We start from the raw sequence: 57671 nt of genomic DNA on the forward strand, positions 1-57671 counted from the left end.
GACTTTCCCGCGCTTGTCCGGGGTGGCAAGCGTTGCCGCCAGTGGAACCAGGATCTGCGCCACTACCGAGAACAACCCGGTCAGGGCGGTGCCGAGGATCAGCATGCCCAGCGACTGGCTGCTGGCGGTAATCAGCATGCCGCCTGCCGCTAACAGTGTCATGGAAACAATCAACATCCGACGCTCAAACATATCGCCAAGCGGTACCAGGAATAGCAAACCTGCGGCATAGCCGAGCTGGGCCGCGGTGACGATGAATCCCGCTGTACTGGCAGACAGTGAGAAGTTGCGGGCGATGGTGTCGAGCAGCGGTTGCGCGTAATAGTTACTGGCGACGGCAAGGCCGGTGGCGATAGACATTAACAGGATCAGCGAAGGGCTAAGTCCCTGAGTGGTTTTCGTCATGGTTTTCAACTGAATAATGGGTTGCAGGAAACAATCATAACGGAAGTGATTAACTGTTGCTGATTTGTTGGGTGATGGATTGTGCGGTTTAGGGGGGATAGAGGGAAACAGGCCGGATAAGCGTTAGCGTATCCGGCATTCAGTCGATGTTATTTCTGCGCAGCCAGCGCTTCGTTTACCCAGCCGTCGAACTGCTGCTGGTGGGCTTTGATCCAGCCGTCTACGTGACCCTGAACATCGGCTTCAGACGCTTTACCGTCATGCATCATCGCGTTCTGTGCGTTGATATCCGCCAACGGTAATTTCATGATAGCGAACAGTTTCGCTGCCGCTGGGTTTTTCTCCGCCCAGGCTTTGTTGGCGACGATGTGCATGGTGTTCACCGGGAAACCGTAGTTTGCACCGTTTGGCAGTTTGGTATCGATATCTTTCTGCTCACCCGGCAGGGAAGAGAATGGTACCTGCAACCAGACCACATCTTTGCCCGGCTTCATCACGTCGCTGACCCAGTACGGAGTCCAGGTGTAGTAGAGGATCGGTTTGCCTTCTTTAAAGCGGGTGATGGTGTCTGCCATCATCGCCGCATAGTTACCGTGGCTGACCTCGACCGTTTTTTCCAGATCGAAGGCTTTGTTCTGGTGGTTGATCACCGCTTCACAACCCCAGCCAGGAGAACAGCCCATCATATCGGCTTTTCCGTCACCGTTGGTGTCAAAAATTTTGGCAATCTTGGGATCTTTTAACTGGGCGATGTTGGTGATTTTGTACTGCTCAGCAGTTTTTTTGTCGATCAGATAACCCTGTGCAGCACCCGTAACGAATACCCCCTCGCGATAAAACTTTTTGTCTCCGCCCGCCGCGGCGTACATATCATCATGCAGCGGCTGCCAGTTCACGGCGGTAAAAGTTGCATCGCCAGAGGCAATGGAGGTATAGCCGACGTTGTAGTCAACTTCGCTGGTTTTGTTAACGGTGTAACCCAGTTTCTCCAGCGCGCGGGCGACCAGTTGCGTCTGGAAGGATTCTTCAGAGATAGTGCTCTGGATTGGCTGTACGGTAATGCCTTTGCCTGGCAGGTCGGCAGCGAAAGCGCTGGTGGAGACAAGGGTGGCAAACGCTGTGGCAATAATTACTTTCTGTCGCATCGTTGTTCCTTATTGCACTTCATCCTTCAAGCTGCCTCTTTGTTGGCTGCACTCATGCACCCCAGTCACGTACTACTTGTACGCTCCTGGGGATACATTCGTTTGCCGCCGCGATGCAACTTGAATGATTTTGTGCAAGCTAATGAATTGTAGGCCCGGTAAGCACAGCGCTACCGGGCAACGGGTGTATTACTTCGTGAAAGGGCGAGTGATAAGCCCAACGGGACCGGTGGTGTACCAGCGACGGTTACCCCGGCTACGCGAATCGCGACCAACGGCCTGCGTCAGGCGGTCCAGGATGATGGCGAGGATCACAATCCCAACGCCACCAACCGTGGCTAATCCCATATCCAGACGACCAATTCCTCGCAGAACCATCTGACCCAATCCGCCAACGGCAATCATCGAGGCGATGACCACCATCGAGAGCGCCAGCATCAGCGTTTGGTTAACCCCGGCCATAATGGTGGGCATCGCCAGCGGGAGCTGCACTTTAAACAGCATTTGACGTGGGCTGGCGCCAAACGAGCGCGAGGCTTCAATCAGGTCGGCCGGCACCTGGTTAATCCCCAGAATGGTCAGACGGACGATTGGCGGCAGGGCGAAGATAATCGTCACCACTACGCCAGGGACGTTACCAATACCGAACAGCATGACAATCGGCACCAAATACACGAAGGCGGGGGTGGTTTGCATCGCATCCAGCAGCGGACGAACAATCTTTGCCGCCCGAGGGCTGCGCGCCAACCAGATGCCCATCGGCAGACCGATTACCACACAGAACAGTAATGCGGTCAGCACCAGCGCCAGCGTGATCATCGCTTGCGACCACGCGCCAATGGCGCCGATAGCAATCAACGAAATCAGCGTCGCGACCCCCATTCCTACGCCGGAAATCTGCCAGGCAATCAGGGCGAACAGGATAATCGCCACGGGCGCTGGCATACCTAACAGAAGCTGCTGGAAGCCGTTGAGAATGTAATCCACCGGTACACGGATGCCCTGGAAGACCGGACGAAAATGGGTAACCACCCAGTCGATCCCTTCGGTGACCCAACTGTCCAATGGGATCAGCGTCTTATGGAACGGATCCATAATGTTGAAATGCTCTGGTGCCGGCGCGGGCGCGCTGGTCAGCCAGTCTGCGCTACCGCCGTCAGTAGGTGCGCCAGACGGCGTGCTCCAGGCATCGGCGGTTTGTGCGGCGCTATCGGCCGCTGGTGTGGTGTCCCACGGATTAGTTTGATCAGCCATTGTTTACCCCCTCACGATCTAAAGCCTGTAACAGCATGCGTTTTGAAATGACGCCCACATACTGCTGTTCCTCATCTACAACCGGCACCGCGCACGGGGCCTGACCGACATGAGAAAGCAACTCGCTGAGAGGGGTTTGTGCATCTACGGCTAACGGCTCATCGATCAATGCCGCTTCAATACCTTGCGCCTGACTTAACGCTGTTTTTAATGAGTCGATAGAGACAACGCCAACGAATTTATTGCCGCGTTCGATCACGTAACCATATTCGCGATCTTTGTCCTGCAATAATTGCAGCGCAGAACGTGGACCCACCCCGGGGTTTTTACGAATCAAACCTTCGGGACTACGGCGTGAAATATCTTTCGCGCTAAAGACCTGGCTAATATCGACGCCACGGAAGAAGGTGCGTACATAATCATTGGCCGGATTATTCAGGATTTCATCTGGCGTGCCGACCTGGACCACTTCACCGTTTTGCATAATGGCAATTCTGTCGCCAATGCGCATGGCTTCGTCGAGGTCATGCGATATAAAGACCACGGTACGTTGATGCTTCGCCTGTAGTTTTACCAGTTCATCCTGCATCTCAGTACGAATTAATGGATCGAGGGCTGAGAAGGCCTCATCCATTAATAAGATGTCAGGGTTAATGGCTAATGCGCGGGCGAGACCTACACGCTGACGCATCCCCCCGGAAAGTTCATCCGGGTAAGCGTGAGCGTAATTCTCCAGACCAACCTGACGTAGAGCATCCAGCGCCTTTTCGCGACGTTCATCCGCGGCGACGCCGGCTAATTCCATGCCGAATGCCGTATTGTCCAGCACCGTCATATGCGGCATCAGGGCAAAGGACTGAAAGACCATCGCAATCTTTTTTCTGCGCACCTCGCGGAGTTCGGCATCGGAGATCCGGGCGATATCTACGCCGTCGATCAGTACCTGTCCGCGGGTGGGTTCAATCAGGCGATTGAGAAGGCGTACCATTGTGGATTTACCCGAGCCGGATAATCCCATGATGACAAATATCTCGCCTTCTTCAATGGCCAGACTGGCGTCTTTAACGCCAAGCGATAGCCCTGTTTTATCCAGAATTTGCTCTTTGGTAAGTCCTTTTTCAATATATTTGAACGCTCTCTGAGGATGCTCGCCAAATATCTTATAGAGGTTCTTCACTTCTAATTTAATTGCCATGCAATAGAATGATTCCTGTTATTTGTTTATATCGATATATTACCTGATGGAAATAGTGACCTTTTTCTACCCTAACATACTGAGAATCTGAGACAACCCTGAATTTAGTTGTGGCATGAATATTGCCGAAGCTGAGATGGCGGGACTTCCCGTGATATAAGGGCTGAGCGCGAATATGAGTAGACTGATATTTTTTGTAAATGCCAATGAAAAGGCGCCTGAATTGATGGAATGCAGGCGAATAATGCGGCTGATATTGAGTGTAGATCACACAATTATATTTGCACGATAAAAGTGTGATCCTGTTAAAATATTTCCGCGAAAAATGTACGGTATTTCCCGTGAAAATGAGAGTTAAAAATTCCAGTCGTCGTCTTCAGTTTCGACCGCTTTGCCCATTACATAAGATGAGCCAGAACCTGAGAAGAAATCGTGGTTTTCGTCTGCATTGGGCGACAGCGCGGCAAGGATTGCCGGGTTAACCTCCGCCATCTCTGGCGGGAATAACGCCTCATAACCCAAATTCATTAATGCCTTATTGGCGTTGTAACAGAGGAAGGCTTTGACGTCATCCACCCAACCGGTTTCTGCATACAATTCTTCCGTATAACGCGCTTCGTTATCATACAGTTCCATGAGCAGGTCGAGGGCAAAATTCTTTAACTCCTCGCGTGCGGATTCAGAAATATACTCCAGGCCTTTTTGAAATTTATAACCAATGTAATACCCGTGGACCGCTTCATCACGAATGATCAGACGAATGAGATCGGCGGTATTCGTCAGTTTGCCGCGGCTGGAGAAATACATCGGCAACCAGAAGCCGGAATAGAACAGGAAGGATTCCAGAAACACGCTGGCAATTTTCTTCCGCAACGGATTATCGCTGGCGTAATGGGCCAGAATAATCTGCGCCTTACGTTGGAGCGGATTATTTTCCTCACTCCAGGCGTAAGCTGCATCCACATCTTTGGTCTGGCAAAGCGTGGAGAAAATAGAGCTGTATGAGCGGGCGTGAACGGCTTCCATAAAGCTGATATTCGACAGCACCGCTTCTTCGTGTGGTGTTAATGAATCCGCCATTAGCGCTGGCGCACCGGCAACATTCTGAATGGTGTCGAGTAGCGTTAGCCCGGTAAAAACGCGGATAGTTAACTGCTGCTCGGCAGCGTTCAACGTTTGCCAGGACGGGACGTCGTTAGAGAGCGGGACTTTTTCCGGTAGCCAGAAGTTACTGGTCAGGCGATTCCATACTTCAAGGTCTTTATCATCTTCAATCTTGTTCCAGTTGATGGCGCTCACGCGGGATAATGTCATGATCTCCTCCTTACAGCGCGCATGACACGCAACCTTCGATTTCGGTCCCTTCCAGCGCCAACTGACGCAGTCGGATGTAGTACAGCGATTTGATGCCCTTACGCCAGGCGTAGATCTGCGCTTTGTTGATATCGCGGGTAGTGGCGGTATCGGGGAAAAAGAGCGTCAGCGACAGTCCCTGATCGACATGGCGCGTCGCTTCTGCATAGGTATCAATGATCTTTTGTGGGCCAATCTCGTAGGCATCCTGATACAAGGCCAGATTGTCATTGGTCATAAAAGGAGCAGGGTAGTAAACGCGCCCGGTTTTGCCCTCTTTGCGAATTTCCACTTTTGACACGATTGGGTGAATACTGGATGTCGCATGGTTGATGTAGGAAATAGAGCCGGTTGGTGGGACAGCCTGTAAATTCTGGTTATAAATGCCGTAGCGCAACACATCTTCACGCAACTGCGACCACATCTCACGCGTCGGCAGCGTAATGCCGCTGGCGGCAAACAGCGCGCGAACTTTGTCGGTTTTTGGCTGCCAGTCACCCTGCAGATACTGGCTAAAATACTCGCCGCTGGCGTAGCGAGACTGCCTGAATCCGGCAAAGGCTTTACCACGCTCGCGGGCGAGCTTCATTGACGTATTCAGCGCATGCCAGGTGATGGTGTAAAAGTAGATATTGGTGAAATCCAGCCCTTCCGGCGAACCGTATGCGATGCCTTCCCGCGCCAGATATCCGTGCAGGTTCATCTGACCCAGACCAATCGCGTGCGATGCGCTGTTTCCGGCTGCAATCGAGGGCACGCTGCGAATATGACTCATGTCCGAAACTGCGGTTAAGCCGCGAACCGCCGTTTCCACGGTACGACCAAAATCCGGGGAATCCATGGTATGGGCGATATTCAGCGAGCCGAGGTTGCAGGAGATATCGTGTCCGGTCTGCGCGTAGTTGAGATTTTCATCGTAGGTAGAGGCGCTGTTAACCTGCAAAATTTCGGAGCACAGGTTGCTCATGTTAATACGACCGGCAATCGGATTGGCGCGATTCACCGTATCTTCAAACATGATGTAAGGGTAGCCGGACTCAAACTGGATCTCAGCCAGCCGCTGGAAGAAATCGCGGGCGTTAATGTATTTTTTGCGCACGCGCTTATCGGCAAGCAGTTCGTCATAGCGTTCACTGACGGCGATATCGCCGAACGCTTTGCCGTAAATGCGTTCCACGTCATAGGGTGAGAACAGCGCCATGTCGGCATTCTCTTTGGCCAGTTTAAAGGTGATATCCGGGATCACCACGCCAAGCGACAGGGTTTTGATACGGATTTTCTCGTCGGCGTTTTCACGTTTGGTATCCAGAAAACGTAAAATATCCGGATGGTGTGCGTGCAGGTACACTGCGCCCGCACCCTGACGCGCGCCGAGTTGATTGGCATAAGAAAACGCATCTTCCAGCATTTTCATTACCGGGATTACGCCGGAGGACTGATTCTCAATGCGTTTAATCGGCGCACCTGCTTCGCGCAGGTTAGAGAGCAAAAACGCCACGCCGCCACCGCGCTTGGAAAGTTGCAGCGCAGAGTTAACCGCCCGGCCAATGGACTCCATGTTGTCTTCAATGCGTAACAGGAAGCAGGAAACCAGCTCCCCGCGCTGCTGTTTGCCGCAGTTTAAGAAGGTTGGCGTGGCGGGCTGAAAGCGCCCGGAGAGCATTTCATCGGTAAGCTGCATGGCGAGCGTTTCATCTCCCTGCGCCAGCGTGAGCGCCACCATCGTTACCCGATCCTCAAAATCTTCGAGATAACGCTTACCATCAAATGTTTTCAGCGTATAGCTGGTATAGAACTTCCACGCACCGAGGAACGTCTGGAACCGGAATCCGCTGGCGTGAGCGTGGGCAAAGAGCTTTATCACAAACGCGCGATCGTAACGAGCTAACACGCTGGCATCGTAATAGCCTTCATCTATCAATGTTTCCAGGCGCTTCTGCGGGCTGGCAAACGCTACCGAGTTGGGGCGGACATGCGTGGCCAAAAAAACCTCTACCGCCTGGTGGTCTTTGTCGAACTGAATACGCCCGGCCTGATCGTACAGATTCAGCATGGCGTTCAGGGCGTGATAATCCAGCGTGGGCTGGGTTATGCGTTCTGCGGTTGTCGTTGCCAAAATTCACTCACTCCTTGTCGAACGTTGTCGATATCGCTTTGGGTGCCCATCAGCTCGAAGCGGTAGAGCCACGGCACGCCGCATTTTTGTGAGATGACCTCACCCGCGCGACCATAGGCGTCACCGAAATTGCGATTGCCGGAGGCAATCACCCCACGGATTAACGCGCGGTTGTGCGGATCGTTTAAAAAGCGGATCACCTGTCTCGGAACCGCACCCGCCGTTCCGCCGCCACCGTAGGACGGCACGATTAAAATGTAAGGTTCGTCTACCCGCATCCGCTCGCGTTCGTTAAGCGGAATGCGGATGGCAGGCAGCCCCAGACGCTGGATAAAGCGGTGTGTATTTTCGGAGCTGCTGGAGAAGTAGACGAGCTGGCTCATGCGCTGACCATATGGGGTTGTGGACGCAGACGGTTGATCATGTCCGGGCGAAACCCGGACCAACTGGTTTCCCCGGCGACGACGACCGGTAACTGACGAAAGCCTTGATCGCGCAGGCTGTCAGCCATATCGGGCTGCAAATCAATATTTACCATCTCAAAGTCAAACCCACGGCTTTCCATTGCCCGCTTAGTGGCGTGGCACTGAACACAGTTATTACGAGTGTAAATAACAATACGCATGATTCGTATTTCCATTTATGGGTGAAGGATCGACGCGATTGATAGCGTCGGATTGTAGGTGTCTTGATAGAAATGATACTAGATGTAGTTTTAAAAAGATTCAACCATACAAGATATGGGAATTTTAGATTGATGAAGGGGAAAGTGATGAGCGTGACGGGGGAAGGGATATGTAGCATGACGGGGTGTCGGAGGACGACGCGTCGCGTCTTATCCGGCCTACAGGGGAACACATCGTAGGTCGGATAAGGCATTTATACTGCCATCCGGCAGGGCAGAATTACATGCGCATCCCAACCGCCAGGCGGTTGAAGCAATTCATTAGGCTGATGGCAAACGTCAGATCGCTGATTTCTTTGGCACTAAAATGGTCAAGCAACGGCAGATAAACATCATCTTCCGCGTGGGTGCTGGCGATATGAGTGACTGATTCGGCCCACGCCAGCGCCGCACGTTCCTGCTCACTGAAATGGTGGCTCACTCGCCAACCTGCCAGCGCGTCAAGTTTGGCCTGCGCAACGCCTGCTTTGCGCAGCGCCTTACTGTGCATTTCCAGGCAAAATGCGCAGCCGTTGATTTGCGAGACCCGCAGGTACACCAGTTCCGTCAGCGTAGGTTCCAGCGCGCAATTTTCCAGCGCTTTGCTGGCCTGAACCAGAGCGTTATAAATTTCAGGACTGAGTTCATAATAGGGCTGGCGTAACATTGTCATGGTATCTCTCCTCGTTTGGATAACCCGCAATGTAGCACTATAATGGACTGCTACAGAGAGCCATATTGTTGCAAAAAAAGCAGACCATAAATGCCGCGCTATCAACAAATCGCCCGCCAGTTAAAAAATGCCATTGAGACCGGTGAACTCAAACCAGGCACAAGATTGCCCTCCAGCCGGACGTGGTCCCAGGAACTGGGGGTTTCGCGTTCGACGGTGGAACATGCCTATTCCGAGCTGGTGGCGCAGGGCTGGCTGGCTCGACGTGGGCAGGCGGGAACTTTTGTCAGCGAGCAATTGCGACCAGAGACCGCGCCTACGGCTCCCACTATCTTCGCAGGAGAAAATCCCAGACCACAACCTTTTCAGATGGGGTTACCCGCACTCGATCTCTTCCCGCGTGAAGTCTGGGCGCGGGTGATGGGCCGACGTTTGCGCACCCAAACGCGTTTTGATCTGGCTGTGGGGGATGTTTGCGGCGAAAGGGGGCTGCGTCAGGCGATTGTTGATTACCTGCGCGTTTCGCGCAGCATTGAGTGCCAGCCGGAGCAGGTTTTTATCACTTCTGGCTATGCGGCATCGATGACGCTAATCCTGCGCGCGCTGTCTCAACCCGGTGAAGGGATGTGGGTCGAAGATCCCGGCTTTCCGTTGATCAGACCGGTGGTGGCTCAGGAGCGAATTGCGCTGATGCCGGTTCCTGTTGATGCCAATGGTCTGGATGTCTGCGCTGGGATCCGCGATTACCCGCAGGCGCGCTTTGTTTTGCTTACACCCGCGCATCAAAGCCCGCTGGGTGTGGCCCTTTCATTGGAGCGTCGCCATCAGTTGCTGGAGTGGGCGGCCCGCACCCAGGCATGGATTATTGAAGATGACTATGACAGTGAATTTCGCTACCACGGTAAACCGTTGCCGCCGTTGAAAAGCCTGGATGCGCCGCAGCGGGTGATTTATGCCGGAACGTTCAGCAAATCAATGTTTCCTGCCCTGCGCACGGCATGGCTGGTGGTGTCTATGACTCAGGTCGAACATTTTCGCCAGCAGGTGGCGCTAGCGGCCTGTAGCGTTCCGGTTTTATGGCAACAAACGCTGGCGGACTTTATGCGCGAGGGGCACTTCTGGCGGCACTTAAAACGCATGCGTCAACATTATGCCCAGCGACGTCAGTGGATGGAAAATGCCCTGACCGAACACGGTTTTAGCGTACTCCCGCAAGAGGGTGGGATCCAACTGGTGATGAGTGTAGACGCAGACGATGTTGCGTTAGTGCGTAAAGCGAATCGGGCAGGTCTGGCCGTACAGGCCTTGAGCCAGTGGCGTATAACGCCGAACGGACAAGGGGGAATATTATTGTCATTTACCAATATTAGCTCAGCGGAAATGGCGCAGCAGGCGGCATATCAATTGCGGCAGGCGCTGACATAAATCTGCACGGTTCTTAAGATATTCGTCCCACCGTCTTCACTCGTTTATGGACTTTTCTGAAAGCGTTGCTAATGCTGAATCAGGTAAGGTAAGCCCGCAGTAAAAGATAACGAGGAAAATAATATGTATTTACGACCTGATGAGGTGGCGCGCGTACTTGAAAAAGTGGGCTTTACCGTTGATGTAGTGACGCCGAAAACGTACGGCTATCGACGTGGTGAAAATTATGTGTACGTTAACCGGGAAGCACGTATGGGACGTACCGCTTTAGTCATCCATCCCACGCTTAAAGAGCGCAGCTCTTCACTGGCGGAACCTGCGACAGACATTAAAACCTGCGATCACTACCAGCAATTCCCGTTGTATTTAGCTGGAGAGAACCATGAGCATTATGGTATTCCTCACGGCTTTAGTTCGCGTATTGCACTTGAGCGTTATCTGAGTGGGTTATTTGGCGACGTTAACGCTAACTAATAACGCGACTGGCAGGGCCAGTCGCGAGAGGCGTGTCAGGCTTTAGCCTGGTGATAGCTGCTGACCTTAAACAGGCGGCGGCAATAATCAAGGAAGTAGCCGTATACTGCGCCCATCAGCATCGATACCACGATGTTCGAACTTACCGCAGCCGTAATCTGGTGCCAGTCCGCGCCAACCGTCAACAGAATAATCACGTAAACCGGCGACTGGAAGGTGACATAAGCCAGCACGTCTGCCAGGTTTTTTGCCCATCCAGCCTGCGTGGCTTTACGTGCCGCGCGCATAAACAAATCACGGTACATGCCGTATGGCCAGGCGATCAGAATATTGACAGGGATGGCCACCAGTCTGGAGTACAGTGACTGTTCAAAGCTCATTCCAGAAAGGAATATCTCGATCAACATGTTCACGACAGAGCAATAAACAACCATCGCGAACGTGTCTGCTACAGCATGACGCAAGCGTGACTGCGGAGAGAACATGTTAATGCTCCTTGTAAAAAGGGGAAAAAAGGTTTTGAATACCTTTGATGCTAGTGATTTGTCTTGCTGCTTTCGCGTTTCAATAGGATATCTGCCTGGATAATAACTGGCAACTAGCTTAAAATTTTTATTTATTGTCTTTTTGTCGATAAAATGCTCTGTATTGGTTTGATTTTTGTTCGTTTTGGTGTTTTCGTTGTTTAGCTAATTAAAAGCATTTTATATCAATAAGTTATGGAGACTTGTTTTTCTGAATTTTTTGCGCTCCTTTTCTGAAAGTTGACTGATGTTCAGAATGTGCGCGTGCCGGCCCCGGACAATAAAGTGATGTGTTTATCAGACGATGTGCTGAGACGTTATGCGAGTATATTTACAGTGACTAGCCAGGGAATATAAAATATTTGATGTCAGGTTTCAGGATAGCCATTTAAATAACGGGAATGGCTATTTGTTTAATAATCTGTGAAAAAATTAGACTGGAAAAATAATAATCAGTTGCATACAATATTTGGCGTAATACCATTTTTACGTTAAAGAGGTTTTGTTAATATGAGTTCAATGTTAAAAAACTTAAATAATATCCGCTCGCTGCGTGTAATGGCGCGTGAATTTTCCGTTGATGTGCTCGAAGATATGCTCGAAAAATTCAGAGTAGTAACCAAAGAACGCCGCGATGAAGAAGAACAGATTCAGCGCCAACGTGCAGAACAGCAGGAAAAAATTAATAATTTGCTGGCCCTGATGCAGGCAGATGGGATCAATCCGGAAGAGTTGCTGAGTATGACGCCAGCGACGTCGCGGGCAGCCAAAAAACGTCAACCACGCCCGGCGAAATATCGTTTTATCGATTTCAACGGTGAAGCAAAAACATGGACCGGGCAAGGCCGTACACCAAAGCCAATTGCCCAGGCGCTGGCTGCCGGTAAATCTCTTGATGATTTTTTAATCTAATTATAAATGCGGTGAGGGTATCCTCACCGCCTGTTTTCAGCAGACGCCGAAATCACCGTCTTCGGTATATCGCGTCACGTCAGCTGCTTTCAGTGTGAATTTCTCACCGCTTTCATTACTGGCTTGTACCGCCACAATTTGATCTTCGTTGACTTCGACAACTTTCAGTTTAGGTCCGCCCATGCGTGGTTGAACCAGATCGCCAGGTTTAAACATATTGCGCTCCTTTATTTATCGCACAACTCACCATAGATCACGTCAATCGACGGGTACAGCGCTGATTCAGGTATTACCGCTTAATGAGTACGACGATTCCAGGGCATTTTGTCCAGCAACCGCGCCATGCCGCAAAAGCCGGTCACGCCAGCGAGTATCAGCCCGGCACCCACAAAACCGCTCAGCAGGAAGAAGGCGCTGCTGACGGCGTAACCCAGAATGACGCCGAGTAAGGCAAGACTACCTGCGGCTATCTGCACCTGACGCATCAGCGGCAACGGTTGCGAACTGTCTTTTGCCACCGGTAAACCTGCGGCTTTCCAGCCATCAATTCCACCTTCAAGCAACCAGACTTGTGCTGGCGCGGCAATCGCGCTGAGCCTGTTCGCTGCATTTTGTGTGCGTTTGCCTGACTGGCAGTGAAAAATCACCTGCTCGGCGCGTAAATTCGTAGGCAACGATCCCTGCTCAAGTGTGGGTAACGGTGCCAGATGCGCCTCAGGAATATGCTCGTGCAGGTACTCGTCGGCATCGCGGATATCAATCAGTTTCGCGCCTTGCGCGACCAGCGTCTGCGCCTCGCGCGGGGAAATCGTCCCAATGGTCATGATGGCTCCTTATGGGCAATACAGTGTTTTTAATGTGGCGATCAGCGAATTCACGGCCGCATTTTTAATGGAATAAAGGATGCGCTGGGCATCGCGCTGGCTGTCTATCAGACCTTCTTCGCGCATACGCGCCAGATGCTGTGAAGTAGCGGAAGGACTCAGGCCGGTAGCGCGTGCTAATTCGCCTGCGCTGGTACCGGGCGAACCGCAGAGCATGCACAAAATCAGCAACCGCTTCGGGTTACTCATCGCTTTGAGCAGAGCGGCCGCCTGTTCAGCGCTGGCCTGGAGTTGTTCAAGTTCTGTCATATGTATTTAAGTATATTCTAAATTAAGTAAATTCTAAAATAAAAAACCAACGTACGCCAGCGTAAAGAGCGTAAAAGAGGGTAAAACAGCAGGGGAAGGCTGGCAGATTTGAGTAGAATGACTACTCTTAGAGATAAAATCTCTTTTTAAACAATGATTAACTTTTTTGCTTGTAGGGAGTTTGTATGGGTTTCTGGAGAATCGTTTTCACTATTATTCTGCCCCCGCTTGGCGTACTGCTGGGAAAAGGATTCGGCTGGGCGTTTATCCTTAATATCGTTCTGACGCTGCTGGGCTACATTCCAGGTTTGATCCACGCCTTTTGGGTACAAACGCGTAATTAAGATTTCTTTTCATAAACGGCGCATTTGCGCCGTTTTCTTTGCCGTCCTCTCTCCTCTGCTACACTTCCTGGTGTTGCTTGTTAATAACCGAGGTGGATATGGGACTCTTCAATTTTGTGAAAGATGCAGGTGAAAAACTTTGGGATGCGGTCACCGGAAATCATGACACGGCCGATCTGGCGAAGAAGGTGCAGGAACACCTGAATAAAACCGGCATCCCCGATGCAGATAAGGTGAACGTCCAAATTAACGAAGGCAAGGCCACCGTTTCTGGTGATGGATTAAGCCAGGAAGCGAAAGAGAAAATCCTGATTGCGATTGGTAATATCTCCGGTATCGCCAGCGTAGACGATCAGGTCAAAACCTCTGCACCCGCGAGCGAAAGTCAGTTTTATACCGTGAAAGCGGGCGATACCCTGAGCGCTATTGCCAAACAGGTTTACGGTAACGCTAATCTGTACAATAAAATCTTCGAAGCGAATAAACCGATGCTGAAAAGCCCGGATAAAATTTATCCCGGGCAGGTGTTACGTATTCCGGAAGAATGATGAAGTGCAGGCTTATTCCGTCAGCAGCTTGCCGGCCATCGCCTGTTGAATAATTGGAATCGGCGTCAGCAGGTGCTGGCGCATTAATTCGCTAGCGCGCACGGCATCGCGTGCCAGAATCGCTTCGGTCAGTGTTTGATGCTGATCGTGTTTATCTTCCAGCATCTCAACTGACAACACCGTTTTACGTAGCCAGATAAACCGGTAACGTGCCGCTAAATCAAACAATCGTTCGCGCATTTGCAGCAGATATTGGGAACCGCAGCCGGCGACAATCGCCGAGTGAAACGCCTGATGGCGCTGATCCCATTCATCAAGCATCTGTTCGCTGGCGTCCACGGCTTCAAGCTTACTGAGCATATGCGCCCTGGCTAAAATCTCCGCTTCCCAGGCATCGTCGCCGCGTTCGATGGCCAGCGCGACCAGCATGGCCTCCATATTGGCGCGGGCATCGAAAATATCGAGCAATTCCTGCTCGGACATCGGGGCGACACGATACCCTTTCTGATTGACCACCGTGACCAGTCGCTCCGCCACCAGCTGTGAAAGCGCTTCGCGCAGCGGTCCCACGCCAAGCTCGTAGCGCGAGGTCAGAAGGCTCATACGCAGTTTCTCATCAGGCTGATAAATACCGCGGATGATGTCGTTCTTTAGCCAGCGGTATCCATCAATGGCCGTCGGTTGGGGAATGGCGGTCATGGTCTTACTCCTGAATAAATGTCCCGGCGTGCGCCGGGAACAGATTTAATGCGTATTTTGCAAGGGTGCTTTTTGCCACGATAGCAGTTTTTTCCAGCGTGCCATAATGGGCACCGTGCAAATAATTCCTATGGCTAATAACCCGGTAGAGATGACTTCCAGTTGTTGCGCCGGGCGAAAGAGCATGACCACCAGCACAAAGATAATAAAGGCGATGACCAGCCAGGTAAGCCACGGATAAAGCCACATTTTCAGTTTAATTTCACCACCTCGCGCCAGCAGAATTTTGCGCATCCGCAGTTGGGAAATAGCGATTACCAGATAAACCAACAGAGCGATAGCACCAGAGCTGTCGATCAGGAATTTAAACACTTTGGCCGGGGCGTAATAGTTGACTACCACGGTGAGGAACGCCGCCCCCGTAGACAGTAACACCGCCACGTAAGGCGTTTTACTGCGGTTAGTTTTCCCCATAAAGGCGGGGGCATCGCCACGACGGCTCAGGGAATAGAGCATACGGGATGAGGTATACAGCGCGGAGTTCAGACAGCTGGTCACCGACAGCAAAATGACGCAGTCCATGATCAGTTTCGCGTGCGGAATATGCAGTAACTCCAGCACCGAGCGGTAAGAACCCACTTCTTTTAGCCCCGGCATGTTCCATGGGATCAGCGCCACCACCACGAAAATGGAGCACAGATAGAAGATGGATATACGCCAGATAACCGAGTTGGTGGCGCGGACGATGTGTTTATCCGGGGTGTCGGACTCGGTGGCGGCGATGGTGACAATCTCAGCGCCCATGAAGGAGAACATGGTGATCAGCATCGCGCTGAGTACGGCGCCAAAACCGTTCGGCATAAAGCCGCCCTGATCCCACAGGCGTGAAACGCCGCTAACCTCGGCATAAGGATAGAAACCGCTAATCGCCACCGCGCCGAGGACAATAAACGCCAGAATGGCAATCACTTTGCACAGCGCCAGCCAGAATTCGAATTCACCGTAATTTTTGACGCTCAGCAAATTACTGCCAGTTAATGCCAGCGTGATAACCAGAGAAAATAACCAGACAGGTATGCCAGGGATCCAGGAATGCAGAATGATGGCGGCAATATTGGCCTCCAATGGGATAACCAACACCCAGAACCACCAGTACAACCAGCCGATGGTATAACCTGCCCATGGGCCGATGGCTTTATCGGCGTAGGTGGAAAAGGAGCCGGTATCCGGGGTGGCGACGGCCATTTCGGCCAGCATGCGCATAATCATCACCACCAAAAGTCCGGCAAACAGATAAGCTAATAATACGGCGGGACCGGCTTCTGCAATCGCCACGCTTGAACCTACGAATAAACTCGCGCCGATAACCCCGGCAATAGACAGCATGGTGACGTGGCGTGATTTCAGCCCGCCCCCTAAATCATGTGATTGTGACACTTGCCCCATCTTTTAAACCTCTCGAAAGTATTTCACTTGGGAGAGCACCCCGGCATTCCCGCGCCGGGGCACGCGTATTATTGTTATTGACCCTATGTGCCGGATGGCGGCTCCGCCTTATCCGGCCTATGGATTGCGTTTTTTATAGGGTTAGCCCTGCTTCGCCTCAGCAAAACACTGGGCGATAATGTCCAGCCCCTGGCGGATTTGCGCATCTTCAATGGTCAACGGGACAAGGATGCGCAGTACGTTGTAGTAAGATCCGCAGGAGAGCAGGATCAGACCTTTATCACGCGCGCGGGCCACCACTTCCGCGGTCAGTTTGGCGTCTGGCTTCGTATGGTCGCCGTCTTCGAACAGTTCGATGGCGATCATCGCCCCCAGCCCACGCACGTCGCCAATTTCGCGATGCGTTTCGGCGATAGCAAGCAGGCCTTCGCGCAAGGTTTGCCCCAGTTCGTTGGCCTTTTGCAGCAGATTTTCCTGTTCGAAAATGTTCAGCACCGCCAGCGCGGCGGCACAGGCAATCGGGTTACCGGCATAGGTACCGCCCAGGCCACCCGGCGGGATAGCGTCCATGACTTCGGCGCGACCGGTTACTCCTGCCAGCGGGAAGCCGCCAGCGATAGATTTGGCGAAGGTGGTAAGATCGGGTGCTACGCCCATCTGCTCCATGGCGAACAGCGTACCGGTGCGGCCTGCGCCGCTCTGCACTTCATCGGCAATCAGCATGATCCCGTGTTCGTCACAAATGGCGCGCAGACGCTGCATAAATGCCGGGGTGGCCGCGTAAAAACCGCCTTCGCCCTGGACGGGTTCAATTACGATGGCGGCAACGTCTTCCGGCGCGGCATCATTTTTGAAAATACGGTGAATGCTGGCGATAGCATCGTCTTCGCTGATGCCATGCAGCGGGCAAGGATACAGCGCGCGATAGACGTGACCCGGCATCAGTCCCATTCCGGCAGAGTACGGATTTACTTTTCCGGTCAGAGACAGGGTGTAGTGGGTACGACCATGATAAGCGCCGCTGAAGGCGATCGTACCTGTACGTTTGGTGGCGGCGCGGGCAATTTTCACCGCGTTTTCCACGGCTTCAGAACCGGTGGTCACCAGCAGAGTTTTCTTGGCGAAATCGCCCGGCACTTTCTTGTTCATGATTTCGCACAGCTCCAGGTATGGCTCATAGGCCAGCACCTGGAAGCAGGTATGCGACAGTTTTTTCAACTGCGCTTCTACCGCAGAAACAATCTGCGGGTGCAGGTGACCGGTATTCAGCACCGCAATACCGCCAGCAAAATCGAGGAATTCGCGGCCTTCAACGTCCCAGACCCGGCAATTTTCTGCCCGCTCGGCAAAAATAGGGTGGATCTGTCCTACGCCACGGGGAACGGCGTTGCTGCGACGTTGCATAAGTTCTTTGTTGGTGCTCATCAGGTGTTCTCCAGTATTTGTTTTATTAAAGGCCGATGCACATATATTTGATTTCTAAGTAGTCTTCGATGCCGTATTTCGATCCTTCACGGCCAAGACCGGAGGCTTTTATCCCCCCAAATGGGGCGACTTCGTTGGAGATGATGCCGGTGTTAATCCCGACGATGCCGTACTCCAGCGCTTCGCCAACGCGGAAGACGCGGCTTAAATCACGGGCGTAGAAATAGGCTGCCAGGCCAAACTCGGTGTCATTGGCCTGCGCGATGACGTTAGCTTCGTCTTTAAAGCGAAACAGCGGCGCCAGCGGGCCGAATGTCTCTTCTTTGGCGACCTTCGCGTTGTCCGGCACATCGACCAGGATGGTGGGCTGGAAGAAGTTACCGCCCAGCGCGTGAGGCTTGCCGCCCGCGATAATGCGCGCGCCTTTATCCAGGGCATCGGCGATGTGCTCCTGCACTTTGGCGACCGCTTTTTCGTCGATCAGCGGCCCGGTGGTGACATCTGGTTGCAGACCATCACCGAGGCGCAGCTTGCTCACCGCCTGCTCGAGTTTTTCGGCAAACTGGTCATACACGCCGTCCTGCACGTACAGACGGTTGGCGCAGACGCAGGTTTGCCCGGCGTTACGGAACTTCGACGCCAGCGCGCCTTCCACGGCTTTGTCGAGATCGGCATCGTCAAAGACGATAAACGGCGCATTGCCACCCAGCTCCAGTGACACCTTCTTGATGTCTTTGGCACACTGTTCCATCAGCTGACGGCCAATTTCGGTGGAGCCGGTAAATGACAGTTTGCGCACCAGCGGGTTGCCGGTCAGTTCGTTACCGACCGCGCTTGCTGAACCGGTCACCACGCTGAATACGCCAGCCGGGATCCCGGCGCGATTGGCCAGCTCTGCCAGCGCCAGTGCGGAATAGGGGGTTTGGCTGGCCGGTTTAAGCACCATGGTGCAACCCGCCGCCAGTGCCGGACCGGCTTTGCGGGTGATCATCGCCGCCGGGAAGTTCCACGGCGTAATCGCGGCGGTCACGCCGATTGGTTGCTTGATGACGATCAGACGCTTATCTGCCTGATGGCCGGGGATCGTATCGCCATAAATGCGTTTGCCCTCTTCGGCAAACCACTCAATAAATGAGGCGGCATAGGTGATTTCGCCTTTGGCTTCCGCCAGCGGCTTACCCTGTTCCAGGGTCATCAGACGAGCAAGATCGTCCTGATGTTCAATCATCAGGTTGAACCAGCGACGCAGAATATTGGCCCGCTCTTTGGCGGTCAGTGCACGCCAGGCGGGTAGAGCGCGGTTCGCGGCGTTAATGGCTTCACGGGTTTCATCCGCCCCCATTTTCGGTACGCTACCCAATTGCTGACCGTTGGCGGGATTCGTTACTGCGATGGTCTCTCCGTTGTTGGCGTCACGCCAGTTGCCGTCAATCAACGCCTGTTGGCGAAATAAGGTTGGATCGTTCAGTTGCATAATTGCTTCCTGTCTTAATCATGTTAACGGGTGAATGCGGCGTGTAATGTCTCCACGCTACGTGCCGCACGCAGCATGCGTCCGGGATTACTCTGGCTCTCCAGCAGTGCATGAACTTTGCCGACAATATGCGCGCCGATAGGGATCGCTGATGTCGCCGCCGGAGAAGGGGCGTTGCAGGTATGAATGGAGCGTGGCGTAGTGACAAACAAGAAATCGTCGATCAGCTTGCCGTCCGGAGACACAGCCTGCGCCCGCACGCCTGCAGGCCACGGTTGCAGATCTTTCTGCGTCAGACTCGGACAATACTTTTGCACCAGCCGCAGGTAGCCGCTTTTGCACAGCGAATTCTTCATTTCGCCAAGCCCGGAGCGCAGGTTGTTTTGCAGTACGCGGCGGATGCCGGAAGAGCCGAAGATCTCCAGCGTATCGCTGAGTGAGAAATCGCGTTTACGGTAACCTTCGCGTTTAAATGCCAGTACCGCGTTGGGTCCCACCGTGACGCTGCCATCAATCATGCGGGTGAGATGCACACCGAGAAACGGCATCGCCGGGTCGGGGATCGGGTAGATCAGATGATTGACTATCTGATTATGTTCTGACGCCAGACGGAAGTATTCGCCACGGAACGGACAGATGATAAAGCCGGGTTCAACGCCGAGCATTTTCACCAGTCGGTCCGCCATCAGGCCACAACAGCTAATCAGCGTTGACCCTTCATACTCCTGACCCTGACGCGTATGGACGATCACGCCCGCGGCATGCTCTTTCAGCGCGCTGACCTCGGCGTTATAAACAATCTCACCGCCCTTGGCCTGGAAAATCTTTGCCATCGCGGCGGTGACTTCGCGGTAGCTGACGATCCCGCTCGACGGGACGAAAATGCCGCCCAGCCCGGTGATATTGGGTTCACGCTCGCGTAGCTCCTGCGCATTCAGCCATTCGCGTTCCAGGCCGTTAGCGGCGGTGCGATCCCATAGCGCGCGCATGCGTTCCATTTCCAGAGCGGAAGTGGCAACCAGCATTTTCCCGCAGACGTCGTAGCGGATGCCGTTTTGATCACAAAAGGCTTTGGTGGCGCGATTTCCGGCCAGGCAAAACTGCGCCTTCAGGCTGCCAGGCGTGTAATAAACCCCGGCATGAATCACGCCGCTGTTATGGCCCGTCTGGTGACAGGCCGGGCCGGACTCTTTTTCCAGCAGCGCGATTCTGGCGTCCGGATAGACATCAATCAGTTGCATGGCGGTCGACATGCCGATAATACCGCCGCCAATAATCACAAAATCATACATCCGCTTTTTTCCTTCGCGCTTACTGATGGGTCTGGTAGTGGTTGGTCGCGTAAGCGAAATAACCACGCTGGCGCATCAGTTCGCGGCGCAGGTCAGGGTGCGAGGTGAAGCGGTCGCGACCGTGCAGCCAGAACAGGTTGTTAATCAGCAGGAATTTACCCACGGGAACCGGAACGGAAATAATGTTCTTGCTGGTTTCCAGCGCATCGGACAAGTCGCTCAGCCAGACGCCTTCTTCATAGTCTTTTGGCTGGACGAACTGGTCGATGTAGCGCATTACCGGGCGGCCCAACTGGTCAACGTCAAACACCGGATGGAACACATCCTTGCTGACGTTTTTGCTTGGCGGGGCGGCAAAGCGCATCGCACGACGCGCCAACGGATGGGTAAAGTACTGATCCAGATGCTCCCAGTCGTCGAGATGCAGCAGCAGCGAGTTACCGCCGGTCATGTTCTGCTCGTCGATCTTCATCATCAGCACGTAATCGGTGATTTCTTCGAGGTAGCTTCCGTCGTTATGCAGCTCCATAACACGGTGCGGCTGGCGCAGATAGCTGTCTGAGTTATCGACGTTTTTCACCACAAAACGGGCATAGTATTGACCGCTCATCGCATCAAAATTGGAGCGTCCGATCAGATGCGCGACCGCCGTTGCCAGCTTGACCATCTCTTCAGCCTGCGCCACGTCATCCACGCCGACGGCGTTGATCAGCAGCGCCCCTTCGGCACGATCGAGCAGCGTTTTCAGCAGCAGGGGCTGTAACTGGTTGCCGCACAAATCATCGAGGATCTTGCCCACTTTGAAACGCAAGAAAGATTTGTATTCCAGGGCCTGCACCGGCCACTGCGCGACGGCCTGCAGAAATTGCTCAGTGGTTTCGGCAGAAAAAGTCAGCTCCAGCAGGCGTGGAGACTGGACTGATGGTTTCAGTGTGAAACCGCTGTAGTGCTGGGCTGGATCTTCAGCGTTCGGTTGTACGGCAGTCAGTGCGTTCATCAAATCGATCCTCTCAGTAGATTGTCAGGGAGATATGGCGCAGCTCGTTTCGTAGCCATAAATTAAAAATATCTACATTTTTGAAAAACGCGCACAGAATGAACTTGTTTGTTTCTTATTTGTGATCAAAAGCAACAATTATTTAACATTATAAAAGGTGAGGATATCTGCGAGTAGAGGGAAGGTTGGCAAGAAAATGTATTTTAAAACATAGGGTTAATTGCTCGGTCGCTGGAGATAAACCAGCGACAGCAGTAAGTCAGTAACCGACTTGATAAATGCGACCCGTTTGGATGCCTTCCACACTGCGGCGATAGGCGTTGGCAACGGTGGCGGCCGGGACGCTTTCGAAGCCAGGGAAGAAATCGTCGTAGGCTGCGGCGGATTCACTGAGTACGGTTGGGCTAATCAGGTTGATGCGCAGTCCACGACCCAATTCACAGGCTGCTGCGCGAACAAACCCTTCCAGACCGGCATTGATTGTTGCCGCATTTGTGCCTTGCGCGATGGGTTCATGAGCGATAATACCGCTAATGAGCGTAATCGAGCCGCCATCATTGAGGTAATGCTGCCCGGTTAAGGCCAGTCGTATTTGCCCTAACAGCTTATCCTGTAAACCCTGATTAAAATTCCGATCGGTCATGGTGGATAACGGCCCAAAGAACAAATTGCCGGTGGCGGAAACGATCGCGTCTACCCGACCGACTTTTTCAAACAATGCCTCGACACTCTTCTGGGAGGTGATATCGACCTGGTAATCACCCTGGCTGCGACCCACACGGATCACTTCATGTTTACGGCTTAATGTTTCTGTAACCGCACGACCCACCGTACCGCTGGCACCAACAATAACAATTTTCATAACCACCTCCGCATTAGTGTGAGCCGCTATTCTTTAATGAAAATGAAATCGGATAAACTGGCTAAAAGTTAGATGATTACTAACCAGGGGTTTGCAATATGGATAAACTGCGCGGCATGGAAACGTTTATCGCGGTGGTGGAGAGCGGGAGCTTTACCACCGCGGCAACGCGACTGGGGATGTCTGCGGTGATGGTGGGGAAATATATCACCCACCTTGAAGCGCAACTCGGTACGCGCCTGCTGGAGCGCAACACGCGTCGCCAGAGTCTGACCGATGCCGGTCGTGTCTATTTTGAAGAAGCCCGGCGTGTGCTGGAACAGGTGACGATAGCCGAACGTTCAGTGGAGCGTCTGCGGCTGGCGCCTGCGGGGACGCTGCGCATCAGCGCGCCAACCTCCTTTGGTGCCTGCGTGATCTCGCCGTTGGCCGCCTCGTTTTTACAGGCCTGGCCGGAAGTGCGAATTGAACTGGATCTGACCAATCGGATGGTCGATCTGGTGAATGAAGGGGTTGACCTGGCGATCCGCATTGGCGATATCCATCAGACTGATGTGGTGGCGAAATATCTGTGTCCGTACCGTATGGCGATTTGCGCTTCGCCGGATTATCTCGCTCGTCATGGCACCCCCTTCACGCCCGCGGATCTGGTGGATCATTTGTGCCTGTCCCACACCGTCTGGACGGCCCGCAACGAATGGATGCTACCGGGCGCAGGGGGCGAAGTCAGATGGAAACGCGATGCGATCCTGCGCTGTAACGATGGTCATGGCCTGCGTATGGCGGCAGTGGCGGGGGCGGGGCTGCTGTTACAACCGGAGGTGCTGCTGGCGGAAGAGTTAGCTACTGGCAGACTGGTGCGGGTGCTGGAGGCGTTTACGCCGCAGCCGCGACCCATTCATTTGCTGTGGCGGCAAGATTTGCGTGCGTTGCCGAAACTGACGCGGTTTGTCGAGCACGTTCTTAGTGCAGTTCAGGAATTAAGATGAAAATGCCGGATGGCGATGCCCATCCGGCATATTACTAGCCGATATCCACCTGCGGTTTGCTGTTACGCTTACGGATCAGGCGCAGCACCGGCGGGATCACGATAACCAGTACCGCCATCACCAGCAGCACTTTTGCTACGCCGCTGGCCCACAGAATATCCATGCTGCCGTTACTGATAGACAGCGCCCGACGCAGGTTTTGCTCCAGCATTTCGCCCAGCACGAAGCCTAAAATCAATGGCGACATCGGGAAGTGCATCTTACGCAGAATGTAGCCCAGTACGCCAAGGGCGACCATCAACACCAGATCAAAGGTAGTGCTGTGAACGGCGTACACGCCAACCGCGGAGACTGCTGCGATAGCGGGCACCAAAAACCACAGTGGGATGGTCAGCATACGGGTAAACAGACCGATCAGCGGGATGTTCATCACCAGCAGCATCACGTTGGCAATCAGCAGCGCCGCAATCAGTCCCCAAACGATATCCGGTTGTTCGGTGAACATCGCCGGGCCAGGGGTGATGTTGTACAGGGTCAGCGCGCCCATCATCACTGCCGTGGTGCCGGAGCCTGGAACGCCGAGCGTCAGCATCGGAATAAAAGAGCCACAGGCCGAGGCATTGTTCGCGGCCTCAGGTGCCGCCACACCGCGAATATCACCCTTGCCGAAGCTGTCGCTGTTGCCGCTGAGCTTTTTCTCGGTCATGTAAGTGATAGCGCTGGCAATGGTTGCGCCCGCGCCAGGCAAGACGCCGACGAAAAAGCCGATCACCGATGAACGCAGGGTGGCGCCCACGCACTGCGCACCTTCTTTGGCATTGAACAACATGCGGCCCGTTTTACGCACCAGCGTCTGGCCACTGCTGGTATGTTCCAGCATTAACAGTATTTCTGAGACAGAGAACAACCCAATTACTACCACGATAAACTGCACGCCGTCGGAGAGATGAACACTGTCAAAGGTAAAGCGATAAACCCCGGTGTTGGCGTCCACGCCGACGGTCGCAAGGCCGAGACCGATAAGCGCTGCCAGAAATGATTTCAGTGGATTTTGCGCCATCATGCTGCCGAGACAGGCAATGGCGAAAACCATTAAGGCAAAGTATTCCGCCGGACCGAAGGCCAGCGACCATTGGGCTAACGCAGGGGCAAACAGAATGATGCCGCCGATAGCGATAAGCGAACCAAAGAATGAGCTGACCGCCGAGATAGAGAGCGCGACGCCGCCGCGCCCTTGTTGCGCCATCGGGTAGCCATCCAGCGCGGTCATAATTGCTGCCGCATCGCCGGGCACGTTCAGCAGGATGGAGGAGATACGCCCGCCGTATTCACAGCCAATGTAGACCGTCGCCAGCAGGATCAGCGCAGATTCAGCCGGCAGGTGCAACGCGAAAGCCAGCGGCAGCAGGATCGCCACGCCGTTAATCGGCCCGAGGCCGGGCAGCAGCCCGACGATGGTGCCGACAAAGCAGCCAATCAAGGCGATAACCAGGTTTTCCGGCGTCATCGCCACCGCGAAACCCTGAGAAAGATAAATCCAGGTATCCATCGTTTCTCCGTTAACCCAGCCAGGCGCCGAGTGGTAAGGTGACGTCAAGCAGCCGGTCGAAGGCATACCACAACAGAATGCCGAGCACCGCGCCGGAAATACCCGCAGCCGGAATGGTTGCGCCGAACAGCATGCCAATCACCACGGTAAGAATGGCGGTGGCGATGGGAAAACCGAGCCATTCAAAACCCCAGGCGTACATCAACAGAACAATCACCATCGTCAGCAGCTTTTGCAGCACATGGCGGCGAGGCCAACTGATGGTGTCCGGGTGGCGCAACAGCAGCGCCACGGCGCATAACAGCATCAGGCTGATAATGCCCAGCGGAAAGGGACGCGGGCCAACCGGCTCATAGCTGTATTCGCTGCTGATTTGCCAGGCCACGAACAGCCCGGCTATACAGAGCAACAGCCAGATACCTGCAAAAATACGATCGCTCATCATCTTTGCCTCTGCGCTTATTTCGCCAGACCGAAGGCTTTCGCCTGCTCACGATAATCCGTAACCTGCTTCTTCACGTACTCGTCGAGTTGCTTACCGCTCATGTTGAACTCGAACAGGCCGCGGAGATCGCGCTGCTTTTTAAATTCCTCGGTTTGCTGGAGTTTGTTAAAGGCATCGACCCACCACTGGTATTCGGCATCACTGACTTTTGGTCCAACGTAGAAGCCACGAATGATCGGCCACACCAGGTCGTAACCCTGCTCTTTGGCGGTTGGCACATTGGCTAACTGACCCGGCAGGCGTTCTTCCGAGAACACCGCGAGCACGCGGATTTTGTCGCCGCTGAGATAAGGCACCATCTCGCTGAGATCGCCGGAAACTACCTGTACGTGATTGCCCATCAACGCGGTAACCGGTTCGCCGCCGCCCTCAAAGGCTACATAGCGCATCTTGTGCGGATCGACGTTGGCTTTTTGCGCCAGCAGCGCCGACTTCATCCAGTCCTGACTACCGATTGAGGCACCCGCGCCAATAACTACGCTGTTAGGATCTTTTTCCATTGCCGTCAGCAGATCTTTCAGCGTCTTCCATGGTGAGTCCTGGCGTACGGCGATCATGCCGTAATCCGTGCCCACGCTTGCCAACCAGCGCACGTCATCCACGCCATAGCGACCAAATTTACCTTGTGACAGGTTCAACAGGGAGCCGCCGGAGAAAGCCACCACGGTACCTGCTTCAGCCGGGCGTTGAGCGACGATTGCGTTATAGGCCACAGCGCCAACGCCGCCGGGCATGTAGGTTACGCGCATCGGTTTTTCGATAGCGCCGGTTTCCATCATGCTCACCTGAATCAGCTTGCAGGTGAGATCAAAGCCACCGCCGGGTTTCGCCGGGGCGATACATTCGGTGCGCGATGGCGCTTGTTCTGCCAGAACAGAGGTACTCATCAGTAAAATGCTTGCAGTAAGGGTACGAAGTAATTGTTTTTTCATTGTTTATCCTCACACCGGAAAACCGGATTTTCAGGTACGAAAGAAGATTTTTGTGATTATGTGAGCCGATGTGTAGCGGTTCGGTTGCGTGATTGTTAAAACATTAACCTTTCAATTCCCTTTCAATGCGGCAGAAACTTTACAGGATGTGATATGCGTCTCTTATTAGCGGAAGATAACCGTGAGTTAGCTCACTGGCTGGAGAAAGCGCTGGTGCAAAACGGTTTTGCCGTTGACTGCGTTTTTGATGGCCAGGCGGCCGACCATCTTTTACATAGCGAAACGTACGCGCTGGCGGTGCTGGACATCAATATGCCGGGGCTGGACGGTCTTGAAGTCGTCCAGCGGCTGCGCAAGCGCGGCCAGACGCTCCCCGTTCTGCTGTTGACGGCGCGCGGCGCGGTGGCCGACAGGGTGAAAGGGTTAAACGTCGGGGCCGATGATTATCTGGCAAAGCCGTTTGAAATTGAGGAACTGGATGCCCGGCTGCGGGCTTTGCTTCGTCGCAGCGCGGGGCAGGTACAAGGCATACAGCAACTGGGCGAACTGGCGTTTCATGATGAAGGCTACTTTCTGTTGCAGGGGCAACCGTTGGCGCTTACGCCGCGTGAGCAGGCCCTGCTGACGGTGCTGATGTACCGTCGGTTGCGCCCGGTTTCGCGCCAGCAGTTGTTTGAGCAGGTCTTTAGTTTGAGCGATGAGGTCAGCCCAGAAAGTATCGAACTGTACATCCATCGTCTGCGTAAAAAACTTCAGGGAAGCGATGTACGCATCGCCACGCTACGTGGTCTGGGCTATGTGCTGGAGCGTAGCGATGAGGTGGGTTAAGCCTCAGTCGTTGTATCTGCAACTGCTGATGTTTCTCGGATTACCGCTGCTGTTGCTGTGGGGGCTGTCGGCGTTTAACAGCTATGTCAGCGCGTTACAGGCGGCGACGCAGGCGTATGATCGGACGCTGCTCTCGTCCGCCAGAACCGTCTCTGAGCGGTTAGTGGTACGTAATAAACGGCTGGAAGTGAATGTGCCGTGGGTGGTGTTGGACAGCTTTGAACTGAATATGAACGACAGGCTGTATTACAAAGTGGTCGACCCGGCGGGGAAGGTGATATCAGGTTATGACGATTTACCTGCGATGCCGCCTGCCACCTCGCGCACACGACTTTATCCGGCGCTGGCGTGGTTTTATCACACTGAATATCGCGGCGAAGCAATCCGCGTGGCGCGTTTGCTACAGCCCGTCAACGAGGGCGGTATTATCGGCATGGCAGAGATTTATGTCGCTGAAACGCTGCAATCACGGCGTTATCTGGCGCGACAGTTGCTGTTCTCCTCGTGGGTTTCGCAAGGACTGCTGGTAATGCTCACGCTGGTGCTGGTTGGCTGGCTGCTGCGCCGGGTGCTACGTCCGATGCGCCAGTTGTCATCGCTGATGGTACGTCGCGAGCCTGGGCTGCTGACGCCGTTGCCGGAGCTGTTGCCGTGGTCGGAAACCCGTCTGCTGATTGTGGCGTTTAACCGCTATCTGGACCGACTGCGCGGCCTTATCTCTCGTCAGGAACGCTTCAGCGCTGACGCGTCCCATCAGCTTAAAACGCCATTAGCGGTACTGAAAACTCAGGCGGCGGTAGCCCTCGCCAGCCCGCAGCCTCAGCAGTGGTACGAGAGTTTACAGGCCATGAGCGTGACTCTGGATAACACGATTCAACTGACGGAAAGGCTGCTTCAGCTGTCGGCTGTGAAGCGCAAAGAGCAGGGAGAAAAGCACTTCTCACCGGTTAATTTGTATGAGGTGGTGCAAAGCAGCTGTTTTACCCGGCTGGCGCAGGCACGCAGTAAAGCTATCGATCTGGGTTATGAGGGGGAACAGGGCGCGGTGTGGATTGAGGGCGATGAAGTCCTGCTCGGCGAACTGTGTGGGAATCTACTTGATAACGCCCTGAAATATACGCCGCCGCATGGTGTGGTGACAGCCCGACTGCAGCGTGAAGGCGAAGCCGTGGTGCTAGTGATCGAGGATAGCGGGCCAGGTATAGATGATCAGATGGTTCATCAGGCGATGCTACCGTTTCATCGACTCGATAACGTTGGCAATGTCCCAGGCGCAGGAATTGGTCTGGCGCTGGTTAACGACATTGCGCGTTTACACCGTACACATCCGCAGCTGACACGTAGCGAAATCTTAGGTGGGTTAAGCGTGCGGGTGCGCTTTTTAAGCGTTGCTGGCTGAGATATTTTTATTGTGGTGTTTAGCCGCAATGAAAGGGTGATTCAAAATAAATCAAATAACACCATTGTGAAATTTGTCATACCTAAAATGTTTTCGCGTAGACCATAAATTGTTAACTGTCAATGATGGTTTTGTTGTGAAAAATCGTCTTTTTTGATTTTATGGTAAATGGTTTGGTTGTATTAATTTCCTTTAAAATCATAGTTATAAAATCACACAGCGGCGAATTTTCACACATGCAAACATTATTTTTTACATTTACTGACAATGGAGCATTGCGTTTTTTAGACTTGTGATATAATTAGCATCATGAAATGAGAAAAAAATAATTAAATATCAATAGATAATGGGCTGAGATATGCTTAAAAAATCGCTAAAGATTAGCAGTCAAGGATATCCAGTCTTTTTAAAACTGGTTGATTTTATCGTTATTAATGTGACGTTAATTTTTAGTGCTCATCTGCTGGGGTTGATGCCATTTAACACCATTGCTATTCTGAGTATTCTGTTCTCCGTCTTTTTTTTATTGTTTGCTGAATATATCAAAATTTATCAGCAAAAGATTAAAACGATTGGTTTGCGTAATCAAAAGCGGTTACTTTTTTGTACGCTGTTGGCTATATTTTTTAACGAGCTGGTGAGTATGACGGTGGCAGAGCCGGAGTCCCTCGGTTACTTAGACAGGCTACCTTCGCCTTTTTATTCTGCCATTATTTACTGGTACTTTATTCCATTACCTTTTCTTTATTACATTCGCTTTTTTATTTTTAAATATTCAACGAAAAAGAGTATGCGCGTGGCGATTATTGGTTTGACCGACAATGGTCTGGCCGCGGAAAGCGCGTTACTGAATGAGTACGCCGATATCAAATTGGATTTGGCTTTTTATGATGAGCGTGCGTTATCGCGCTGTGGCGACATTGTAGATAAGGTTAAAAGCCCCTTTCGTGGCCCGGTGATTAATCTGGTTGAGGAAGCCCGACTGGGAAATATAGACGAAATCTATATCGCTTTACCGATGGTGGCGCTGCATCGCATCCGCCATTTTTTGACCATGATGTCAGACACCACCGTAGATACCTATATTGTTCCTGACTTTTATACCTACAGCAACAATATGTCCAAGCTACGTTCTATCCACAACCTGCAAACCATCGGTATCTTTAGCTCGCCGTTTGAAGGGGCGGGTTCGTTTATTAAGCGGGCGGAAGATTTGGTTCTTGGCAGCATCATTATGCTGATGATTTCGTCGCTGATGTTGGTTATCGCTATTGGTATCAAACTCACTTCTCGTGGTCCGGTGTTTTTCAAACAAGACAGGTATGGTCTGAGTGGGCAAAAAATTAAGGTCTGGAAATTTCGTACTATGCGCGTTATGGAGAATTCCGAGACGGTAATTCAGGCCACGAAAAACGATCCGCGGGTGACGAAATTCGGTAGCTTCTTACGCCGTACATCTCTGGATGAACTTCCGCAATTTATTAACGTATTGCAGGGAAGTATGTCGATTGTGGGTCCCAGACCCCATGCGGTTACGCATAATGAGCAGTACCGCAAACAGGTCGAAAATTACATGATCCGCCATAAGGTAAAGCCTGGCATCACCGGACTTGCGCAGATTAATGGTTTTCGTGGGGAAATCGATGCGCTTTATAAGATGGAAAAACGGGTTCAGTACGATATTGAGTACATTCAAAACTGGTCATTGTGGCTGGATATAAAAATTATCATTAAAACTATTTTCAAAGGATTTGTCGGTAAGAATGCATACTAAATTAATCGTTATTACCGGAATCGTGATAGCGCAGTCCGCATGGGCTGATTTATCACCGAAATCACACATCGGCTTGGCGGGGATCGACTTCCAGGGCAAGGTCGCTGTGGATTATGGTTATAATGATAACGTGATTTATCAGCCACATAACAGCGATGCTGTCGGTTCCTCGTTTCAGAGCGCAGAGCCAGTGCTGAGTATGATCGGCGAGCGCGGTCAGGATAAGTATTTACTGATGTACTCTGGAGATTACCGTAACTATTCAAGCGATTCTGCTGATAACTACACCGATCATTTTTTCCGTTTTAATGGGGCCTGGCGTTATGGACTCATGCATGGCTTAACCCTCAATCTGGAGGATTCGCTTGGGCATGAATCCCGTGGTCGCGGTATTACCGAGGGCTTTTTACCGGGCCAGTTTCAGCAATATGGGATTAAATCGCCACTGACGACAAATTTCATCAACAGTGAAATGCGCTACAGCTACGGTGCGCCAGATGGGCGTGGCAAAGCGGAACTGGCGTTGTTATACAAAAAACTGACTTTCGGTAATACTTCTGATGTACAGGATACCAGTGAGGATTTTTACCATTACATTCAGGAACAGGAATGGCATGAAAATAGCCTGGTCGCGGAAATTTTTGACCAATACACATCCAGAACACGCTTTCGCTATAGCTTTATTACTAACCAGCGTCGCTATGACAACAACTCAGAAAAAGATACTAATGAATACTATTTGCTGTACGGCATGAAATCGCAGTTGACTGGAAAAACCAACGTCGACATGAATATTTCATGGTTGTACAAAACATTTGAAAACAGCGCAAACTCGCATGATTTTAATGGTCTGAACTGGGACATAAAAGCAGAGTGGAAGCCGCTACAACAGTCGGTTTTCACGGCCCACTCGGCGCAAAGCATTAAAGACCCGTCGGAAGTTGGGGGATATATTTTAGTGACCCAGTATGGCATTTCTTACCAGCATTTCTGGTTAGGTAATCGTTTTTCGACTTTGCTGGATTATTCATACACTGCGGAAGACTATAAAAAACAGAACAAGGACCGACATGATAAAGATGGGGTGTTTAGCGTCACAATGAGCTACGACTATACGCCATCGGTTAATTTTGAGATTAAATATCAATTAGATACATTGAATTCGAATAAGGATACTGACTCGTTTTATATCGGTCCCAACGACAACCAGGAAGTTATTAGAACGTTGGGTTATGATAATTCTATGATTATGCTTAAAGCTAAGGTTCAGATCTAAAATGAAAATAATAGAACTGTGCGCGTTTTTGCTATTCAGTATCCTGGTGGCCGGGTGCTCAACGTCCGGCCCAAGATTAATGGACGATCCTGCTGCTGTTCAGCAGGATTACCGGCTTGGGGCGGGGGATACTGTCAATATCGCTGTTCACGGTCAACCCGATATGACGATGCGGTTTATTTTGGATAAGAGCGGGGAGATTAATTTTCCGTTTGTGGGCGCTCTTAAATTAAAAGATAAAACTGTCGATCAAGTGACCAACGAATTAACTCAACGGTTGACGGGAGATTACTTTACCACGCCGATGGTGACGGTGAGCATTGCCGAGTTCCGTAAATACTATGTTTCAGGTGAGGTGAAAAGTCCGAACGGATTTGCCTGGGAGCCAGGTCTTACCGTCGAGAAATCTATTGCGCAGGCAGGGGGATTTACAGATCGTGCTGACCGACAAGATATCAACATTCGCCTGTCTGGCAGCAATCAGCTGCTTGAGAATGTCGATTTAACGCACTCTGTTCATCCTGGGGATGTCGTGATTATTGGCATGGGGTTCTTCTGACGATGAAACTATCTATAGTGGAAAACGGCAAAAAACGAGAAAACACTGTCGAATTCTCCCGCTTTGCCAAAGAGCTGAAAAAGAACGCCTGGAAAATCGCGCTGGCCGGTATCGTTGCCGGGGTCGTGGCATATCCAATAATCAGCATGATGTCCTCAAAGTATGTCTCAACGGCGACGGTACTGATTAAAGCACAGGCCGATAACGTTTCTCCGTTCCCACAGGTTGATGGTTTCGATTCAACGCGCAGTGGTTACTACGAAACGCAATATGCGTTGATGCATTCACGAATTGTGCTTGAGCAGGCCGTCCGCGATATGAAGCTGGATGAAAATCCGGAATTTACCGGGGAAAAACAGGGAGCGGAAAGCAGTGAAAGCCGGCAGTTGAGGATGGAGCAAGCGCTGAAAACGTTGTCGAAAAACCTGAATGTCATCGGTATTCGTACAACGAACCTGGCGTCTATCACCTATGAATCCCCCTCGCCGCTGGTGGCTGCTGACGTTGCCAACGGCGTCGCGCAGGCTTTCATCAACTATACGGTTGAGCAAAAGCGTCTGAAAGTAGAGAAAGCCCGCGAACTGAATTTTGAAAAAATGGAAGAGATTCAGAAGTCGATAGCGAAACAAAAAGAGGAAATGGACAGCTATCTGAAAAACGCCGGGCTGCTGACTTTTCGCGGTATCGATGGTTTTGAAACCGAGCAGTTAAGTATCGTCACCAATCGCCTGGCTGATGCGACCCAGCGTCGCGTTGCCGCTGAATCTGTCTATAACGAGGTGAACAGCGGAGGGCGGTCGGCGGAGAGCGTTATCTCTCAACCTTCGATCTCTAACCACGCCCAGATTCAGGATTTACGTATCGCGTTAATTCAGGCGCAGCGCACGTTGTCTGAACTGCGCAAAGTATACGGGCCGAAAAATCCCGCAATTTTAAAAGCAGAAGCTGATGTCAAGTCGATCCAAAGTCAAACCGGACGGGTACTGGGTGAGCTGAAAGAGGGGTTACGTCAGCAATATCTGGCGGCGCTGGCGGATGAAAAGAACTATCAGCAGCAGGTGGCGCAGCAGAAAGAGATCTTCCAGAAAATGGCCTCAAAACGCGATGCCTGGAACAGCCAAAAGCTGTCGTTAGATAAAATGGAAGATCTGTATAAATCGCTGTATCAACGTACTCAGGAACTGTCGCTGTCCGGCGTGAATGCTGACGCGGTGTTATATGATCCTGCCGTTCCCGCGCTAAAACCCGCGAAACCGAATAAATCCCTCTTGTTGGTGATGGTGGTTCTGCTGGTGGTGGTGTTCAGTATCATGTATTTCATTGTCAAAGCGGCGATGGACAACTCAATCCGTACGTTGAGTCGTATGAAAAAACGCCTGAACGTTACTCCACTGGGCGAAATCCGTCGGTTTAGCGGAACCTCAGGGCGCGCACAGGTTCGCGACATGATCCTCAAGAATCCACTGAACGCCGATATTGTGCACGGTATCCGTACCCGGATTATGTTGGATAATCGACCGTTACAGACGCTCGCCGTGGCGTCGACGGAGCACCGTGAAGGGCGCTCTTTGCTGGCGAGTCTGTTAGCAAATTCCTTTAGTTTCGACCAGAAAACGCTGCTTATTGATGCGGATTTCTTCAATACTGACGGACTCTCATCCGAGCTGGCATCGGCAACGTCCGCAGGCGTAGCGGAACTGCTGCGTGGGGAGACCTTGCTTGAACAGGCGCGGATCAAGCTCAGTGATAATCTCGATTTTATCCCGCACGGGAAGACCACCCTTTCTTCTCTACTTATGTTGTCGTCCGGGCATCTTGAGCCCTTAATGCACGAGCTGAAATCCCACTATCAACGCATCATTATTGATGTGGCTGCCGTGAATCAGAGTCAGGATGTGCAATTGATTAAACGTGCCGTTGATGGCGTTATTTTCATCGTGAAAGCCGGCTCGGGTTCGGCGGGGCATATAGCCAACGCGCTGGATAAGATCGAGGAAAATGATGGCGTTGTGATTGGCGCTGTGCTGAATGCGGTTGAAGAAAAGGACCTTGAAACGCAAGAGGGTCTGCGCTCACTGAACTTCAGTACCGATCAACTGATGACGACGCCAGGCCGAGTATGAGTCTACTGAAGAGCGCCTCCACGATAGCCGGTTCATCAGTCATCTCACAGTTGATTGGTGCGCTGTCTATCTGGTTGATCTCACATAAGTACGATATGGCTGAAGTGGGGCTTTATGCGCTCAACTACAGTATTGCCGTGGTGGGCGCTCAGGTCTGTACCTTTGCATCACAGCTTTTAATTCCTAAACAGCAGGATGATGAACTGGTACAGAATGTCGTGTTTTGTCTGATACAAAGCACGATTATTGCCTTACCCTACGCCGTATTGACCGCGTGGTTGTTCCACCAGAGCATATTGTTCCTCTATTTACTGACGCTTGCTACGGCGTGGGTTCTCATCTCGGAAAACCTGTCGCTGCGCACAGCTAACTTTCGTTTTCTGATCTTCCAGCGCATTTCTGTTTCTGTGGTGGTATTACTTTCGATACTGGTTACGCATCATGTGCAGCTGTTTTATTGGTCGTGGGCCTGTGCGACGATGGTACTGACGGTAAGCTGTATATTGCATTCGTTTGATATTCGTTCGGTGGCGGTCCAGCATTTACGACCCGCCAGCAACTGGCATTTTTTTAAACAGAATATTCATCACATTACTAAAGTCGGTAGCGCTGAGGTGTTGGCGATGGCTAGCAGCAATTTGCCGATTATGCTGATTAACTTCTGGTTTTCGGCGCTGACAGCCGGTTATTTTTCCGTGGTCAGCCGCTTCTGCTTGGCGCCGGTGGTGATCATCGGGAACGCGGTACGTAATACTATTTTTTCCAAGTGGTCTATCGATTTTAGAAATAACACCTTTAATTATCAGGAATATACCCGGGTACGGATGCTGCTGCTGGTGTTGGGAGTTATCTGTACTCTTGGCGTGTTTATTTTCTATCCGATTGTGATGCGCCTCGGTTTTAGCGAAGACTGGATTAACTCCATTGAAACGTCTCGCTACATGCTACCCTACCTGTTCCCGGCGCTGGCGATAAGCCCCCTGACGGTCATAGAGCTAATTTTTGGCTCCCATCGCTATTTTCTGCGCATCCAGTTGGAGCAACTGGCGATTGTGCTATTCGCTTTTGTCGTGACGCCCTATTTTTATAAAGACTATGCAACGTCGGTGATTTTGTTTTCTTCACTGACATTTATTCGCTACGCCTTTATTTATTTGAAAATGAACAAGCGGGCTAATCTGCTGAAAGACAGGCCGGTGATACTATGACGCTGAATACCGGATATTATTTACAAGGTTATACCTTCGTTACGCTGATCCTGTGTGGCCTGGTGCAATACTTTACCGGCATACAGTCGGTGCTATGGATCCCCTTTTTTCTGACCCTGTTGATGGTGGGATTATTGGTGATGCAGACGCGGGATGGCTCGCTGCGTCTGGATGCGCAGGAGACGATAGTGCTGGCGCTGTATTTCTCGTTCCTGATACTGGCCGGGGCCTCAACTCTGATTCAGGGCGGGATCACCGTCGCGATTGTGGCCTTTAAAAATGAAATTGCGCTGTCGCTGGTGATGATCTGCTTGCTGCTGGGATTTTGCCGGGAGTCGCAGATTTATCGCGTGACTCGCTATTTATACTGGGTGTTTTACGCGCAGATCCCGGTCATGATTTATCAGGTTTTACTGGTTGTTCCCCAGCGTGTCGCGGTGCGTGGTGAAGATGAAAAATGGGATTCCGTGGTGGGTACCTTTGGCGGCGACCCGATGGGGGGAGGTAACACTGCCGCGATGGGCCTGTTTTGCCTGCTGATTATGCTGTTAAAGGTCTCTGAGTATAAGCACGGACTGACCACGTTTAAATCCATGGCGTTGCACATTGTGCTCGGGATCGGGCTGTGCATTATTGGTGAAGTAAAGTTCGTTATCCTGCTATCGCCTCTATTCCTGGCGTGGGTGTGGATCTCACCGAGCTACGTTAAAGATGTTAGTAAGGTTAATCTGAAGACGTTGTTGGTTATTGTGGCGGGGATGTTGCTGCTGATTAGCCTGTCGATAGTTATCCTTGCATATTATTATTCTACTGCGTTTGGCGGCGATCCGTCGAAAAGCGCGTTGAGTATTTTTATCGACTCTTTGAGCTATATTTTTGACCCGAACTACATTATGTCTACCGGGGAGTTAGGGCGCTTTACGACTTTCCTGTTCTGGCTAAAAAATAATGATCTGTGGGGACTGTCAGGAACGTTATTTGGCTATGGACTCAACGCCACTAACAGCGGGAGTACGGTATCGCCGGGCTTTCTGAATATTATTTATAACTTAATCCTCGACTCGACTTCTCTGAGTATGCTGCTGTGGGAAGTGGGTGTGATTGGCACGTTAATCTTCATTAGCTTATTTATTTATATCCTGAAAATATGTCAGCCCAAGCCTTTACTGATGCTTGAACAACTGGACCCGCAGGATCTTCAGTTGTTGAGCTTTGCTCCGGCATTTAATGCTTTTGCGATTGCTTGCTTAATTAGCTTACCTTACAGCCAGATACTGATGATTACACCGATGTTACAATTCCTGTTCTATTTATCACTAGGATCAAGTTTAGTGATTCGTCGAACCGTCCTTCGCTGCGTAGGGTAATTGTATGGACAATAAACCGTTTATTTCAGTGAGTATCAAAACGCTCAATGAATCTGAATGTATTGAGAAAACAATTGATAGTATCCGTAAACAGCTTGTTGATTATCCACATAAAATTATTGTGGCAGATAGTCTGTCAACGGATAACACCCAGCAGTTGGCGATCGATAAAGGGGTGACTGTGGTGTCATTAACCGATCCAGGCGATCGTTGCTGTGGTGTCGGACATCAGTTGGGTTACCTTTATAGTGAAGGGGAATATCTGTTGCTGATGGACGGCGACATGGAGCTGGAAGAAGGATTTGTGGATCAGGCTGTCGCGTTTTTGCAGGCGGAACCGGAATACGCTGGCGTAGCGGGAACCGTCGAAATGGACGATGCCGTTAACTATGAATTTAAATCGCGTAAGCAACGCATTAATAAAATCTATCCCGTAGGGGATAGCGACCATTTAGGCGGCGGGGGGCTATATCGCCGCTCCGCCATTGAGAAAATTGGTTATCTCACCAACCGTAATCTGCATGCTTATGAAGAAGCTGAACTCGGCCTGCGTTTACTTGACGCGGGTTATAAATTACGTCGTCTGAATATTCCGTATTTTATTCATACTTCGCATACCATGCCGACCTTTCAGATGCTGAAGCATCGCTGGAAAAGCGGATACTATCAGGCTCCGGGCGAATTTTTACGTTGCGCCTGGGGAAAGCCTTATTTCATTAAAGCGTTAAAAATGGTTAAAAACGAGGCGATTTTTGCTGTTTACCTGGTTGCCTTGTTCATTGCGGCGGTGACCTTTAATCTCGAAATTTTCGATATCGCATTTCTGCCATTGCTTGCCTTTGTGATACTGAAAACCGTACAGAATCGGTCGTTACTGAATGGCCTGCAAAGCGTGATGAACTTAGCTGTGCTTTCCGCGGGGCTTGTTAAAGGGTTAACACATCCGCTACGCGATCCGTTGACTCCGCCTGACAGTAAAATCATTCATGAATAACTAAGGCAGACGCCATGAAAGTTTTATTAGTAAATAAGTTTTTTTTCATCAAAGGCGGCGCGGAAACGGTTTATTTTCAAGAGCGCGATATGCTGAAACAGGCCGGAGTGCAGGTGATTGATTTCTCGATGCAGCATGAGAAAAATTTCCCTTCGGACTATGCGGATTATTTTGTCAGCAATGTGGACTACCACCAGGAAAGTAATTTGTTGGGTGGGCTCAAAACGGCGGTTAACTTTATTCATAATTCGCAGGCCTGCAAAAAGATGCTGGCGTTATTGCAAAAAGAGCGCCCGGATATCGTTCATTTTCATAATATCTATCACCAATTAACGCCGGCGCTGATAAAAGTTGCGCGCAATTTTGGCTGCAAAACGGTACTGACTGCGCATGACTATAAGATTGTCTGCCCTACGTATTCCATGTTGCGCGACGGCAAAGTGTGTGACTCCTGTATCACCGGCACGGTTTTTAATGCTTTCAGGTATCGTTGCCAGGAAGGTTCCGCCTCAAAAAGCTTATTGCTCTCTCTGGAGGCAACCTGGCAATACATTGCGCAAAATTACCAGGCGCTGGATGTGATCGTTTCGCCGAGCGTTTTTTTACGCGGGGTGCTGCTGCGTACGCTGCCGAAGTCGCGCATTGATGTGATCGTCAATGGCGTAGATGACAGTCGTCCTCTGGATGAGGCAAGCGATGAAGGCTATATGCTGTTCTTTGGTCGCCTGAGCCGTGAAAAAGGGGTGGCAACGCTGTTGGCGGCACATGAGAAAATGCAGAACAAAGCGCCGTTGAAAATTGTGGGCCACGGCCCGCTACATGACGAGTTAGTCGCCAAATACCCGGATGTTGAATTTTTAGGTTATGTGCAGCAAGGGGAAGCCCTTGATAAGCTTATTAAGCATGCACGGGCGGTAATCCTTCCTTCTGAATGTTATGAAAACTGTTCCATGGCGATATTAGAGGCGATGTCCCTGGGCAAGCCGGTGATTGGATCGCGCATTGGCGGGATCCCGGAACAAATTCGTGACGGTAGTGAAGGGATTTTATTCGAGCCGGGCAACGTGCAAGCGTTGGCGAATGCGATGGAGACGCTGGCCGACTCGCCAGAGAAAGCGCGGGTTATGGGGTTACAGGGTCGGGCGCGGTTAAGTGAAAAATATGCGCTAAGCAAACATATGGACACCTTGCTGGCGCTGTATAAAGAACTGCTTAGCAGGCCCTAGTATGAAAAAAATAACGGTTTTTGGCACACGAGGTATTCCGGATGTGTTGGGCGGCGTGGAGACTCACTGCCAGAATCTTTATCCTGCTATTAAGCAGCAGCTCGATGTTGATATTTGTGTTATCGCTCGCTCACCGTATGTAAATTACAAACGGTCAACGTATAAGAAAGTCGAAACCTATGCGCTGTGGGCGCCCAAAAAACGCTCGCTGGAAGCGATTGTGCATTCCGTTTTAGCGGCATTGAGGACAGTTTTCGACCATTCGGATATTGTGCATGTGCATGCTATCGGACCGGGCCTTGTGATTCCATTATTACGCGTCCTGGGCAAAAAGGTCGTTTTTACCCACCATGGGCCTGACTACGATCGTCAGAAATGGGGATTCATTGCCAAAAAAATACTGTTGCTGGGTGAGCGCTGGGCGGTGAGATACGCCCACGAGGTGATTGTGATTTCTGAGGTGATTAATCAACTGATCCAGAAAAAACATGGTCGCTATGACGCGCATTTAATTCACAACGGCGTGAATGAGCCGCGGTTGTTATCTGAGCTGACTATCGAAAATACGCTCTCCCGCTTTGGGCTACAGCCGAAAAATTATCTTGTGGTGGTTGGACGATTTGTAGAAGAAAAAGGGATGCATGACGCCATCGCCGCTTATCAACATAGCGGTTTGACCCTGCCGCTGGTGTTAATTGGCGATGCAGATCATCCGACCGAATACAGCATTCGCCTCAAAAAGCTGGCCGCCGACACGCCTGGTGTGGTGATGACCGGATTTTTACGCGGTGATGAACTGCAGGCGGTATTTTCACAGGCGAAACTGTTTGTGATGCCTTCATATCACGAAGGTCTACCTATTGCGCTGCTGGAAGCGATGTCCTTTTCTCTTCCCGCTGTGGTCAGTGATATTCCGGCTAACCTTGAAGTTCAGTTACCTGTCGCAGCCTATTTTAAGGTCGGGGACGTGAACAGTCTGGCCGGGAAATTAACCCAGTGGGTGACAGCCAATCGTGTGGACTATCGTGTATATTTGCAAAACTATAATTGGCATGAAATCGCCAAAAAGACAGTCAACGTCTACCACTCAATTGATAAAGATATAGGTTAATTTTGACCAGTCCTCAAAATCGTCCCCCCGTCATCGAACGGTTCTATGCTCACCTTGATGAGCAAATAGCGGAGGAGTTGACCCCGGAACAAAAAGCAGGGGTGGAAAACGCGATCCTGGCCTCGACATTGGCTGCACGGCATCAGATTGATATTCGCCGGAGTTTTCCTTTTTTCAGTAAACGTTTTTATCTGGTTTTTTTGTTTGGCAGAGATTTACGCCGCCAGCATCGCCAGGAATCGACCTTGTCGCGGATCTTGCTCACTTTTTTGCTGTTGATCGCCGTGCTGTTCGTCACCTGCTGCATATTGCTGACGCTGTATATGATCAAATCAGCGCTAGGTATTGATGTATTCCAAAATTTTCACGTCGGTATTTGGGACTGGTGGTTAAACCTGAAAAAACACTAGTGTTATTAAACCTGCGAGGGCGTTACTGCGATGAAGTGTCAATGGGTTTCTGCGCTGTTGGGTATGTTCCTCCCGCTGTCGGTGATGGCCGCATTAACGACCGTAACCCCCAAAGCATTGACGGGGCCGTTGACCAACCCGGGGATTGGCGTTGCCAGTTTTCATCAGGGATACGGTGAAACGCTGAGCCTGGCGGATTATCCCAATACCGGGTTCGAGTATGAGCGATTTTATTGGCGAGATTTGGAACCTGTTGAAGGGCAGTACAATTTTGCGCTGGTGGATGATGCCTTTAGATACGCTGCGGCGCACCGTCCCGCGATGAATGTCGGGCTACGATTTATGGCGCTTGCCGACCCGGCGGATGGCACTAAAATTCCCGACTGGCTGATTAAAAAAGGCGTAAAAGGAACCTGGACGTCTGATAATAAGACGTTTGTACCGGATTTAGATGACCCACTGTTTATCGAATACAGCCAGCGTCTGCTCAACACATTGGGTCAGCGCTACGATGGTAATGAGAATCTCGCTTTTGTTGATATCGGCATGGTGGGTTCGTGGGGCGAGTGGCATAACAGCAACTTCCCCGATCTGAAGCCACTCCTGGAGCGATACACCACCGGACAGTTGGATCGCTACGTTGCGATGCACTTTTCTGCCTTTCCCAAAACGCCCAAAATTATGCTGATAAGCGGTGGGCAAAGCCTGGCAAATGCGGTGGCGCGTGGGGCCGGGTGGCGAGCGGACTGTTGGGGTGACCTGCGCGTGTTTTCAGACGCCTGGAATCATATGCAAGATGATTACCCGCAGCGATTACTGGCAGCGCAGCAAAGTTATGCAGGGTTTAACGATGCCTGGAAACGCGCGCCAGTGAGTCTGGAAATCTGTTCGTATATGCAGGACTGGAAGAATTCTTTTCATTATACGCGCGCCGAAGTGCAGGGGATTTTTGACTGGGCGTTCAAACAGCATGCCAGTACTATCAACCTGAAATCGAGAGCGATACCCAGCGATTATCGACCGATTGTCGATGATGCGCTGACCAAACTGGGCTATCGATTTCGCTTAGCATCCCTGAGCCATGAGGCCGTGTGGAGCGGTGGACACACGCTGACGTTGAACAGTACCTGGTATAACGATGGTGTGGCACCTATCTACCTGCCCTATACGCTGGCATTTCGTGTGGTAGACAGTGCCAATAAGGTGGTGGCGCAGGGTAATGCGGCGGATGATATACGACGTTGGCTCCCGGGAATTCATCAGGTCAGTTATGCGCTGCCTATGCCAGGTCGACTGGCGAAAGGGCAATATGCGATTGAGGTTGCGATGCTGGATAAATCCGGTGCGGCGAGAATTAACTTTGCCAATGAAGGGAAGCAGAGCAGCGGCTGGTATCGTGTATCAACCATAACGTCACGCTAGCCCGGTAAAGCAACGAGCCTGGTGACCAGGCTCGTTGCTGAGAACATCACAGGTTATAACCATTCGGGTTATTTTTTTGCCAGTTCCACGTGTCGCGCATCATGTCATCAAGGCTATAAATAGCCTGCCAGCCTAACTCTTTTCGCGCCAGAGAAGGGTCTGACCAACACTCGGCAATGTCCCCAGGTCTTCTGGCGGCAAACTGATAATTAATTTTTGTTTGCGCTGCTTTTTCAAACGCCTCAATAAGGTTAAGCACGGAATACCCGACTCCGGTACCGAGATTAATCACTTTGTAGGCAGCGCCTTTGTTCTGGCAATCCAACGCGGCTAAGTGGCCGGTCGCCAGGTCCATAACGTGTATGTAATCACGAACGCCGGTACCGTCGAAGGTTGGATAGTCATTGCCGTATACCGACACGGTTTCAAGTTTACCAATTGCGACCTGGGAGATATACGGGACCAGATTATTAGGAACACCGTTAGGATCTTCGCCAATTCGACCCGATGGATGGGCACCGGCCGGGTTAAAATAGCGCAGGCAGGTGATGCGAAAATCGGGCTGTGCGCGTGAAAAATCTGCCAGAATCTGTTCGACCATTAATTTAGACGTGCCGTACGGATTGGTCGTACCGCCCGTGCGTGATTGCTCGCTTAGCGGCACGCTTTCCGGATTACCGTATACTGTGGCCGATGAGCTAAAAATAAAACGATTAACGCCCGCGGCCAGCATCTCATCCAGTAATACCAGCGTACCAGTGACGTTGTTTTCATAGTAGGCGAGGGGTTCTTTTATCGACTCTGAAACCGATTTGAGTCCCGCAAAATGAATGACATCAGTGATGTTATGGCGGGTGAAAATGTGCTTTAAGGCCTGCCGATTCCGAACGTCGGCGATATAGACAGTCGGTTCCCTGCCGGCAAGTTCCGCGACTCTGTCCAGCGAGACTCGAGAAGAGTTCGACAGATTATCAACGACAACGACATCATCGCCTCTTTCCAGTAGTGTTAAAACAGTATGTGAACCAATATAACCTGCGCCACCAGTGACAAAAATTGCCATACAGACTCCAGATTTATGCTATCAAAACGGGTTTTGATTCACGCCACTACCATAGAAAACTTGCTATTGGTGAAGTCTGGTAAGGTTGTAGTTACGATATCTCACCATACATTTGTAAGATATTTTTTTAAGTATAGATAAAAAACTGAACTTGTTTATTTTAGTGTCATAAACAATATAATTATTTGAGAAGTTTAGTGTATGGACACCATCACTGTGGTTGATCGAGGAATTGATTTTCTCGATCAGGCTTTCATCAAATACAGTATTGCTTAATGTGACTAATTCTTTGATGTAGATGGATTTTCCGTAGGTTTCAGGCGTGCATTCTTGGGTGAGGAAGTACATTTTGTTATCGACAAGGTAGGGCGCACCCGCTCCCCGATGGTGATGGTTGCTCACCTTCAATGAGGGGGCAATCCGCTGCCACTGCCCATAGATATTCTCAGCAGAGTGAATAATAATTTCATTATCCATTGTGGTGGATAAAAGATAACAGGTTTCATTAATTGTGAGAAACACATTATCTGTTACTTCAGTATCCGATATTAAGACTTTGATTTTCTTCCAGCGTACCGGGAACTCTACCGACTGAAACAGTATGACTTCTTTTCTTTCTGAAGACTCGGGGATCATGAATAGCTGATCGTTGATATGAATCAGGAAAGGGAATGACAAATGACACTTTAAGTCGTCAAAGCCCTCAAGTTTAACATCATCGATTTCAGTCAGTTCACGATCCAGAATACGGCATCTTAGCGTACCTTTCGAGTTTCGAAAGCTAAAAGCTTCATAAAAAACATACAGTTTATCGGCCTTTTCAATAATAAAAGGGTCGGCCTGAAACGTATATTTCTTTTTTAACTGCTGGGCAGCAGTTTTACTCAGTATTTCCAGAGTATTAGCGGGGAATAAGTGTGAGCCATGATCCTTTAGAATCATGATGTCCCATGACTCATGATAGAATAACATTTTTATCATTCGTTTTATTTTCGCTAGCATTTGCGCATACTCCTTGTTATCGCCTGCAACTTGAAAAAATGCCTATAGGGACAGCCGTTTTGCAGGTCACTACATGTCATTTGCCGCAATGTTGAATGAATGCGCGATGACTGATGTAGAAATATCTACGCCTATCTTAAAAACTAGTTGCAGATGTTTTTTTGTCGGTAGCACAAAAGTAGGAAAAAATGTCCAGAGCATCCTTGCTCCAGTGGAGGGGTTACTCGAAATGCACCTGCGGGTTGTCAGCAAGGGAAACGTAGGTTTTGCTGTTTTTATCCAGGGTACGAATTTCACCACTTTCGATGTCATACACCCAGCCATGCAGACGCAGCGCATTATTTCGCAGTCCAACAGCTACTGAAGGATGCGTTTTAATATTGTTCAACTGCGCAATAACGTTCTCTTCCACCATGGCGTTAACTTTATCGATGGGGTTATCCCAGGTTTTTTTCTCAACCACGGCTTTGGCGGCATCGGCATAGTGCAGCCAGTGAGCCACTGCGGGCATCGGATCCAGAGGCTGGCTATCAGCAATGGCTTTCATCGCGCCACAGTTGGAATGACCACAGATGACGATATCCGTCACGCCAAGTGCAACTACCGCATATTCGATAGTGGCGGAGACACCACCAGGTTCGGGACCGAAAGACGGTACGATATTGCCGGCGTTGCGAATAACGAAAAGCTGCCCCGGCTCTTGCTGGGTCACCAGTTCCGGCACCAGACGGCTATCGGAACAGGAAATGAAAAGCGCTTTTGGATTCTGGCTGGATGCCAGGCTGCGAAAGAGTTCCTTACGTTGAGGGAAAATCTCTTTTTGGAAGTTGAGGAAGCCCTCAATGATATGTTGCATAGCAGTGTCTCTTTTTTCTGTTTGAACAGGTTATGATGAAGATCACACTTTCCAGTTTAACACCAGCCGACAGAAGGGAAAGACTTTATAGCAGTTTTGCAACATTTCTGGCTAATTTTTCTCCAGCGTAGTGAGGGCGAAATGAGATACGCGTTCTGCCGTTCCTGAGTTAACAGATGGCGGGGGTAAACTTCAAATGCGGGCATTCGCAGACTTATGCCTGGCAAAAAGCCATCGCTTTTTTTGCCAATAAATCGGAGTTATAGCGATAGCCAGTCATCATGGAATACCTTACATTTTTATATGTATCCACATCTTAAGGAATCATCATGTCCAGACTCCGTACTTTAGCAACGGCTTTAGTCGCCGTTGCCGCGATGACGATGTGTGCCACCCCTGTATTCGCTAACCCCGGTAACGGCAACGGGAATGGTAACAGTGGCAACCATGGCAACAGCGGAAACAAGGGTAATAGTGATAACAGCCAGAAAGGAAACGCCGGTCAAAAAAATAATTCACATGCAGAACAGCGTAAAAATTATGGCAGGCCGGATCATGTGGATAGCGACATCAGCTATAACGTGGCCAGGCAGTATGCTGTCAGATACGGTTTGACGGGGTATAAATCACTGCCGCCAGGTATCGCCAAAAATCTGGCGCGAGGAAAACCGCTTCCTCCGGGGATCGCTAAAAAGAGCGTCCCAGCCTCAATGTTGAATCAACTGCCGTATTACCCTGGCTATGAATGGCAGGTCGTTGGCGACAATTTAGTGTTAATTGCACTGAGCACGGCGATTGTTACTGCTGTTATTAATGGTGTGTTTGATTAAGTCGCCAGGGAATTGATTTGCTCTGTTGTACCTGCCGGACGCCCGCATTACGCAGGCTTTTTCGTTAAGTAAGATGGGGGTCATAACCCGTATAGCTTTATTTTTCGATAAAGCGTGGCAATGCTGATCCCCAGTTCAGTCGCTGCCTGTTTTTTTCCCTCCACGCTTGCGCCAAATCGCTGGATGACATTTTCAATGGCCTCCCTTTCCGCTTGCTTTCCCTTATTAGCAAGCTGCTGAGGCTGGGCTGTCATCGACGTTTTTCTGCCGTCAGCTGCGGTGAGCAGGTAAGGAGGCAGATGGCTGGCGTTGATCCCAGCGGCTTCCCCGCGCATCACGAAAATATATTCGATGACGTTACGTAATTCACGAATGTTGCCAGGCCAGTGCCAGGCATAGAGGCGGTTGATGACGTCATCGGGGAGCTTTTGCGACGGTCGCTGATAACTGACCGAAAACTCATCGGCAAAATATTGCGCGAGAACGGCAATATCTGCTCGTCGTTCGCGTAGAGAGGGAAGAACCAACGGGACCACGTTCAGGCGATAGAAAAGATCTTCGCGAAACTGATTATTCTCCACCATGGCGTTAATATTTTTGTTGGTCGCGGCAATAATTCGTACATCAATATTGATGGTGTTGTTAGACCCGACGCGAGTGATCGCCTTTTCCTGCAGAACCCTGAGCAGCTTAGCCTGCAGATGAAGCGGCATATCGCCGATCTCATCCAGAAACAGACTGCCGCCGTTGGCCAGCTCAAATTTTCCCACTCGGCCTTTGGGGTCGGCCCCGCTGAATGCGCCGCGCACATAGCCAAACAGTTCGCTTTCCAACAACTGTTCGGGAATGGCAGCACAGTTGATTGTTACGAAGGGGGCGGCTTTACGGGGGCTGCTCTGGTGAATGGCAAATGCCACGACCTCTTTTCCTGAGCCACTTTCGCCGGTAATGAGCACACTGGCATAGCTGTTGGCGATTTTACCGATGGTGCTTCTGAGCTGTTCCATCAAGGGGGAGTGACCAATCAACCGCACCTGGGTGTCGGCCTCATAAGGCGATGGAAGTAGGGTGCTCAGGTAGTCGTGCGCGTCACGAAAGATAATCATGGTCAAGCGATCGTTATCCAAAGACGAGAGCGAAATTTGCTTGCACAGCACATGGTATTTCTGACCTTCGAGCGTCAGCCAGGCCTCCTCATCGCCATACAAACTGTCCCCGGTTGTTTCAATGGTCAACGGTAATCCCTGAACCTCGCGATTGAGAATGCGATCGGCTGAATGGTTGGCATGCCAGACAAGACCATGACCATCGATTGCCACGACGCCGCGGTCCATGGCGTCGATCAGACGGCGAAAAGCGCCCAGCGTTTCCTGCGCGCGTAAACGTTCCAGACATTCAAAAACCTTACTGGAAATCATCACGGCTATTTGCTCAATGAAAGTAACAAATTTCTCAATCTGGCTCAGGAGAGTGTCTCGCTGCGCCTGGGTTGAGCAAATAATCCCGATCACCCCAATGACGCGATTGTTGAGAAAAATTGGTGCGTTCAAATCCAGCATTTCAGAACAATAGTGGTGTTTTTCACATAACTGACACAGCGGATGTTCGCCAGGATTTTTGATCAGTACCGTTTCCCGCACCTGCAAAACGTGGCGGTAGATATAGCCATTTTTTGCCACGTTTTCATTGAGCATATGCCGGTATTTACCGGTGCCAGCGATGCGCATTAAAGATTCATCAATGATCTCAACATCCGTTCCGGTGATGCCAGAAATAGCATCGGCATAATTGCATATATCATCCTGAATATTGCTGAGTACTGAAATCATGCTACTTCTCCGGCGTGTGTCGCATTTATCATGAAAAGTGATAAATAGGCGAACTAATCCCAAAATGATTTGCGAAAAATCAATCTACTGCTCTGTTTTAGTATGTTTTTTTTTATTTTATCTTCCGCGATCACACTATTTATTAATTATGAGAATTTATCAAAATGAAACGATAAACTAACACGATGATATTTTTGGCTGCAAATCTTTTCTTCTGTCTATTTAATTGAAATTTAAGTATTTATTAAATTATTTATAAGATTTTACTCAATTAATAAAAAGCTGGTAAGCATTTTGCTCTATTGGCATTACCGATAGCGGAAATATCTCTGTATGACATCAATTGCAGGGAATGGATTACCAGCACAATGAGGTTTTATGATGCAGGAAAACTTATCATTTTTTATCAACCAGACATCGTTTACCGAACATCCGAACGCGCCATTGGCTCCGTTTAGCCGCCAGGAGTTGGTCAAGGCGTTGAATTTTCATCGGTCTATTCCGGGATATTCCCCAACGCCGTTGTATACGCTGCCGGCACTTTCACAAAAACTGGGCGTAAAAAATATCTACCTCAAAGATGAGTCGCAGCGTTTTGGCCTGAAAGCCTTTAAAGCGCTGGGCGGTTCCTATGCGATGGCGTGCCATATCGCAGAATTAGTCGGTAAAGATATCAGCGAATTACCGTTTGATGTGATGACCAGCGAAGAGGTGCGCCGCGATCTGCAAACCGTTACGTTTGCTACCACCACCGATGGCAATCACGGTCGCGGCGTTGCCTGGATGGCGCGACAGCTGAAGCAAAATGCCGTGGTTTACATGCCAAAAGGCTCTTCGCAGCAACGTCTGGCGTCTATCCGTAACGAAGGCGCTACCGCTGAAATCGTCGATATGAACTATGACGATGCGGTTCGCATGACCGCAGAACAGGCGGAAAAGCATGGCTGGATTGTGGTGCAGGATACCGCCTGGGAAGGGTATGAAAAAATCCCGCAGTGGATTATGCAGGGCTACGGCACGCTGATGCTGGAGGCGATCGACCAGCTGCATCAGGTTGCGCCGACGCATATTTTTGTTCAGGCAGGTGTTGGCTCGTTTGCCGGCATGGTTCAGGGGATGGTGACAGCGGCATGGGGAGAAAATCGCCCGAAAGTGATCGTCGCCGAGGCGTTAATTGCCGATTGTCTCTACCGCTCAGCCCGCTCGAAAGAGGGTGATGCCATAGCGGTGGGCGGAGATTTGCAAACCGTGATGGCTGGTCTCGCCTGCGGTGAGGCAAATAGCATCGGCTGGAAGCTGTTGCGTGATTATGCCACCGCATTTGCCTCCTGCCCGGATGAGGTTGCGGCGCTTGGCATGCGCATGTTGGGTAATCCGCTGGCAGGCGATCCGCAGATCGTTTCCGGTGAGTCCGGGGCGGTGACGACCGGCCTGCTGTCACTGTTGATGTCCTCACCTGAACTGGCGCAAACGCGTGCGCAACTGGGACTGGATGAGCATTCCCGCGTGTTGTTGATAAGTACTGAGGGTGACACTGACCCACAACAGTATCTGGATATTGTCTGGGGCGGTCAGTACCCAGGCATCAACAAATAATTTCCTGATTGAGAATAAGAACGGAGAAACCCATGTTATCTGCAAACCGTATTGAAGAAGTGATTAAAAACTGTCAGGCGCTAATCCAACAAAAAAGTTATTCCGGTCAGGAAGGGGAAGTGGTTAATGCCATAAAAACAATGATGCAGCATTACCAGTTCGATGACATCCATGTTGATAAGTACGGCAACATTGTTGGCGGTATCGTGGGTAATCAGCCTGGGAAAACGCTGGTTCTCGATGGGCATATTGATACCGTGCCGGTGAACGAAGAGAAGTGGACCCGCAACCCGTACGGCGGTGATATCGAAGATGGCAAGATTTATGGTCGCGGTACGACCGACATGAAAGGCGCCGTGGCGGCAATGATCTCCGCCGTGGGTTTTTTCGGCCAGGACAATCAGCGCAATTTTGCCGGGAAAATCTACGTTGCCTGCATCGTGCATGAAGAGTGCTTTGAAGGTATTGCCGCTCGCCTGGTCAGCGAGCGCTATAAGCCAGACTACGTAATCATCGGTGAAGCTTCCGAGCTAAACCTGAAAATTGGCCAGCGTGGCCGTGCTGAAATTGTGGTTGAAACGTTTGGTAAACCTGCGCACTCCGCCAACCCGCAGGCAGGGATTAACGCGGTGTATAAAATGGCGCAATTGATCGACAAAATTCGCACCATTACCCCGCCAACGCACCCGGTACTCGGGCCTGGCATTCTCGAACTGACCGACATTAAATCTTCGCCGTACCCGGGGGCCTCGGTCGTGCCGGATTACTGCCGCGCAACCTACGATCGCCGTTTGCTGGTGGGCGAAACCAAAGAAAGCGTGATTGCCCCGCTGGAAAATGCCCTTGCAGAATTCATCGCGCAGGATCCGCAATTTAAGGCCCGTGTCTCCTACGCGGTGGGTCAGGAGTCTTGTTATACAGGTGCCACTATTGAGGGAGAGCGCTTCTTCCCGGGCTGGGTGTATGACGAGTCGGACGAATTCGTGCAGGCCGCTCTGGCTGGCGTTCGTGAGGCCGGGTTTAATCCGAGCATCACGCAATATTCATTTTGCACCAACGGTAGCCACTATGCGGGCGAAGCGGGAATTAAAACTATTGGCTTCGGACCTTCGCGTGAAAATCTGGCGCACACCATTGATGAGTATATCGAGATCGATCAGTTAACCGGTTCGGCCAGCGGCTATTACAGCATCATCCAGACACTCTATCGCCAATAAAAAGAACGATAAAAATCCTCTTACCTTACAGGCGGTGCCGCGCAGCGCCGCCGCAATGGAGAATAACGATGAAAACCATTTTCAAAAACGGAAATGTGATCGATGGGACGGGCAGTGAAGGCAGAATTGCCGATGTGGTCGTTGATGAAGGACGTATTGTCGCAATCGGTCAAATAGACGTTGGCGTCAATGAACAGGTCATTGATGCGACGGGAAAAATTATTTGTCCTGGCTTTATTGATACCCATACACACTCTGACTTGTCGGCGATTATTAACCCCGCGCTGTCGGCGAAAATTCGTCAGGGAATTACCACTGAATTGCTGGGGCAGGATGGCGTCGCGTTAGCGCCGTTGCCGGAAGAATATATTCCAGCGTGGCGTAAAAATATCGCCGGCCTTGACGGCGATACCGACAAAATAGACTGGAAATATAAAAATACGGACGATTATCTCAATCTGCTGGCATCTCGACATCCGGCGACAAACCTTGCCTATTTAGTTCCGCATGGCAACGTGCGCATGGAGGCTATGGGGCTGGATGGACGGCCTTCCACCCGTGAAGATGTGGCGAAGATGTGCGAAGTCCTTGAGCGGGAATTAAAAGCGGGAGCGTTTGGTCTTTCCACCGGGCTTATCTATATGCCTTGCGCCTTTGGCGATACTGCCGAAATGATTGAACTGTGCAAGGTCACGGCGAAATATAACGGGATCTTTGTGGTACATCAGCGCAGTGAAGCTGACGATATTATCAACTCAACGCAGGAACTGATTGATATCGCCAAAGCCACTGGCGTCTGGCTACATATTTCACATATGAAGGTTTGCGGAAAGAAAAACTGGGGTCTGATCGACCAGATGCTGGGGATGCTGGAGCAGGCGCAGGAAGAGGGGATCCGCATCTCTTTCGACCAGTATCCATATGTGGCGGGTAGCACGATGCTTGGCGTGATCCTGCCGCCATGGGTCCACTCCGGTGGAACAGACAAATTACTGGAACGCCTGGCCTCACCTGAACTGCGCGCCAAAATGATCGAGGATATTCAGCAGGGTATTCCCGGCTGGGATAACTTTATCGATTTTGCCGGTCTGGACCAGATTTTTGTTACCAGCGTGAAAACGGCCAAAAATCAGGATGCCGTTGGTCTGAACCTCGTCCAGTTGGGGGAATTGCGCGGGAAAGACCCCTACAACGCCACCTTCGACCTGCTTTTTGAAGAAGAAAACGCCGTTGGAATGGTCGACTTCTACGGCACTGAAGAGCATGTGATTAAGTTTCTCTGTCGGCCAGAGCAAAACGTTTGTACCGACGGTTTAATGGGGGCCGGAAAACCGCACCCGCGCGTGTTTGGCGCATTCCCACGTGTGCTCGGTAAATACGTACGTGAAGAGGGATGTCTGAGCTGGGAAGCGGCAATTCGCAAAATGACGGGTAAACCTGCTGAGGTGCTGGGCCTGCAGGATCGTGGGCTGCTGAAGGTGGGTTACGCGGCGGATATCGTGATGTTCGATCCGAACACTATTGCTGATAAGGGCACGTTTGTTGAACCTAATCAGTATCCGCAAGGGATTGAAGTTGTCATGGTTAATGGGCGCATTGCCTTAATTAATGGCACGGAAAGTTATGCCTGTAGCGGTACGGTTATAAGAAAAGAATATTAATAAATAACGCTAAACACGCATTGATCTATCGCGACTATTTATAGCCGCGGTAGATCACTACACCCTAAGGACATCACAATGAACCTACAAACATCTTTACCTTCAGGTAAACCAAAGACCTGGAAAGCAAGATATACCGTCCTGACATTGATCTGGCTGGCGTGGCTCCTCTCTTTTCTCGACAGAATGGTCATGAGCGTTTCGCTCCCTTATATCGGCAAAGATTTAAATCTGGATACGACCCAACAAGGTTTAATTATTAGCGCCTTTTTTATTGGTTATGCGGCATTTCAAATTCCCGGTGGTTTACTGGCGGATAAGTTTGGCTCACGTAAAATTATGGCCATTGGTATTGCCTGGTGGTCTGTTTTTACCAGCTTAACCGGCGCTGTGCTGACGCTACCGCTGATGCTGGCCGTACGCTTCTTCTTTGGTATCGGCGAAGGGTGCTTCCCGTCGGCCTCATGGAAAATGATTTCGACCTATTTCCCGTCGAAAGAACGCGGACGTGCGACGGCGATTCAATCAACGGTGAACACCTTAGGCCCGGCGCTGGCGGTCGTGGTTGCAGCAAGCATTATCGGGGCTTTTGGTTGGCATATGGTTTTTATCGTGCTGGGTATTCCTGGCCTGTTTATCGCCGCAGGGATCTACTTATTTACGCGTGACAACCCGAAAGATCACCCCGCCATTACGCAGCAGGATCTGGCGGAACTGGCCGTTGACGATCAGGGTGGTCTGCAAAACACCAGCGCTATCGCGTTTAAAGACGTACTCAAAATGCCGGTGCTGTGGCAAATGGCAAGTATCTGGTTTTTGTTTGATATCACCTTCTGGGGTTTTTCAACCTGGTTACCCAGTTACCTGATCACTGTACGTGAGTTTTCTCTGGCCAAGACCGGCGTAATGGCGGCAATTCCGTTCCTGTTTGGTGCAGGAGGGACTTTGTTAGGCGGATACTGTTCAGATAAATTCAAACCGATGCGTAAAACGTTGTACGTCGTAACCTCTGTCATTGCTGCAGGCTTCCTGTATCTGACCTTCAGCGTGAGTAGTGCAGATATGGCGGTGGTTTATCAGTGTATTTCAGCCCTGTTCATGTTCTTCGCTATGGCGACGTTCTGGGGAATTTTGATGGATACCATCCCCAGCAACATTATGGGACGGGCGTCGGGGATCGTTAACTTTGGCGGTCAGATGGCGGGCGTTGTTTCCGCACCTATCATCGGCTGGCTGATCCAAAGCAGCGCAGGAAGCTATAACAGCGCCTTTATCTTTATGATTGCCGCACTGTTATGTTCTGCCGTCGTTACGCTGACCGTGAAAAACTCGCGCGCGGTTGGAGCATTACCCAGTCAGGCTTGATTAATGTCTGTCTCCTGTGGCTCTGCTGTTTCAGGGCCACAGGGATTGACGGGTATTAGCGTTTAAGTACTCGCAATAACTGAATTTCCCGCCAGATGTACAGTTACCACGGTAATTCTATTTCTCTTCTTTTATTAAGAATTAAGCATAATAAATGAAAGACCAGTCCTACATGTGTAGGAATATTCCCTCTGTTATGTGTTAATGATTTGATCTACAGAAAGGCTCAAGGTTTAATTCTTGTAAATCTAAATGTTATTTTTATGGTTTATTCATCTTAATTATGAAAAAATCATAAAATATACACGTGACTATGTTAGAATTTGCGTCCTGGGTCTGGCGCTTATAAATTAATAATATCGAAGACTCACCTGCACTATAGCCATCGCCTCTCTTTATTTATCGGGATTCTTATACGCAATGAACGCGATAATCGTTGATGATCACCCTTTGGCCCGCATTGCCATTCGCAACTTACTCGATACTAATGGTATCACTGTGACCACTGAGCTCGACAGTGGCGAGCAAGTCGTGCAGGTGGTTGAAAAAAACAAACCTGAGCTGCTAATTATCGATGTGGACATTCCTGGTATCAGTGGCATCGAGGTACTGGAACAATTACGCAAGCGGCACTATGCTGGCGTGATCATTATCATTTCATCAAAAAATGAATATTTTTATGGTAAACGCAGTGCTGAATACGGTGCCAACGGATTTGTGAGTAAAAAAGAAGGCATGAATAATATTCTTGCCGCTATCGAAGCCGCCAAAAATGGTTATAGTTATTTCCCCTTCTCCCTTGAGCACTTTACTGGCTCATCGGTCAGCGAGCAGGATAAACTTGATACATTATCGACACAGGAAATGAGAGTGTTGCGTTATATTCTTAATGGCATGGATTACAGCACTATTGCCAGTAAAATGAATATCAGTAATAAAACGGTGAGTACCTATAAAAGTCGTTTAATGGAAAAGTTAGATTGTTCTTCATTAATGGAAATTTATGATTACGCGCAAAGAAATAAAATAGGGTAGAGTAATGCTGGAACGCTTATTTATTTTTTTGATGGTCATATTTACCATCGGATTATCTACGGATGTGAGTTCAGCGCGCCAGGTTGAGCTAAAAAGTAACTATAATACTGCGGTACAAAATATCAGCTTCAACAGGGAAGAAACCAACTGGTTGGCGCATAAAAAAACATTAGTGGTTGGCACCTGGTTACCGGAAGTCTCCCCTATTGTCTATCAAAACAGCGGGGAAAATTATCGGGGCGTTAACGCGGACTACCTTGCGCTAATGCAAAAAAGTCTCAATGTAAAAATTGTTATAAAGCAATATGATAACGAGCAGCAGGCGCTTGCCGCACTCGCTAATAATGATGTTGATACGTTGATAACCCAGCTTTCCCGGCGGCAGGATGTCGGCGGGCATTTACTGCGTACTTCAGCATTACTCACAACGTGGCCGACGCTTGTGACGTCATTAAAAAACACCATGCTACCGCTGACGACGCACCATAAGGTCAGCGTCGCATGTGTGCGGGATTGCCCTTTTCTTAACGTTATCCAGGACGCTTTTCCTGATGCTAAAGTCTCATTTTATGACGACGAGTATCAGGCAATGGCGTCGGTAGTGAACGATGATAACCAATATTATATTGGTAACAATATTACCAGCAGTCATTGTATTTCGCGGTATTTTTCGCAATCCCTGGTTATTACGCATTATTTTGACAAGCAAGAACAATATAATTATTTTGTGGTTAATGAAAATCAACCGCTATTAAGAAATATCCTTGATGGTTTTATTACGTCAATAAGTAATGAAATCCATATGCAGGTGATGCAGAACTGGTTAAATCGCGGTAATCTTGCTTATCTTAATGCGCCCATTCCTTTCAGTCGTCAGGAAAAAGAGTGGCTGAAGAATAAGCATACCATCCGCATTTTGATCAACCCGGATTACCCGCCCTATACGCTGGTAGATAGCAGCGGCGAGTTACGCGGTATTCTTGGTGATTTGCTGAATATTATTCATCTGCAAACGGGTCTTGATTTTGAACCTGTTTTAGCCACGTCCAGAAGTGAACAGACCAAACTCATCAGTGGTGGGCAGTGGGATATGTATCCGACGATCGCCCCGACTAACCAAAACCAGGATGATTCGGCATTGAGCGATCCGCTGATGAATGTTGCATTCGTGGTTATCACATCGCGCCAGGAAACAGCCGACTCGCTGCTGGAAAAACCGATACGCGTTGCTCTGCCTGCCGGACATATTCTGGAGCGTGGCCTCAAACAACGTTATCCGCAGGTGACATGGGTGAATGCGGATACCGGTAGCGCTGCCATGGCTATGGTCAAGGAGGGCGACGTTGATGCGGCAATTGCGACTGAATTGTCGGCAAAGTTCATTACCGATCATTACTACCAGAATAATATGCACTTCTTCCGGCTTCCTGATATGCCAGGTGCATCGGTGAGTTTTGCTATTTCTTCTCATGAGCCCATGCTGAAGTCTGTCATTGATAAGGCCCTGCAAGCCATACCTCCGCGTGAAATTTTACAGATGACGGAGAAGTGGTCGAAGATTTCCAATACCCAGGTTGATATCTGGAGCCGATATAGCAAACAGTTCTATCAACTGGTGGTGTTTGCGCTGGTACTTATTGCTATTAGTCTGATCTGGGGGATATCACTCTCCCGTGAAGTCCGTAAAAGAAAGCAATCGCAGCGGTTACTGGAAGAACAGTTGCATCTCAAAGAGGTCTTATCTCAAGAGCTGGAGAGCGAAAAGAATAAAGCGATTGCCGCTACAAAAGCCAAAAGCCGTTTTCTTGCGAGCATGAGCCATGAGTTACGTACCCCGGTAAGCTCGATTGTTGGTTTTGTGGAATTACTCTCAAGCTCAGAGCTCAGTCCGGCACAACGCAAAGAGGCCATTGCTTTGACCGGGGCGACGGCCCAATCATTGCTGGGTCTGATTGGTAAGATTCTGGACGTTGATAAGATTGAATCCGGAAAATATGAGGTTGTTCCCCAGTGGACCGATCTCTCGCAGCTTATTGAATTGCAGTGTCACTCTTTCGATGCTCTGGCCAGGCAGAAAGGTATATCGCTTGCCTGCGTCAGCCAGTTGCCAGTAAACGAGCGGGTATTTGTCGATCAGCAGGCTTTGCGGCAAATTCTCACCAATCTGGTGGGCAATGCGCTGAAATTTACGGTGCAGGGTAGTATTCATGTTACGGCCCGTCTGGCTCCGGACACAGATAATCACGGCACCCTGACAATCGTCATCAGTGATACCGGTTGCGGCATTAGCGAAGAAGAGCAGGCTGGACTGTTCCATCGTTATGCTCAGGGGCGTTGCGGGCGTCAACAAACGGGGTCAGGCCTGGGGTTATTTATCTGCAAAGAACTGGTAACGCTAATGGGCGGTACGCTGGAGCTGAGGAGTATTCTGTCGCAGGGAACCACGTTCACAATTACGCTTCCGGTTGAAACTGCCCGACAATCGATAGTACCGGATGGAGATACCCCTGGCGCTGTGTTGCCGTTACCGTGTCTGTCGATTCTGATTGCAGACGATAATCCTACTAACCGGCTGCTGCTTAAACGCCAGTTGAATACCATTGGCTATAGCGTGGATGAGGCCTGTGATGGCGAGGAAGCCGAAGCTAAACTGGCCAAAAAATCATACGACCTGTTGATAACCGATGTGAATATGCCGAAGAAAGACGGGTTTGATCTCGCGGCTTCGCTACGTCGTCAACAACCTCACTTGCAAATATGGGGGCTGACGGCCAGTGCGCTCCCGCAGTCACGCGATCGATGTCTGCAAAACGGTATGAATTTGTGTCTGTTTAAGCCGGTCTCAATCCAGACGCTGACGCATGAATTGAGCAAAATCGACACGGGCTATGCGTCTCCTTGTGCAATCCGGCATTTAAAATTCAATGTACTGACTGAAAATACCGGTGGCGATCGCGCATTAATGAACGAGATACTCGAAACATTCCGTGAAGCAACGCTGAATGATTTACAAGCGGCTGAGAAAGCCGTTGCGCAAGATGAGCCGCAGCTGTTTTTACGGGCGCTTCATCGGTTGCATGGTTCGGCGCAAATTCTGGGTATCACCGCGCTTCAGACGCTGTGCGAACCTTTTGAGTCTATGCGACATGACGATCTTCCGCTGGCTGTACGGCAACAGGCATTAC

53 protein-coding genes (2 of these 53 only partly in view) are annotated in these 57671 nt (G+C 50.6%); 26 read left to right on the forward strand and 27 right to left on the reverse strand.

The features are described from left to right. The 9 genes from FHD02_RS03165 to FHD02_RS03205 form a co-directional block, all read right to left on the reverse strand. Positions 1-405, reverse strand: partial view of an MFS transporter gene (locus FHD02_RS03165; protein WP_042313311.1) — the 5' end (the start) only. 780 nt of this gene lie to the left of the window's left edge; only the first 405 of its 1185 coding nucleotides appear in the window; its start codon is at positions 403-405; its stop codon lies beyond the left edge, outside the window. Positions 406-554: 149 nt separating this feature from the next. Further along, entirely contained in the window at positions 555-1550 is a 996-nt protein-coding gene (gene proX, locus FHD02_RS03170) for a glycine betaine/L-proline ABC transporter substrate-binding protein ProX (RefSeq protein ID WP_048215698.1), read from the reverse strand. A 189-nt stretch (positions 1551-1739) separates the two neighbouring features. Further along, positions 1740-2804, reverse strand: a complete 1065-nt coding sequence (gene proW / locus FHD02_RS03175) for a glycine betaine/L-proline ABC transporter permease ProW (protein ID WP_043017314.1) — start codon at positions 2802-2804, stop codon at positions 1740-1742. Then, positions 2797-3999 carry a glycine betaine/L-proline ABC transporter ATP-binding protein ProV gene (gene proV, locus FHD02_RS03180; RefSeq protein ID WP_220393559.1) on the reverse strand — a complete coding sequence of 401 codons (1203 nt, stop codon included), beginning with the start codon at positions 3997-3999 and terminating at the stop codon, positions 2797-2799. Before proV ends, proW begins: the two co-directional genes overlap by 8 nt. 354 nt (positions 4000-4353) lie before the next feature. After that, positions 4354-5313: a class 1b ribonucleoside-diphosphate reductase subunit beta gene (nrdF, locus tag FHD02_RS03185; RefSeq protein ID WP_042313123.1), complete on the reverse strand. Its 960-nt coding sequence runs from the start codon at positions 5311-5313 to the stop codon at positions 4354-4356. Positions 5314-5323: 10 nt separating this feature from the next. Next, complete coding sequence (nrdE, locus tag FHD02_RS03190; RefSeq protein WP_220393560.1) at positions 5324-7468, reverse strand: class 1b ribonucleoside-diphosphate reductase subunit alpha; 2145 nt, start codon at positions 7466-7468, stop codon at positions 5324-5326. Further along, positions 7441-7851 carry a class Ib ribonucleoside-diphosphate reductase assembly flavoprotein NrdI gene (gene nrdI / locus FHD02_RS03195; RefSeq protein ID WP_042313128.1) on the reverse strand — a complete coding sequence of 137 codons (411 nt, stop codon included), beginning with the start codon at positions 7849-7851 and terminating at the stop codon, positions 7441-7443. Before nrdI ends, nrdE begins: the two co-directional genes overlap by 28 nt. Further along, positions 7848-8093, reverse strand: a complete 246-nt coding sequence (nrdH, locus tag FHD02_RS03200) for a glutaredoxin-like protein NrdH (RefSeq protein ID WP_042313131.1) — start codon at positions 8091-8093, stop codon at positions 7848-7850. Before nrdH ends, nrdI begins: the two co-directional genes overlap by 4 nt. A gap of 280 nt (positions 8094-8373) precedes the next feature. Then, positions 8374-8805 carry a carboxymuconolactone decarboxylase family protein gene (locus FHD02_RS03205; protein ID WP_038632976.1) on the reverse strand — a complete coding sequence of 144 codons (432 nt, stop codon included), beginning with the start codon at positions 8803-8805 and terminating at the stop codon, positions 8374-8376. A 90-nt stretch (positions 8806-8895) separates the two neighbouring features. Between FHD02_RS03205 and FHD02_RS03210 the strand changes: the two genes are divergently transcribed. Beyond that, the gene (locus tag FHD02_RS03210) at positions 8896-10230 is read left to right on the forward strand and encodes a PLP-dependent aminotransferase family protein (RefSeq protein WP_137361189.1); all 1335 of its coding nucleotides are present in this window, start codon (positions 8896-8898) and stop codon (positions 10228-10230) included. A gap of 123 nt (positions 10231-10353) precedes the next feature. Continuing rightward, positions 10354-10704, forward strand: a complete 351-nt coding sequence (locus tag FHD02_RS03215) for a DUF2002 family protein (RefSeq protein WP_042313139.1) — start codon at positions 10354-10356, stop codon at positions 10702-10704. A gap of 35 nt (positions 10705-10739) precedes the next feature. On the opposite strand, the gene alaE is transcribed toward FHD02_RS03215, so the two are convergent. Next, complete coding sequence (gene alaE, locus FHD02_RS03220; protein ID WP_003037259.1) at positions 10740-11189, reverse strand: L-alanine exporter AlaE; 450 nt, start codon at positions 11187-11189, stop codon at positions 10740-10742. Positions 11190-11738: 549 nt separating this feature from the next. On the opposite strand from alaE, the gene stpA reads away from it, so the two are divergent. Then, on the forward strand, positions 11739-12140 hold the full coding sequence (stpA, locus tag FHD02_RS03225) for a DNA-binding protein StpA (RefSeq protein ID WP_079226104.1): 402 nt from the start codon (positions 11739-11741) through the stop codon (positions 12138-12140). A 36-nt stretch (positions 12141-12176) separates the two neighbouring features. Here stpA and FHD02_RS03230 read toward each other — a convergent pair whose 3' ends face one another. The 3 genes from FHD02_RS03230 to FHD02_RS03240 form a co-directional block, all read right to left on the reverse strand. Beyond that, on the reverse strand, positions 12177-12356 hold the full coding sequence (locus FHD02_RS03230; protein WP_038632960.1) for a hypothetical protein: 180 nt from the start codon (positions 12354-12356) through the stop codon (positions 12177-12179). Between the two features lie 80 nt (positions 12357-12436). Beyond that, on the reverse strand, positions 12437-12964 hold the full coding sequence (locus FHD02_RS03235) for a rhodanese family protein (RefSeq protein WP_079226105.1): 528 nt from the start codon (positions 12962-12964) through the stop codon (positions 12437-12439). A 9-nt stretch (positions 12965-12973) separates the two neighbouring features. Then, a complete protein-coding gene (locus FHD02_RS03240) occupies positions 12974-13273 on the reverse strand; it encodes a helix-turn-helix transcriptional regulator (protein ID WP_006687216.1) in 300 nt (99 codons plus the stop codon). A gap of 185 nt (positions 13274-13458) precedes the next feature. Between FHD02_RS03240 and FHD02_RS03245 the strand changes: the two genes are divergently transcribed. Together FHD02_RS03245 and lysM are read left to right on the forward strand one after the other, a co-directional pair. Next, positions 13459-13617, forward strand: a complete 159-nt coding sequence (locus tag FHD02_RS03245; RefSeq protein ID WP_038632951.1) for a YqaE/Pmp3 family membrane protein — start codon at positions 13459-13461, stop codon at positions 13615-13617. A gap of 98 nt (positions 13618-13715) precedes the next feature. Further along, positions 13716-14165, forward strand: coding sequence for a peptidoglycan-binding protein LysM (gene lysM, locus FHD02_RS03250; protein WP_038632949.1), 450 nt, complete (start codon positions 13716-13718; stop codon positions 14163-14165). A gap of 12 nt (positions 14166-14177) precedes the next feature. Here lysM and csiR read toward each other — a convergent pair whose 3' ends face one another. From csiR to FHD02_RS03285, 7 genes are all read right to left on the reverse strand, one after another. Next, positions 14178-14864 carry a DNA-binding transcriptional regulator CsiR gene (csiR, locus tag FHD02_RS03255; RefSeq protein ID WP_061382314.1) on the reverse strand — a complete coding sequence of 229 codons (687 nt, stop codon included), beginning with the start codon at positions 14862-14864 and terminating at the stop codon, positions 14178-14180. Between the two features lie 45 nt (positions 14865-14909). Continuing rightward, positions 14910-16310, reverse strand: coding sequence for a GABA permease (gene gabP, locus FHD02_RS03260; RefSeq protein ID WP_137361187.1), 1401 nt, complete (start codon positions 16308-16310; stop codon positions 14910-14912). Between the two features lie 141 nt (positions 16311-16451). Further along, positions 16452-17735, reverse strand: a complete 1284-nt coding sequence (gene gabT, locus FHD02_RS03265; protein ID WP_220393561.1) for a 4-aminobutyrate--2-oxoglutarate transaminase — start codon at positions 17733-17735, stop codon at positions 16452-16454. Between the two features lie 25 nt (positions 17736-17760). Beyond that, positions 17761-19209 (reverse strand): NADP-dependent succinate-semialdehyde dehydrogenase, encoded by a 1449-nt coding sequence (gabD, locus tag FHD02_RS03270; RefSeq protein ID WP_220393562.1) that lies wholly within the window; start codon positions 19207-19209, stop codon positions 17761-17763. A 23-nt stretch (positions 19210-19232) separates the two neighbouring features. After that, the gene (lhgO, locus tag FHD02_RS03275) at positions 19233-20501 is read right to left on the reverse strand and encodes an L-2-hydroxyglutarate oxidase (RefSeq protein WP_137361186.1); all 1269 of its coding nucleotides are present in this window, start codon (positions 20499-20501) and stop codon (positions 19233-19235) included. 19 nt (positions 20502-20520) lie between these two features. Continuing rightward, positions 20521-21498, reverse strand: coding sequence for a glutarate dioxygenase GlaH (gene glaH / locus FHD02_RS03280; protein WP_220393563.1), 978 nt, complete (start codon positions 21496-21498; stop codon positions 20521-20523). Between the two features lie 259 nt (positions 21499-21757). Further along, on the reverse strand, positions 21758-22360 hold the full coding sequence (locus FHD02_RS03285; RefSeq protein WP_137361184.1) for a short chain dehydrogenase: 603 nt from the start codon (positions 22358-22360) through the stop codon (positions 21758-21760). Positions 22361-22458: 98 nt separating this feature from the next. Here FHD02_RS03285 and FHD02_RS03290 point away from each other — a divergent pair, with 98 nt between their 5' ends. Next, positions 22459-23349 carry a LysR family transcriptional regulator gene (locus FHD02_RS03290; protein ID WP_079226110.1) on the forward strand — a complete coding sequence of 297 codons (891 nt, stop codon included), beginning with the start codon at positions 22459-22461 and terminating at the stop codon, positions 23347-23349. 34 nt (positions 23350-23383) lie between these two features. Here the strand turns inward: FHD02_RS03290 and FHD02_RS03295 are convergent, their stop codons facing one another. The 3 genes from FHD02_RS03295 to FHD02_RS03305 are packed head-to-tail and all read right to left on the reverse strand — an operon-like array spanning position 23384 to position 26335. Continuing rightward, on the reverse strand, positions 23384-24898 hold the full coding sequence (locus tag FHD02_RS03295) for a tripartite tricarboxylate transporter permease (RefSeq protein WP_042313169.1): 1515 nt from the start codon (positions 24896-24898) through the stop codon (positions 23384-23386). 10 nt (positions 24899-24908) lie between these two features. Continuing rightward, on the reverse strand, positions 24909-25343 hold the full coding sequence (locus tag FHD02_RS03300; RefSeq protein ID WP_094301039.1) for a tripartite tricarboxylate transporter TctB family protein: 435 nt from the start codon (positions 25341-25343) through the stop codon (positions 24909-24911). Between the two features lie 14 nt (positions 25344-25357). Continuing rightward, on the reverse strand, positions 25358-26335 hold the full coding sequence (locus FHD02_RS03305) for a tripartite tricarboxylate transporter substrate binding protein (protein ID WP_038632908.1): 978 nt from the start codon (positions 26333-26335) through the stop codon (positions 25358-25360). Between the two features lie 153 nt (positions 26336-26488). Here FHD02_RS03305 and tctD point away from each other — a divergent pair, with 153 nt between their 5' ends. The 13 genes from tctD to FHD02_RS03370 all read left to right on the forward strand — a co-directional run bounded on the left by tctD (position 26489) and on the right by FHD02_RS03370 (position 42032). Next, the gene (tctD, locus tag FHD02_RS03310) at positions 26489-27163 is read left to right on the forward strand and encodes a transcriptional regulator TctD (RefSeq protein WP_061382312.1); all 675 of its coding nucleotides are present in this window, start codon (positions 26489-26491) and stop codon (positions 27161-27163) included. After that, positions 27150-28562: a sensor histidine kinase gene (locus tag FHD02_RS03315; RefSeq protein WP_220393564.1), complete on the forward strand. Its 1413-nt coding sequence runs from the start codon at positions 27150-27152 to the stop codon at positions 28560-28562. Before tctD ends, FHD02_RS03315 begins: the two co-directional genes overlap by 14 nt. A gap of 358 nt (positions 28563-28920) precedes the next feature. Beyond that, positions 28921-30336 carry an undecaprenyl-phosphate glucose phosphotransferase gene (locus tag FHD02_RS03320; RefSeq protein ID WP_220393565.1) on the forward strand — a complete coding sequence of 472 codons (1416 nt, stop codon included), beginning with the start codon at positions 28921-28923 and terminating at the stop codon, positions 30334-30336. After that, entirely contained in the window at positions 30326-31612 is a 1287-nt protein-coding gene (locus FHD02_RS03325; RefSeq protein ID WP_220393566.1) for an outer membrane beta-barrel protein, read from the forward strand. The genes FHD02_RS03320 and FHD02_RS03325 overlap by 11 nt, the downstream gene beginning before the upstream one ends. 1 nt (position 31613) lies before the next feature. Continuing rightward, positions 31614-32171, forward strand: coding sequence for a polysaccharide biosynthesis/export family protein (locus FHD02_RS03330; protein ID WP_165408572.1), 558 nt, complete (start codon positions 31614-31616; stop codon positions 32169-32171). Positions 32172-32173: 2 nt separating this feature from the next. After that, on the forward strand, positions 32174-34294 hold the full coding sequence (locus FHD02_RS03335; protein WP_220393567.1) for a tyrosine-protein kinase domain-containing protein: 2121 nt from the start codon (positions 32174-32176) through the stop codon (positions 34292-34294). Next, the gene (locus tag FHD02_RS03340) at positions 34291-35502 is read left to right on the forward strand and encodes a lipopolysaccharide biosynthesis protein (protein WP_042313188.1); all 1212 of its coding nucleotides are present in this window, start codon (positions 34291-34293) and stop codon (positions 35500-35502) included. Before FHD02_RS03335 ends, FHD02_RS03340 begins: the two co-directional genes overlap by 4 nt. Continuing rightward, on the forward strand, positions 35499-36869 hold the full coding sequence (locus FHD02_RS03345; protein ID WP_061382307.1) for a hypothetical protein: 1371 nt from the start codon (positions 35499-35501) through the stop codon (positions 36867-36869). The genes FHD02_RS03340 and FHD02_RS03345 overlap by 4 nt, the downstream gene beginning before the upstream one ends. Positions 36870-36873: 4 nt before the next feature. Beyond that, complete coding sequence (locus tag FHD02_RS03350; protein WP_042313193.1) at positions 36874-37863, forward strand: glycosyltransferase family 2 protein; 990 nt, start codon at positions 36874-36876, stop codon at positions 37861-37863. 14 nt (positions 37864-37877) lie between these two features. Beyond that, the gene (locus FHD02_RS03355) at positions 37878-39089 is read left to right on the forward strand and encodes a glycosyltransferase family 4 protein (RefSeq protein WP_137361178.1); all 1212 of its coding nucleotides are present in this window, start codon (positions 37878-37880) and stop codon (positions 39087-39089) included. A gap of 1 nt (position 39090) precedes the next feature. Continuing rightward, positions 39091-40200 (forward strand): glycosyltransferase family 4 protein, encoded by a 1110-nt coding sequence (locus FHD02_RS03360; protein WP_079226115.1) that lies wholly within the window; start codon positions 39091-39093, stop codon positions 40198-40200. Between the two features lie 2 nt (positions 40201-40202). Then, on the forward strand, positions 40203-40610 hold the full coding sequence (locus FHD02_RS03365) for a membrane protein (protein ID WP_042313200.1): 408 nt from the start codon (positions 40203-40205) through the stop codon (positions 40608-40610). Between the two features lie 30 nt (positions 40611-40640). Beyond that, the gene (locus tag FHD02_RS03370; protein WP_137361177.1) at positions 40641-42032 is read left to right on the forward strand and encodes a DUF4832 domain-containing protein; all 1392 of its coding nucleotides are present in this window, start codon (positions 40641-40643) and stop codon (positions 42030-42032) included. Between the two features lie 46 nt (positions 42033-42078). Here FHD02_RS03370 and galE read toward each other — a convergent pair whose 3' ends face one another. The 3 genes from galE to FHD02_RS03385 form a co-directional block, all read right to left on the reverse strand. After that, positions 42079-43095 (reverse strand): UDP-glucose 4-epimerase GalE, encoded by a 1017-nt coding sequence (galE, locus tag FHD02_RS03375; RefSeq protein WP_137361176.1) that lies wholly within the window; start codon positions 43093-43095, stop codon positions 42079-42081. Between the two features lie 63 nt (positions 43096-43158). After that, on the reverse strand, positions 43159-44097 hold the full coding sequence (locus FHD02_RS03380) for a hypothetical protein (protein ID WP_220393568.1): 939 nt from the start codon (positions 44095-44097) through the stop codon (positions 43159-43161). A 220-nt stretch (positions 44098-44317) separates the two neighbouring features. Continuing rightward, on the reverse strand, positions 44318-44953 hold the full coding sequence (locus tag FHD02_RS03385) for a carbonic anhydrase (RefSeq protein ID WP_038632863.1): 636 nt from the start codon (positions 44951-44953) through the stop codon (positions 44318-44320). Positions 44954-45282: 329 nt separating this feature from the next. Here FHD02_RS03385 and FHD02_RS03390 point away from each other — a divergent pair, with 329 nt between their 5' ends. Then, positions 45283-45783, forward strand: coding sequence for an anti-virulence regulator CigR family protein (locus FHD02_RS03390; protein WP_220393569.1), 501 nt, complete (start codon positions 45283-45285; stop codon positions 45781-45783). Between the two features lie 80 nt (positions 45784-45863). Here FHD02_RS03390 and FHD02_RS03395 read toward each other — a convergent pair whose 3' ends face one another. Next, entirely contained in the window at positions 45864-47612 is a 1749-nt protein-coding gene (locus FHD02_RS03395; protein WP_061382300.1) for a sigma-54-dependent Fis family transcriptional regulator, read from the reverse strand. Positions 47613-47993: 381 nt separating this feature from the next. Here FHD02_RS03395 and dpaL point away from each other — a divergent pair, with 381 nt between their 5' ends. The 6 genes from dpaL to FHD02_RS03425 form a co-directional block, all read left to right on the forward strand. Then, on the forward strand, positions 47994-49208 hold the full coding sequence (dpaL, locus tag FHD02_RS03400; protein WP_220393578.1) for a diaminopropionate ammonia-lyase: 1215 nt from the start codon (positions 47994-47996) through the stop codon (positions 49206-49208). Between the two features lie 32 nt (positions 49209-49240). Next, positions 49241-50425 (forward strand): YgeY family selenium metabolism-linked hydrolase, encoded by a 1185-nt coding sequence (locus tag FHD02_RS03405; protein WP_137397675.1) that lies wholly within the window; start codon positions 49241-49243, stop codon positions 50423-50425. Positions 50426-50493: 68 nt separating this feature from the next. Next, a complete protein-coding gene (locus FHD02_RS03410) occupies positions 50494-52086 on the forward strand; it encodes an amidohydrolase family protein (RefSeq protein WP_220393570.1) in 1593 nt (530 codons plus the stop codon). 78 nt (positions 52087-52164) lie between these two features. Then, positions 52165-53451, forward strand: coding sequence for an MFS transporter (locus FHD02_RS03415; protein ID WP_042313230.1), 1287 nt, complete (start codon positions 52165-52167; stop codon positions 53449-53451). Between the two features lie 420 nt (positions 53452-53871). After that, positions 53872-54486, forward strand: coding sequence for an acid-sensing system DNA-binding response regulator EvgA (gene evgA, locus FHD02_RS03420; protein WP_220393571.1), 615 nt, complete (start codon positions 53872-53874; stop codon positions 54484-54486). Positions 54487-54490: 4 nt separating this feature from the next. Continuing rightward, positions 54491-57671: the 5' portion of a response regulator gene (locus FHD02_RS03425; RefSeq protein ID WP_220393572.1), read on the forward strand. Its footprint extends 62 nt past the window's final position; only the first 3181 of its 3243 coding nucleotides appear in the window; it begins with the start codon at positions 54491-54493; the stop codon falls past the right edge of the window.

The organism is Citrobacter sp. EC_71, from assembly GCF_019584005.1.
GTDB lineage: Bacteria > Pseudomonadota > Gammaproteobacteria > Enterobacterales > Enterobacteriaceae > Citrobacter > Citrobacter werkmanii.

Coding starts and splice junctions, on each gene's coding strand:
- proX (WP_048215698.1), bottom strand. CDS start 1,550: ATGCGACAGAAAGTAATTATTGCCACAGCGTTTGCCACCCTTGTCTCC.
- proW (WP_043017314.1), bottom strand. CDS start 2,804: ATGGCTGATCAAACTAATCCGTGGGACACCACACCAGCGGCCGATAGC.
- proV (WP_220393559.1), bottom strand. CDS start 3,999: ATGGCAATTAAATTAGAAGTGAAGAACCTCTATAAGATATTTGGCGAG.
- nrdF (WP_042313123.1), bottom strand. CDS start 5,313: ATGACATTATCCCGCGTGAGCGCCATCAACTGGAACAAGATTGAAGAT.
- nrdI (WP_042313128.1), bottom strand. CDS start 7,851: ATGAGCCAGCTCGTCTACTTCTCCAGCAGCTCCGAAAATACACACCGC.
- nrdH (WP_042313131.1), bottom strand. CDS start 8,093: ATGCGTATTGTTATTTACACTCGTAATAACTGTGTTCAGTGCCACGCC.
- FHD02_RS03205 (WP_038632976.1), bottom strand. CDS start 8,805: ATGACAATGTTACGCCAGCCCTATTATGAACTCAGTCCTGAAATTTAT.
- FHD02_RS03210 (WP_137361189.1), top strand. CDS start 8,896: ATGCCGCGCTATCAACAAATCGCCCGCCAGTTAAAAAATGCCATTGAG.
- FHD02_RS03215 (WP_042313139.1), top strand. CDS start 10,354: ATGTATTTACGACCTGATGAGGTGGCGCGCGTACTTGAAAAAGTGGGC.
- alaE (WP_003037259.1), bottom strand. CDS start 11,189: ATGTTCTCTCCGCAGTCACGCTTGCGTCATGCTGTAGCAGACACGTTC.
- stpA (WP_079226104.1), top strand. CDS start 11,739: ATGAGTTCAATGTTAAAAAACTTAAATAATATCCGCTCGCTGCGTGTA.
- FHD02_RS03230 (WP_038632960.1), bottom strand. CDS start 12,356: ATGTTTAAACCTGGCGATCTGGTTCAACCACGCATGGGCGGACCTAAA.
- FHD02_RS03235 (WP_079226105.1), bottom strand. CDS start 12,964: ATGACCATTGGGACGATTTCCCCGCGCGAGGCGCAGACGCTGGTCGCG.
- FHD02_RS03240 (WP_006687216.1), bottom strand. CDS start 13,273: ATGACAGAACTTGAACAACTCCAGGCCAGCGCTGAACAGGCGGCCGCT.
- FHD02_RS03245 (WP_038632951.1), top strand. CDS start 13,459: ATGGGTTTCTGGAGAATCGTTTTCACTATTATTCTGCCCCCGCTTGGC.
- lysM (WP_038632949.1), top strand. CDS start 13,716: ATGGGACTCTTCAATTTTGTGAAAGATGCAGGTGAAAAACTTTGGGAT.
- csiR (WP_061382314.1), bottom strand. CDS start 14,864: ATGACCGCCATTCCCCAACCGACGGCCATTGATGGATACCGCTGGCTA.
- gabP (WP_137361187.1), bottom strand. CDS start 16,310: ATGGGGCAAGTGTCACAATCACATGATTTAGGGGGCGGGCTGAAATCA.
- gabT (WP_220393561.1), bottom strand. CDS start 17,735: ATGAGCACCAACAAAGAACTTATGCAACGTCGCAGCAACGCCGTTCCC.
- gabD (WP_220393562.1), bottom strand. CDS start 19,209: ATGCAACTGAACGATCCAACCTTATTTCGCCAACAGGCGTTGATTGAC.
- lhgO (WP_137361186.1), bottom strand. CDS start 20,501: ATGTATGATTTTGTGATTATTGGCGGCGGTATTATCGGCATGTCGACC.
- glaH (WP_220393563.1), bottom strand. CDS start 21,498: ATGAACGCACTGACTGCCGTACAACCGAACGCTGAAGATCCAGCCCAG.
- FHD02_RS03285 (WP_137361184.1), bottom strand. CDS start 22,360: ATGAAAATTGTTATTGTTGGTGCCAGCGGTACGGTGGGTCGTGCGGTT.
- FHD02_RS03290 (WP_079226110.1), top strand. CDS start 22,459: ATGGATAAACTGCGCGGCATGGAAACGTTTATCGCGGTGGTGGAGAGC.
- FHD02_RS03295 (WP_042313169.1), bottom strand. CDS start 24,898: ATGGATACCTGGATTTATCTTTCTCAGGGTTTCGCGGTGGCGATGACG.
- FHD02_RS03300 (WP_094301039.1), bottom strand. CDS start 25,343: ATGATGAGCGATCGTATTTTTGCAGGTATCTGGCTGTTGCTCTGTATA.
- FHD02_RS03305 (WP_038632908.1), bottom strand. CDS start 26,335: ATGAAAAAACAATTACTTCGTACCCTTACTGCAAGCATTTTACTGATG.
- tctD (WP_061382312.1), top strand. CDS start 26,489: ATGCGTCTCTTATTAGCGGAAGATAACCGTGAGTTAGCTCACTGGCTG.
- FHD02_RS03315 (WP_220393564.1), top strand. CDS start 27,150: ATGAGGTGGGTTAAGCCTCAGTCGTTGTATCTGCAACTGCTGATGTTT.
- FHD02_RS03320 (WP_220393565.1), top strand. CDS start 28,921: ATGCTTAAAAAATCGCTAAAGATTAGCAGTCAAGGATATCCAGTCTTT.
- FHD02_RS03325 (WP_220393566.1), top strand. CDS start 30,326: ATGCATACTAAATTAATCGTTATTACCGGAATCGTGATAGCGCAGTCC.
- FHD02_RS03330 (WP_165408572.1), top strand. CDS start 31,614: ATGAAAATAATAGAACTGTGCGCGTTTTTGCTATTCAGTATCCTGGTG.
- FHD02_RS03335 (WP_220393567.1), top strand. CDS start 32,174: ATGAAACTATCTATAGTGGAAAACGGCAAAAAACGAGAAAACACTGTC.
- FHD02_RS03340 (WP_042313188.1), top strand. CDS start 34,291: ATGAGTCTACTGAAGAGCGCCTCCACGATAGCCGGTTCATCAGTCATC.
- FHD02_RS03345 (WP_061382307.1), top strand. CDS start 35,499: ATGACGCTGAATACCGGATATTATTTACAAGGTTATACCTTCGTTACG.
- FHD02_RS03350 (WP_042313193.1), top strand. CDS start 36,874: ATGGACAATAAACCGTTTATTTCAGTGAGTATCAAAACGCTCAATGAA.
- FHD02_RS03355 (WP_137361178.1), top strand. CDS start 37,878: ATGAAAGTTTTATTAGTAAATAAGTTTTTTTTCATCAAAGGCGGCGCG.
- FHD02_RS03360 (WP_079226115.1), top strand. CDS start 39,091: ATGAAAAAAATAACGGTTTTTGGCACACGAGGTATTCCGGATGTGTTG.
- FHD02_RS03370 (WP_137361177.1), top strand. CDS start 40,641: ATGAAGTGTCAATGGGTTTCTGCGCTGTTGGGTATGTTCCTCCCGCTG.
- galE (WP_137361176.1), bottom strand. CDS start 43,095: ATGGCAATTTTTGTCACTGGTGGCGCAGGTTATATTGGTTCACATACT.
- FHD02_RS03380 (WP_220393568.1), bottom strand. CDS start 44,097: ATGCTAGCGAAAATAAAACGAATGATAAAAATGTTATTCTATCATGAG.
- FHD02_RS03385 (WP_038632863.1), bottom strand. CDS start 44,953: ATGCAACATATCATTGAGGGCTTCCTCAACTTCCAAAAAGAGATTTTC.
- FHD02_RS03390 (WP_220393569.1), top strand. CDS start 45,283: ATGTCCAGACTCCGTACTTTAGCAACGGCTTTAGTCGCCGTTGCCGCG.
- FHD02_RS03395 (WP_061382300.1), bottom strand. CDS start 47,612: ATGATTTCAGTACTCAGCAATATTCAGGATGATATATGCAATTATGCC.
- dpaL (WP_220393578.1), top strand. CDS start 47,994: ATGCAGGAAAACTTATCATTTTTTATCAACCAGACATCGTTTACCGAA.
- FHD02_RS03405 (WP_137397675.1), top strand. CDS start 49,241: ATGTTATCTGCAAACCGTATTGAAGAAGTGATTAAAAACTGTCAGGCG.
- FHD02_RS03410 (WP_220393570.1), top strand. CDS start 50,494: ATGAAAACCATTTTCAAAAACGGAAATGTGATCGATGGGACGGGCAGT.
- FHD02_RS03415 (WP_042313230.1), top strand. CDS start 52,165: ATGAACCTACAAACATCTTTACCTTCAGGTAAACCAAAGACCTGGAAA.
- evgA (WP_220393571.1), top strand. CDS start 53,872: ATGAACGCGATAATCGTTGATGATCACCCTTTGGCCCGCATTGCCATT.